At 68.1% G+C, this 56491-nt stretch carries 63 protein-coding genes (2 of these 63 running past the window's edge); 61 read left to right on the forward strand and 2 right to left on the reverse strand.

From position 1 onward, the window contains the following. The 16 genes from SOM11_RS05300 to SOM11_RS05375 all read left to right on the forward strand — a co-directional run. Positions 1-173: the 3' portion of a flagellar FlbD family protein gene (locus SOM11_RS05300; RefSeq protein ID WP_192061010.1), read on the forward strand. 184 nt of this gene lie to the left of the window's left edge; 173 of the gene's 357 nt are visible here — the last part of the coding sequence; its start codon lies off the left edge, out of view; it ends in the stop codon at positions 171-173. Position 174: 1 nt separating this feature from the next. Next, positions 175-993, forward strand: a complete 819-nt coding sequence (locus SOM11_RS05305; RefSeq protein ID WP_192061011.1) for a motility protein A — start codon at positions 175-177, stop codon at positions 991-993. After that, positions 990-2030: a flagellar motor protein MotB gene (locus SOM11_RS05310; protein ID WP_192061012.1), complete on the forward strand. Its 1041-nt coding sequence runs from the start codon at positions 990-992 to the stop codon at positions 2028-2030. Before SOM11_RS05305 ends, SOM11_RS05310 begins: the two co-directional genes overlap by 4 nt. A gap of 46 nt (positions 2031-2076) precedes the next feature. Further along, positions 2077-3012 (forward strand): flagellar motor switch protein FliM, encoded by a 936-nt coding sequence (locus tag SOM11_RS05315; protein ID WP_192061013.1) that lies wholly within the window; start codon positions 2077-2079, stop codon positions 3010-3012. Then, the gene (fliN, locus tag SOM11_RS05320; protein WP_192061014.1) at positions 3009-3740 is read left to right on the forward strand and encodes a flagellar motor switch protein FliN; all 732 of its coding nucleotides are present in this window, start codon (positions 3009-3011) and stop codon (positions 3738-3740) included. The genes SOM11_RS05315 and fliN overlap by 4 nt, the downstream gene beginning before the upstream one ends. 2 nt (positions 3741-3742) lie before the next feature. Further along, positions 3743-4498: a flagellar biosynthetic protein FliO gene (locus SOM11_RS05325; protein ID WP_320477435.1), complete on the forward strand. Its 756-nt coding sequence runs from the start codon at positions 3743-3745 to the stop codon at positions 4496-4498. Further along, positions 4495-5661: a flagellar type III secretion system pore protein FliP gene (fliP, locus tag SOM11_RS15065; protein ID WP_414655447.1), complete on the forward strand. Its 1167-nt coding sequence runs from the start codon at positions 4495-4497 to the stop codon at positions 5659-5661. Before SOM11_RS05325 ends, fliP begins: the two co-directional genes overlap by 4 nt. Further along, positions 5661-5936: a flagellar biosynthesis protein FliQ gene (gene fliQ / locus SOM11_RS05335; RefSeq protein WP_192061016.1), complete on the forward strand. Its 276-nt coding sequence runs from the start codon at positions 5661-5663 to the stop codon at positions 5934-5936. Before fliP ends, fliQ begins: the two co-directional genes overlap by 1 nt. 8 nt (positions 5937-5944) lie before the next feature. Continuing rightward, complete coding sequence (locus SOM11_RS05340) at positions 5945-6703, forward strand: flagellar biosynthetic protein FliR (RefSeq protein WP_192061017.1); 759 nt, start codon at positions 5945-5947, stop codon at positions 6701-6703. A 2-nt stretch (positions 6704-6705) separates the two neighbouring features. Beyond that, positions 6706-7962, forward strand: a complete 1257-nt coding sequence (locus tag SOM11_RS05345) for an EscU/YscU/HrcU family type III secretion system export apparatus switch protein (protein WP_192061018.1) — start codon at positions 6706-6708, stop codon at positions 7960-7962. After that, positions 7962-10013, forward strand: coding sequence for a flagellar biosynthesis protein FlhA (locus tag SOM11_RS05350; RefSeq protein ID WP_192061019.1), 2052 nt, complete (start codon positions 7962-7964; stop codon positions 10011-10013). The genes SOM11_RS05345 and SOM11_RS05350 overlap by 1 nt, the downstream gene beginning before the upstream one ends. A 1-nt stretch (position 10014) precedes the next feature. Further along, the gene (locus tag SOM11_RS05355; RefSeq protein WP_320477436.1) at positions 10015-11094 is read left to right on the forward strand and encodes a hypothetical protein; all 1080 of its coding nucleotides are present in this window, start codon (positions 10015-10017) and stop codon (positions 11092-11094) included. A 36-nt stretch (positions 11095-11130) separates the two neighbouring features. Then, positions 11131-11370, forward strand: coding sequence for a carbon storage regulator CsrA (csrA, locus tag SOM11_RS05360; RefSeq protein ID WP_192061021.1), 240 nt, complete (start codon positions 11131-11133; stop codon positions 11368-11370). 283 nt (positions 11371-11653) lie between these two features. Further along, on the forward strand, positions 11654-14248 hold the full coding sequence (gene lanKC, locus SOM11_RS05365) for a class III lanthionine synthetase LanKC (RefSeq protein WP_320477437.1): 2595 nt from the start codon (positions 11654-11656) through the stop codon (positions 14246-14248). Beyond that, entirely contained in the window at positions 14245-14955 is a 711-nt protein-coding gene (locus SOM11_RS05370; RefSeq protein WP_320477438.1) for an ABC transporter ATP-binding protein, read from the forward strand. Before lanKC ends, SOM11_RS05370 begins: the two co-directional genes overlap by 4 nt. Next, positions 14952-16427, forward strand: coding sequence for a hypothetical protein (locus tag SOM11_RS05375; protein ID WP_320477439.1), 1476 nt, complete (start codon positions 14952-14954; stop codon positions 16425-16427). The genes SOM11_RS05370 and SOM11_RS05375 overlap by 4 nt, the downstream gene beginning before the upstream one ends. Here the strand turns inward: SOM11_RS05375 and SOM11_RS05380 are convergent. Continuing rightward, entirely contained in the window at positions 16366-17223 is an 858-nt protein-coding gene (locus tag SOM11_RS05380; RefSeq protein ID WP_146853326.1) for a spermidine synthase, read from the reverse strand. The genes SOM11_RS05375 and SOM11_RS05380 overlap by 62 nt on opposite strands. A gap of 295 nt (positions 17224-17518) precedes the next feature. On the opposite strand from SOM11_RS05380, the gene rpoB reads away from it, so the two are divergent. The 34 genes from rpoB (at position 17519) to map (ending at position 46089) form a co-directional block, all read left to right on the forward strand. Then, positions 17519-21010, forward strand: coding sequence for a DNA-directed RNA polymerase subunit beta (gene rpoB, locus SOM11_RS05385; protein ID WP_192061025.1), 3492 nt, complete (start codon positions 17519-17521; stop codon positions 21008-21010). Positions 21011-21056: 46 nt separating this feature from the next. Next, complete coding sequence (locus SOM11_RS05390; RefSeq protein WP_192061026.1) at positions 21057-24938, forward strand: DNA-directed RNA polymerase subunit beta'; 3882 nt, start codon at positions 21057-21059, stop codon at positions 24936-24938. A gap of 150 nt (positions 24939-25088) precedes the next feature. Next, positions 25089-25634, forward strand: coding sequence for a GNAT family N-acetyltransferase (locus tag SOM11_RS05395; RefSeq protein ID WP_192061027.1), 546 nt, complete (start codon positions 25089-25091; stop codon positions 25632-25634). A gap of 10 nt (positions 25635-25644) precedes the next feature. Next, positions 25645-26190: a DUF6121 family protein gene (locus SOM11_RS05400; RefSeq protein ID WP_192061028.1), complete on the forward strand. Its 546-nt coding sequence runs from the start codon at positions 25645-25647 to the stop codon at positions 26188-26190. A gap of 250 nt (positions 26191-26440) precedes the next feature. Beyond that, positions 26441-26815, forward strand: a complete 375-nt coding sequence (gene rpsL / locus SOM11_RS05405) for a 30S ribosomal protein S12 (RefSeq protein ID WP_043593380.1) — start codon at positions 26441-26443, stop codon at positions 26813-26815. Then, complete coding sequence (gene rpsG, locus SOM11_RS05410; protein ID WP_055799861.1) at positions 26815-27285, forward strand: 30S ribosomal protein S7; 471 nt, start codon at positions 26815-26817, stop codon at positions 27283-27285. The genes rpsL and rpsG overlap by 1 nt, the downstream gene beginning before the upstream one ends. An 84-nt stretch (positions 27286-27369) precedes the next feature. After that, complete coding sequence (gene fusA / locus SOM11_RS05415) at positions 27370-29484, forward strand: elongation factor G (protein WP_192061029.1); 2115 nt, start codon at positions 27370-27372, stop codon at positions 29482-29484. Between the two features lie 126 nt (positions 29485-29610). Further along, a complete protein-coding gene (gene tuf, locus SOM11_RS05420) occupies positions 29611-30804 on the forward strand; it encodes an elongation factor Tu (protein ID WP_192061030.1) in 1194 nt (397 codons plus the stop codon). A gap of 123 nt (positions 30805-30927) precedes the next feature. Then, on the forward strand, positions 30928-31140 hold the full coding sequence (locus SOM11_RS05425; protein WP_192061031.1) for an Rv0909 family putative TA system antitoxin: 213 nt from the start codon (positions 30928-30930) through the stop codon (positions 31138-31140). A gap of 65 nt (positions 31141-31205) precedes the next feature. Further along, positions 31206-32180 (forward strand): DNA topoisomerase IB, encoded by a 975-nt coding sequence (locus SOM11_RS05430; protein ID WP_320477440.1) that lies wholly within the window; start codon positions 31206-31208, stop codon positions 32178-32180. Between the two features lie 95 nt (positions 32181-32275). Beyond that, positions 32276-33103 carry a DarT ssDNA thymidine ADP-ribosyltransferase family protein gene (locus SOM11_RS05435; protein ID WP_206758087.1) on the forward strand — a complete coding sequence of 276 codons (828 nt, stop codon included), beginning with the start codon at positions 32276-32278 and terminating at the stop codon, positions 33101-33103. Between the two features lie 428 nt (positions 33104-33531). Next, positions 33532-33840, forward strand: coding sequence for a 30S ribosomal protein S10 (rpsJ, locus tag SOM11_RS05440; protein WP_056259724.1), 309 nt, complete (start codon positions 33532-33534; stop codon positions 33838-33840). A gap of 15 nt (positions 33841-33855) precedes the next feature. Next, a complete protein-coding gene (gene rplC / locus SOM11_RS05445; protein WP_167627285.1) occupies positions 33856-34506 on the forward strand; it encodes a 50S ribosomal protein L3 in 651 nt (216 codons plus the stop codon). A 3-nt stretch (positions 34507-34509) separates the two neighbouring features. Then, entirely contained in the window at positions 34510-35172 is a 663-nt protein-coding gene (rplD, locus tag SOM11_RS05450) for a 50S ribosomal protein L4 (protein ID WP_192061034.1), read from the forward strand. Then, positions 35169-35468, forward strand: a complete 300-nt coding sequence (rplW, locus tag SOM11_RS05455) for a 50S ribosomal protein L23 (protein ID WP_055799883.1) — start codon at positions 35169-35171, stop codon at positions 35466-35468. The genes rplD and rplW overlap by 4 nt, the downstream gene beginning before the upstream one ends. Before the next feature lie 18 nt (positions 35469-35486). Next, complete coding sequence (gene rplB / locus SOM11_RS05460) at positions 35487-36326, forward strand: 50S ribosomal protein L2 (RefSeq protein WP_192061035.1); 840 nt, start codon at positions 35487-35489, stop codon at positions 36324-36326. A gap of 12 nt (positions 36327-36338) precedes the next feature. Then, positions 36339-36620: a 30S ribosomal protein S19 gene (gene rpsS, locus SOM11_RS05465; protein ID WP_123355173.1), complete on the forward strand. Its 282-nt coding sequence runs from the start codon at positions 36339-36341 to the stop codon at positions 36618-36620. 24 nt (positions 36621-36644) lie between these two features. Next, a complete protein-coding gene (rplV, locus tag SOM11_RS05470; protein WP_055799894.1) occupies positions 36645-37037 on the forward strand; it encodes a 50S ribosomal protein L22 in 393 nt (130 codons plus the stop codon). After that, the gene (gene rpsC, locus SOM11_RS05475) at positions 37037-37816 is read left to right on the forward strand and encodes a 30S ribosomal protein S3 (protein ID WP_043593357.1); all 780 of its coding nucleotides are present in this window, start codon (positions 37037-37039) and stop codon (positions 37814-37816) included. Before rplV ends, rpsC begins: the two co-directional genes overlap by 1 nt. A 2-nt stretch (positions 37817-37818) precedes the next feature. Then, positions 37819-38238: a 50S ribosomal protein L16 gene (gene rplP, locus SOM11_RS05480; protein ID WP_055799897.1), complete on the forward strand. Its 420-nt coding sequence runs from the start codon at positions 37819-37821 to the stop codon at positions 38236-38238. Further along, positions 38238-38567: a 50S ribosomal protein L29 gene (rpmC, locus tag SOM11_RS05485; protein ID WP_192061036.1), complete on the forward strand. Its 330-nt coding sequence runs from the start codon at positions 38238-38240 to the stop codon at positions 38565-38567. The genes rplP and rpmC overlap by 1 nt, the downstream gene beginning before the upstream one ends. Beyond that, the gene (gene rpsQ, locus SOM11_RS05490) at positions 38567-38863 is read left to right on the forward strand and encodes a 30S ribosomal protein S17 (RefSeq protein ID WP_055799902.1); all 297 of its coding nucleotides are present in this window, start codon (positions 38567-38569) and stop codon (positions 38861-38863) included. Before rpmC ends, rpsQ begins: the two co-directional genes overlap by 1 nt. 34 nt (positions 38864-38897) lie before the next feature. Next, the gene (gene rplN / locus SOM11_RS05495) at positions 38898-39266 is read left to right on the forward strand and encodes a 50S ribosomal protein L14 (RefSeq protein WP_043593350.1); all 369 of its coding nucleotides are present in this window, start codon (positions 38898-38900) and stop codon (positions 39264-39266) included. Between the two features lie 3 nt (positions 39267-39269). Continuing rightward, complete coding sequence (rplX, locus tag SOM11_RS05500) at positions 39270-39629, forward strand: 50S ribosomal protein L24 (protein WP_192061037.1); 360 nt, start codon at positions 39270-39272, stop codon at positions 39627-39629. Further along, positions 39629-40213 (forward strand): 50S ribosomal protein L5, encoded by a 585-nt coding sequence (gene rplE, locus SOM11_RS05505; protein WP_192061038.1) that lies wholly within the window; start codon positions 39629-39631, stop codon positions 40211-40213. The genes rplX and rplE overlap by 1 nt, the downstream gene beginning before the upstream one ends. A 141-nt stretch (positions 40214-40354) precedes the next feature. After that, complete coding sequence (rpsH, locus tag SOM11_RS05510; protein ID WP_192061039.1) at positions 40355-40753, forward strand: 30S ribosomal protein S8; 399 nt, start codon at positions 40355-40357, stop codon at positions 40751-40753. Between the two features lie 6 nt (positions 40754-40759). Further along, on the forward strand, positions 40760-41296 hold the full coding sequence (gene rplF / locus SOM11_RS05515; RefSeq protein ID WP_320477441.1) for a 50S ribosomal protein L6: 537 nt from the start codon (positions 40760-40762) through the stop codon (positions 41294-41296). Between the two features lie 2 nt (positions 41297-41298). After that, on the forward strand, positions 41299-41670 hold the full coding sequence (gene rplR, locus SOM11_RS05520; protein WP_192061041.1) for a 50S ribosomal protein L18: 372 nt from the start codon (positions 41299-41301) through the stop codon (positions 41668-41670). Next, positions 41667-42425, forward strand: a complete 759-nt coding sequence (gene rpsE, locus SOM11_RS05525) for a 30S ribosomal protein S5 (RefSeq protein WP_243214132.1) — start codon at positions 41667-41669, stop codon at positions 42423-42425. The genes rplR and rpsE overlap by 4 nt, the downstream gene beginning before the upstream one ends. After that, a complete protein-coding gene (rpmD, locus tag SOM11_RS05530) occupies positions 42425-42610 on the forward strand; it encodes a 50S ribosomal protein L30 (RefSeq protein ID WP_055799925.1) in 186 nt (61 codons plus the stop codon). Before rpsE ends, rpmD begins: the two co-directional genes overlap by 1 nt. Further along, complete coding sequence (gene rplO / locus SOM11_RS05535; RefSeq protein ID WP_082475306.1) at positions 42610-43239, forward strand: 50S ribosomal protein L15; 630 nt, start codon at positions 42610-42612, stop codon at positions 43237-43239. The genes rpmD and rplO overlap by 1 nt, the downstream gene beginning before the upstream one ends. Positions 43240-43307: 68 nt before the next feature. Next, on the forward strand, positions 43308-44630 hold the full coding sequence (secY, locus tag SOM11_RS05540) for a preprotein translocase subunit SecY (RefSeq protein WP_192061042.1): 1323 nt from the start codon (positions 43308-43310) through the stop codon (positions 44628-44630). After that, a complete protein-coding gene (locus SOM11_RS05545) occupies positions 44627-45250 on the forward strand; it encodes an adenylate kinase (RefSeq protein WP_320477442.1) in 624 nt (207 codons plus the stop codon). Before secY ends, SOM11_RS05545 begins: the two co-directional genes overlap by 4 nt. 5 nt (positions 45251-45255) lie before the next feature. Continuing rightward, positions 45256-46089, forward strand: a complete 834-nt coding sequence (map, locus tag SOM11_RS05550) for a type I methionyl aminopeptidase (protein ID WP_320477443.1) — start codon at positions 45256-45258, stop codon at positions 46087-46089. A 54-nt stretch (positions 46090-46143) separates the two neighbouring features. On the opposite strand, the gene SOM11_RS05555 is transcribed toward map, so the two are convergent. Further along, positions 46144-47394: an LCP family protein gene (locus SOM11_RS05555; protein WP_320477444.1), complete on the reverse strand. Its 1251-nt coding sequence runs from the start codon at positions 47392-47394 to the stop codon at positions 46144-46146. A gap of 179 nt (positions 47395-47573) precedes the next feature. Between SOM11_RS05555 and infA the strand changes: the two genes are divergently transcribed. From infA to glmM, 11 genes are all read left to right on the forward strand, one after another. Next, on the forward strand, positions 47574-47795 hold the full coding sequence (gene infA, locus SOM11_RS05560; protein WP_043593329.1) for a translation initiation factor IF-1: 222 nt from the start codon (positions 47574-47576) through the stop codon (positions 47793-47795). A 68-nt stretch (positions 47796-47863) separates the two neighbouring features. Further along, positions 47864-47980 carry a 50S ribosomal protein L36 gene (gene rpmJ, locus SOM11_RS05565; RefSeq protein ID WP_043593327.1) on the forward strand — a complete coding sequence of 39 codons (117 nt, stop codon included), beginning with the start codon at positions 47864-47866 and terminating at the stop codon, positions 47978-47980. Between the two features lie 177 nt (positions 47981-48157). Continuing rightward, on the forward strand, positions 48158-48532 hold the full coding sequence (gene rpsM / locus SOM11_RS05570; protein ID WP_055799939.1) for a 30S ribosomal protein S13: 375 nt from the start codon (positions 48158-48160) through the stop codon (positions 48530-48532). Between the two features lie 45 nt (positions 48533-48577). Next, positions 48578-48976 (forward strand): 30S ribosomal protein S11, encoded by a 399-nt coding sequence (gene rpsK, locus SOM11_RS05575; RefSeq protein WP_055799944.1) that lies wholly within the window; start codon positions 48578-48580, stop codon positions 48974-48976. Between the two features lie 188 nt (positions 48977-49164). Then, the gene (locus tag SOM11_RS05580; protein WP_055799947.1) at positions 49165-50157 is read left to right on the forward strand and encodes a DNA-directed RNA polymerase subunit alpha; all 993 of its coding nucleotides are present in this window, start codon (positions 49165-49167) and stop codon (positions 50155-50157) included. A gap of 51 nt (positions 50158-50208) precedes the next feature. Further along, complete coding sequence (rplQ, locus tag SOM11_RS05585; protein ID WP_192061045.1) at positions 50209-50772, forward strand: 50S ribosomal protein L17; 564 nt, start codon at positions 50209-50211, stop codon at positions 50770-50772. A gap of 190 nt (positions 50773-50962) precedes the next feature. Then, positions 50963-53668 (forward strand): ExeM/NucH family extracellular endonuclease, encoded by a 2706-nt coding sequence (locus tag SOM11_RS05590; protein WP_320477445.1) that lies wholly within the window; start codon positions 50963-50965, stop codon positions 53666-53668. A 118-nt stretch (positions 53669-53786) separates the two neighbouring features. Beyond that, a complete protein-coding gene (locus SOM11_RS05595; RefSeq protein ID WP_320477446.1) occupies positions 53787-54719 on the forward strand; it encodes a tRNA pseudouridine synthase A in 933 nt (310 codons plus the stop codon). Positions 54720-54892: 173 nt separating this feature from the next. Then, positions 54893-55339, forward strand: coding sequence for a 50S ribosomal protein L13 (rplM, locus tag SOM11_RS05600; protein ID WP_055799954.1), 447 nt, complete (start codon positions 54893-54895; stop codon positions 55337-55339). A 32-nt stretch (positions 55340-55371) separates the two neighbouring features. Next, positions 55372-55857, forward strand: coding sequence for a 30S ribosomal protein S9 (gene rpsI / locus SOM11_RS05605; protein ID WP_192061047.1), 486 nt, complete (start codon positions 55372-55374; stop codon positions 55855-55857). Positions 55858-55883: 26 nt separating this feature from the next. Further along, positions 55884-56491: the beginning of a phosphoglucosamine mutase gene (gene glmM / locus SOM11_RS05610; protein ID WP_320477447.1), read on the forward strand. It continues 754 nt past the right edge of the window; 608 of the gene's 1362 nt are visible here — the first part of the coding sequence; its start codon is at positions 55884-55886; the stop codon falls past the right edge of the window.

A 56491-nucleotide genomic window follows, 5' to 3' on the forward strand; every position in this document is an offset into this window, starting at 1 on the left:
CCTACGACGAGCCGCACGCGACGTCGCCGTCCGTGCAGCCGCTCGGCACGCGCAGCGGCACCGGTCCGCAGCTCGGGCTCGTCCGAGGCTCAGGAGGCGCGGGTCGACTCAGCGACCTCCGCCCGGCCCCCGCAGACGAACCCGCCCCGGCCACCACCCCCGCGGGGCGCTGACGTGGATCCCGCGACCATAATCGGCATCGTCCTCGCGTTCGGTGCGCTGTTCGGCATGATCCAGCTCGAGGGCGTGAACCTCATGGGTCTGCTGCTGCCCGCGCCGATCATCCTCGTGTTCGGGGCGACGATCGGCGTCGGCATCGCCGGCACCACGATCCGTGACGCGATCCTCAGCTTCACGAAGATCCCCCGCGCGTTCACCGGCAAGGTGATCCCGCCGCAGTCGGTGATCGACGGCATCGTGGGTCTGGCCGAGAAGGCTCGCAGCGAGGGGCTGCTGTCGCTCGAGGCCGAGGCCGAGAAGATGGACGACCCCTTCATGAAGGGCGCGCTGCAGAACATCGCCGACGGCACCGACGGCGAGGAGCTGCGGATCCTGCTGGAGGACGAGATGGAGTCGCGTCTCGCGGCCGACCGCACGGCGTCGAAGTTCTTCATGAGCCTCGGCGGGTACGCGCCGACCGTGGGCATCGTCGGCACGGTCGTCAGCCTCACGCACGTGCTCGAGAACCTCGCCCAGCCCGACGAGCTCGGTCACATGATCGCCGCCGCGTTCGTCGCGACGCTCTGGGGCCTGCTCACCGCCAACTTCCTCTGGCTGCCCATCGGCGCCCGTCTCAAGAAGCTGGCCGACCTCGACGAGGCCCGCATGACGCTGCTGCTCGAAGGGGTGCTGGCGGTGCAGGCGGGAAGCCAGCCGCGCCTCCTCGGCGAACGCCTCAAGGCGATGGTCCCGTCGCATGCCCTCGAGCAGGGCGCGAAGGGCGCGAAGGCCACGAGCAGGGTCGACGCCGGCGACCGGGGGGTCTCGGTATGAGCGGATCGCGCGGCGCTCGCAAGAAGAAGGTCCACGAGGACGAGCACCCCGATGAGCGCTGGATGGCCTCGTACATGGACATGATCACGGTGCTCATGTGCATGTTCATCGTGCTGTACGCGATGTCGACGGTCGATCAAGACAAATACGTCGCGCTCCGCAACTCGCTCGCGACCGGCTTCGGGCAGACCGAGCTCGGCGCGATCGATTCGGCGTCGGGCACCGTCGTGCCGGTCGACCAGGTGACCCCCGAGGGCGAGGGGTACTCGGCGGGCGACGAGACCGACATGGCCGAGGCCGCGGCGTCGGGCGAGGCCGAGACCGGCGAGGGCACCGAGACGTCCGAGGCCCTGGCGAAGAGCGAGCTCGACGACCTGACGGCGATCAAGGCGGCCATCGAGGCGAATCTCGACGGGTCGGGCCTCAGCGCCGACGTGCAGTTCGCGACGGACGCCCGGGGGCTGACGGTGCGGCTGGTCGGCTCCGAGACGTTCTTCGGCACGAACAGCGCCGACCTGAGCGCCGAGGCGACGAGGGTCATGGATGCGATCGCGCCGGTGCTCAGCACCTCGGCGCACGACGTGTCGGTCGAGGGTCACGCCGATCAGCGCAGCTCGACGGCGCCGTTCGCGACGAACTGGGAGCTCTCGTCCGCGCGTGCGACGCAGGTGCTGCGCGATCTGGTCGAGCGGGGCGGCATGCCGGTCGAGCACATCCAGGCCGTCGGGTTCGGCTCGTCGCGTCCGCTGGCCGCCGGGGGGTCGCCGGCCGATCTCGCGGCGAACCGCCGGGTCGACATCGTCGTCCTGTCGAACCAGTCCGACGACGTGAGCGCACTGCTGCCCGAGCTGCAGAGAGCCGCCGAGGGGGCCGGAGGCGCGGTGACCGCGGGCCGGAACGACGCCGCCGCCGAGGTGGCCGCCACCACGGCCGAGGCTCCCGAGCCGCTCGACGCCGAGGCGCCCGCCGCCGACGAGGCCCCCGACGACGCCGCCGCCGACCACGACTCCGAGGGGGCCCAGTCCGGGGGGCACTGATCACCGTTCTCTAACGCCCAGGAGGCGCGGGTCGATAGGTCCGTCCGTGACCCTCCTCGACGCTCCCGCACCGGCCGCGACCGCCGGCCCGTCGGCGCGCCCGCAGAGGACCGTCGAGGTCTACGACTTCCGCCGCCCGACGACGCTGGCGCGCGAGCACTCCCGGGTGCTCGAGCTGGCGTTCGAGACGTTCGCGCGCCAGTGGGGCACGCAGCTCACCGCGAAGGTGCGCGTGCTGTCACAGGTCACCTCCGAGAGCGTCCAGATGCTCACCTACGACGACTACGCCGCGTCGCTGCCGGCGACCACGGCGATGGTGCTCTGCCCCCTCGAGGGGGTGGCGGCGAAGGCCGTCGTCCAGTTCTCGGCCTCGGCCGCGCTGGCCTGGGTCGGTCACATGCTGGGTGCGGCGAAGCCCCCGGTGACCCCCGAGCGCGCCTTCACGCCGATCGAGCAGGCGCTCGTCCGGCGTCTCATCGAGGACGCCCTCGACGATCTCCGCTACTCGTTCGGCGGGCTGCTCGTCGATCAGATCGGCGTCGGCGGCTTCCAGTACAACTCGCAGTTCGCCCAGGCGGCGCAGAAGTCCGACCTGATGATCGTCGCGGTCTTCACCATCCAGGTCGGCGAGCGCTCGTCGCTCGCGACCGTCGCCCTGCCGGCCGACGTGCTGCTGCCCCAGCTGGGCGACGCGACGCCGACGGTCGATCCGGCCGACGCCCGGCGTCTGCTCGGTGCCCAGCTGGCCTCGGTGCCGGTGGGCGTCTCCCTGCAGTTCGCCCCGGCCGCCGTGCTGCCGAGCGTGGTGCTCGGGTTGTCCGTCGGCGACGTGCTGCCCCTGCCGCACCCGCAATCGCGTCCGCTCGAGATCCGCGTCGACGGTCAGCCCGTGGGGCGCGCCGCGGTCGCCTCGAACGGCTCCCGTCTCGCCGGGATCGTCGTCTCCACCTCACTGACCGGCACCGAAGAAGGAACCTCATGACCGCCACGACCATCACCCTGCACACCGCGGCGGCCGAGGCCCTGGTCGCGAAGCTGCCGACGCCCACGCCGTTGCGGGCCGTCCTTCTCGACGCCGGGCAGTCCGCGCAGAACCGGACCGCCGCCTCCCCGGTCGTCGTCACGTCGTTCGTCGGCGGGGTCTCGGCCGACACGGCGCTGGTGCTCGTCGACATGGACCGCCTCGGCGCCGCCGCCGGCACCGACAGCCCGCTGGTCTCGGTGACCGACGTGCTGCGACCGGCGCTCGAGGCCGCGACGTCGGTGCTCGGTGTGGGAGTGCTCGGCGAGAGCCGTCGCGAGCCCGCCGACACGCTGCTCGCCGACCCCGACACGGTCGTCTTCGATCTGACCGCAGCGGGAGCGCCCGCCGGCTGGTTCGCGATCCGCCTGCGAGAGAACGGGACGGTAGGAGGCGCGGCGCCCGTCGATCACGCCGCCCCGCTGTTCTCGTCGATGGCCGGCAACCTCGGTCGCATCAACAACGTCGAGATGGCCCTCACCGTCGAGATCGGTCGCACGCGGATGTCCGTCCGCGACGTGCTCGGACTCGAGCCCGGCGCCGTCGTCGAGCTCGACCGTTCGGCCGGGGCCCCCGCCGACGTGCTGCTGAACGGGCGCCTGATCGCGCACGGCGAGGTCGTCGTCGTCGACCAGGACTATGCGGTCCGCATCACGACCATCCTCGACGTCGCCGACGGCGCGATCTGATCGTGGACACGCTCTTCGTCGGACTCCGCGTCGTCCTCTCGCTCGGCGTCGTGCTCGCACTGCTCTACGTGCTGCAGAAGCGCATCGTCAAGGGCGGTCGAGCCGGTCGTCAGGCCGCGCAGGTGACGGTCGTGGCGCGCCAGGGGATCGGCGCGAAGGCCAGCGTCGTCGTGGTCGACGTCGAGGGCGAGCGACTCGTGCTCGGGGTCACCGACGCGTCGGTCACGGTGCTGGCCGCCGCCGACCGTCCGGTCGAACCGGTCGCGCTCGAGCTCGTCCCGGCTCCCGCTGCGGCCCCGGCTCGGGCTGCGACTCCGGCCCAGGCACCGGCTCCGAGCTTCGCCGCGGTGCTCTCCGCCCATCGAGGTGACGCGACCGGTGCGGTCCCCGCCCCGGAGGCCCCCCGACGCGTCACGTCGATCGCGCCTGTGCCCGCTGCGGCCGCCCAGAGCGTCGCCGCGGTGCCCTCGGCCCATCGAGGTGACGCGACCGGTGCGGTCCCCGCCCCGGAAGCCCCCCGACGCGTCACTTCGATCGCGCCGACGCCCGCTGCGGCCGGCGACGCCGGCGCGAGCGCCGCGCCGATGCTGCGGCCGCGCGGCGCCGCGCGCCGCGCCGCGGCCGTCCGCGAGCGCGCCCCGCGCGACCTCGCCGAGCGTCGCACCGGTCGAGCCGCGAAGGCCCTCGACGGCTCGATCCTCGCCCCCGACACCTGGCGGCAGGCGGCCTCGGCCCTCCGCAGCGGTCGAGTCGGATGACCCTCCGCGCTCCGTCCGCCCGGACGACCCGCGCCTCCTTCGCCACCGCCGTCGCCCGCCTCGCCGGGCCCACCCTGCGCGACGGCCTGCGCGGTCGCACCCCGGCCAGCCCCACCTCCGCCGGTCGTCACTCGCTCGTCCGCACCGTGCCGCTCGCCGACCGCCGGGCCCTCGCGCGGCACGCCCTCGGCGCCGCCCCCGTCGGCACCGCCCCTCAGCGTTTCGCCGACACCCGTCTCGCCCGCGCCGTCGTCGTCGCCCTGCTCGCGATGATCGTCGCCTCGGGCCTGATCATGCTGATCGGTCAGACGGCCCTCGCCGCGCCCGTCGAGCCCACCGCGCCCACCGCCCCCGTCGAGCCCGGCACCGGCACCCCAGGCACCGGCACCCCCGGCACCACCGACGGCACCACCCCAGGCACAGGCACCACCGGCACCACCCCGACCGACTTCACCGACGGCGACCAGACCGAGTCCGACGGCAGCGGCACCGGCGGTCTGAACATCGACATCAACGGCCCCGACGGTGCACCCAGCACGGCGGTCGTGACACTGCTCGGCATCACGCTGCTGAGCGTCGCGCCGGCCCTGCTGCTGATGATGACGTCGTTCACGAAGATCTTCGTGGTGCTCGCGATGACCCGCAACGCCCTCGCGCTGCCGTCGATCCCGCCGAATCAGGTGCTGGCCGGGCTCGCCCTGTTCCTCAGCCTGTTCATCATGGCTCCGATCCTCGAGCACATCAACGCCGACGCGGTGCAGCCCTACCTCGACGGCAGCATCGACTTCCAGGCGGCGATCGACGCCGGCAGCGCGCCCCTCCGCGAGTTCATGCTCGCGCACACCCGCCAGGAGGACCTTGCGCTGATGACCCGCTCGGCCGACCAGCCGAACCCCGACAGCCAGGCCGACGTGCCGATGCTGACGCTCATCCCGTCGTTCATGATCAGCGAGCTGCGCGCCGCGTTCATCATCGGGTTCGTCATCTTCATCCCGTTCCTCGTCATCGACCTCGTCGTCAGCGCCGCGCTCATGTCGATGGGCATGATGATGCTCCCGCCGGTGATGATCTCGCTGCCGTTCAAGATCCTGCTGTTCGTGCTGGTCGACGGGTGGGGGCTCATCATCACGAGTCTCATCGAGAGCTATCAGGTGACCGCCTGATGGACTCCAACGCCGTCCTCGACATCTCGATGCAGGCCCTCGTCATCACCGCGAAGCTCGCGGCGCCCGTGCTCATCACCTCGCTGGTCGTGGGGTTCGCGATCTCGCTCCTGCAGTCGATCACGCAGATCCAGGAGGTCACGCTCTCGTTCGTGCCGAAGGCCGTCGCCGTCGGCATCGCCCTGATCGTCTGCGGGCACTGGATGATCGCCGAGATGGTCACCTTCACGCACGTGGTGTTCGACCGCATCCCGCAGCTGCTCACGGGCGGCTGACCCCGATCATGGATCTCGACCTCGACCTCAGCGGTCTCGAAGCGACCCTGCTCGCCGCCGTGCGGATGACCGCGTTCATCGTCGTCGCGCCGCCGTTCTCGTACCGGGCGTTCCCCGGCCGGGTGAAGGCGATGCTGGCGCTGGGGCTCGCGCTCGCCGTGGCCCCGCGGGTCTCGCCCGGCTACGAGTCGCTGGCGACGGGGCCGTTCGTGCTCGCCCTGGTGCTCGAGGTCGTCGTCGGCGCCGTGCTGGGGTTCCTCGTCCTCCTCGTCTTCTCGGCGGTTCAGGCGGCCGGCAGCCTGATCGACCTGTTCGGCGGGTTCACCCTGGCGCAGGCGTTCGACCCGCAGTCGATGATCAACGGCGCGCAGTTCACGCGGCTGTTCCAGATGACGGCCCTCGCCCTGATGTTCGCGAGCGGCGGCTACCAGCTGATCATCGGCGGTCTCACCCGGTCGTTCGACGCGGTCCCGCTGGGGCTCGGCATCGACCTGGCCGACCCGGTGTCGCTGATGACCAACGGGGTCACGCAGATGTTCCTCGCGACGCTGCAGATCGCCGGGCCGCTCTGCGTCGTGCTGTTCCTCGCCGACGTCGGGCTGGGTCTGCTCAGCCGGGTCGCCCCGGCTCTGAACGCCTACGCGATGGGCTTCCCGCTGAAGATCCTGATGACGGTCATGCTCGCCGGCGGGGTGTTCCTGGCGCTGCCGAGCGTGGTGCAGAACCTCTCCGGTGACGCCGCCGACCTGCTCACGGGGGTGAGGTAGCCATGGCCGACGACTCCGGCGAGCGCTCAGAGGACGCCACGCAGAAGCGGATGAAGGAGGTCCACTCCAAGGGTCAGCTGTCGAGGTCGCAGGACCTCAGCGCCTGGCTCGGGGTGGGCGCGGCAGCCGTCATGATCCCGACCACCATCGAGCGGGGCGCCGAGGCCGGCACCGATCAGCTGTTCTCGATCGGTCAGGCCATCCGGCATCCCGATGCGCAGACCGTGGTCACGCTGCTGGGCGAGGGCGTGGGCTCGATGGCCGCGACGATCGGTCCGATGCTCGCCGTCGTCGGCATCGTCGTGCTGCTCACCGCGATCGTGCAGGGCGGCGTCCACATCAAGCGGATGACGGGCAACTACGAGCAGTTCAACCTGATCAACGGGCTGAAGACGACGTTCGGGGGTCAGGCCCTCTGGAACGGCGCGAAGGCCCTGATCAAGACGGCCGTGGTCGGTCTCGTGCTGTGGATGGCCATCCAGGGGCTGATGCCGGTGCTGATGAACGGCGGCGGCCTGAGCGTCTCGGCCCTGCTCGACGAGGCGACGTCCGGCACGGCGATCCTCCTCCAGGCCGCGGTCGTCGCCGGTCTGGTGCTCGCCGCCGCCGACGTCTTCGTCGTCATGCGCCGCAACCGCAAGAAGACCCGGATGACCAAGAAGGAGGTGCGCGACGAGAACAAGAGCACCGACGGCGATCCGCTGGTCAAGTCGCAGCGCCGTTCGCGGCAGCTCGCCATGAGTCGCAACCGCATGATGGCCTCCATCGCCGACGCGGACGTCGTGATGGTCAACCCGACCGACTACGCGGTGGCCGTCCGGTACGAGCCGGGTCGTTCCGCTCCGCGGGTCGTCGCGAAGGGCGCCGGCGCCGTCGCGGCCCGCATCCGCGAGCAGGCGGCCGCCGACGGGGTCCCGCTCGTCGAGGACGTCCCGCTGACCCGCGCCCTGCACGCGAACTGCGGTCTGGGCGACGAGATCCCGGTCGACCTCTACACGCCGGTCGCCCGGGTGCTGACCTTCGTCATGGCCCTCCGGGCGCGCGGCGCGTCGGCCGTCGCGGGCACCCATGCGAACCCGCGTCCGACCACCCCCGACGAGGTCGCCGCCGTGCTGACGCCCGGGTCGCTCGCGGCCGAGGCGGTGCCGCAGCGTCTGCGGATCGCTCGCGACGCGGCCGCCCCACCCGCGCCTCCCGGGCTCGCAGCCCGCCCCTCCCGCCCCGCTCCCCGTCCGTCCGCCTCCGGAGGAACCGCCTGATGATCAAGACCCTCCCCAAGCTCGCCGTCCCGGTGGGCATCGTCGGCATCGTGCTGCTGCTCGTGGTGCCGGTGCCCGCTCCGATGCTCGACGTGCTGATCATCCTCAACATCCTGCTGGCGCTGGTGATCCTGCTGACGACCCTGTTCGTCAAGAAGCCGCTCGACTTCTCGGTGTTCCCGTCGCTGCTGCTCGTGGCGACGCTGTTCCGGCTCGGTCTCAACGTGGCGTCGACGCGGCTCGTGCTCGGCGAGGGCTTCGCCGGCGAGGTGATCGAGGCCTTCGGTCACGTGGCGGTCAGCGGGTCGATCATCATCGGCTCGGTGATCTTCCTGATCCTCGTGGTCATCCAGTTCGTCGTCGTGACGAAGGGCGCCGAGCGCGTGGCCGAGGTCGGGGCGCGCTTCACCCTCGACGCGATGCCCGGCAAGCAGATGGCGATCGACGCCGATCTGAACGCGGGTCTGATCACCGACGAGGTCGCGAAGCAGCGCCGGGCCGACGTCAGCGCCGAGGCCGACTTCTACGGCGCGATGGACGGCGCGTCGAAGTTCGTCAAGGGCGACGCGATCGCCGGCATCATCATCATCATCATCAACCTGGTCGGCGGGGTCGCGATCGGCGCCCTGCAGAACGGGATGGAGATCGGCGAGGCCCTGAACCACTACGGTCTGCTGACGATCGGCGACGGTCTCGTGACGCAGATCCCGGCGCTGCTGATGGCCGTCTCGACCGGCATGATCGTCACGCGCTCGGGCGCCGACAGCGACATGGGCTCGCAGGCCGCGACCCAGCTCGGGCAGTCGCGCATCGCGATCGCGGTGGCCGGCGTCGCCGCGATCGGCATGGGGTTCATCCCGGGCATGCCGATCGTGCCGTTCCTGGTCGTCGGCGCGACGCTGCTGATCGTCGCCCAGCGGCTCGCGGCGAAGTCGAAGGCCGAGGAGGCGCGCGCGGCTCTTGAGAGCCGGCAGGCCGCCGTCGTCGCCCCCACCGACACCACCGACGACCTGCTCGAGCAGATGCGGGTGCACGCGCTCGAGATCCTCCTGGCACCCGACCTCGTCGACATGGTCGGCGGCTCGTCCGACGACCTCCTCGGCCGCGTCAAGGCGCTGCGTCGCAAGATCGCCGTCGACCTGGGCATCGTGGTGCCCCCGGTCCGCACGCGCGACAGCGTCGATCTGCCGCCGTCGACCTACTCGATCCGGATCGCCGGGGTCGAGGCCGGCCGCGGTCAGGCGCCCGCCCGGTCGGTGCTGGCCCTCGGCGAGCACCTCGACGCCCTGCCCGGCACGGCGACCGTCGAGCCGGTCTTCGGCCTGGCCGGCAAATGGGTGCCCGCCGAGATGCGGCACAGCGCCGAGATGACCGGCGCGACCGTCATCGACCGGGTGTCGGTGCTCGTCACGCACCTGTCGTCGATCATCGCGGACGAGGCGGCGCGGCTGCTCAGCCGCGAGGACGTCCGGGTGCTCACCGAGGGCGTCAAGCAGATCAACCCCTCGGCGATCGACGACCTCGTACCCGGCATGCTCTCGCTGGCCGAGCTGCAGCGCGTGCTGCAGGGGCTCCTGGCCGAGAGGGTGCCGATCAACGACCTCGGGCGGATCTGCGAGGGGCTGACGCTGCGGGCGAAGGTGTCGACCGACCCCGAGGGGCTCGTCGAGGCGGCCCGTGCCTCCCTGGGTCCCGCCCTGGCGGCTCGTCATCTCGACGGGTCCGTGCTGCGGGTGATCATGATCGACCCGGGGCTCGAGCAGTCGATGCTCGAGGGGCTGCGGCCGTCCGACCAGGGCACGCAGATCCTGCTCGACGGGCACCGGGTCGAGCAGGTGCTCGGCTCGCTCCGCGACTCCGTGGCGGCGGTCGAGTCGCAGGGTCTGAGCGCGGTGCTGGTCTGCGCACCCGCCCTCCGCCCCGCGATCCACCGACTCGTCTCCGCGCAGCAGAACGGCCTGCCCGTGCTGTCGTACCAGGAGGCGACGGCGGCCGGATCGACCATCGAGACCGTGGGCGTCGTGCGCGCCAGCGATGCGATCGTGGCCTGAGATGGCTCCGACGCGAGTGGTGATGACGGGCGAGTCCCTCGACGAGCTGCGTCGGCGCGTGCGTGAGGCGCACGGCCCGGGCGCGCTGATCGTCGCGGCCCAGCGGGTGACCGTCGGGGGAGTGGGCGGGCTCTTCGCGCGCAAGCACTACGAGGCGACCGTCGACGTGCCCGACCCGTCGGCCGACCAGCCGTCGGCCCGCGTCACCATCACCCCGCCGGCGTCCCGGGCCGGCATCGCGGCGCTGCTGGCCGACGCCGACGCCGCCGACGGGTTCTCGCCCGGCGTGCCCGCCGCGCCCGCCCCGCCCGCCGCGCTCGGGTCCGCGCCCTCCTCGGCTCCGGCGGCCGATCCGTTCGACCAGGTGATGTCGGGCGCGCGGGTGCCCGGCGACAGCCCGCGACGTGCCGCCCGTGCCGCCGCCGCATCCGCCGCCGTACCTCCCGACGCGACCCTAGGGGTGCAGCCGGCGACCCGCAGCGACGCGTTCGCCGAGATCATGGACGACCTCACCTTCAACGGCATCGCCCCGGCACCGCGCGAGCCGGTCGTCCTCGCCGAGGAGGCGCGGCCCGGCCCCCTGACGAACGCCGCGGAGTTCCTCGCCGCGGCCGCCGCCTCCTCGTCCCCCGCGCTCGTCGCGAGGTCCGAGATCGACGTGCCCGCGCCTCCTGCCGTCCTGACCGGTGCCGGAGACCTCGTGGTCGTCGTGGGGCGCCCCGGAGACGCGTTCCGGGTGGCGGCGCAGATGGCGTCGTCGTTCGGCTTGCGGTCGGTCGACGTCGACGACCGGCGGAGCGCCATCCTGGCCCGGGCCGAGGGGGTCAACGGCGGCACGGCCGTGGTCACCGCGCTCGCGTGGGACGCGTCGGCGGCGGAGGCCCTTCGCTCGATGTCCGCCGACCAGGTGTGGGTCGCGGTCGACGTCGGCCGCAAGCACGACGACACGGCCCGCTGGGTCGAGGAGGTGCGGGTCGTCTCCGAGGTCGCCGCCGCCGCGGTCGTGGGCGAGGCCGACACCGCCACGCCGGGCACGGTGCACCTGCTGGGCGTGCCCGTCGGGTGGCGCGAGTCCCTCTAGACCGATCGTTCGCGTCAGCCTGGGTAAGGTGGTCGGATGCTGGTGTTGACGCGCAAGGTCGGGGAGCGGATCCTCATCGGTGACGACATCGTCATCACCGTGCTCGACTCGCGCGGCGACGGCGTGCGCATCGGCATCGACGCCCCTCGCGGGGTGAAGATCCAGCGCGAGGAGGTCGTCAAGGCCGTCGCCGAGGCCAATGCCGAGGCCGCCGCGGCCCCCGCCGACGCCGAGGCCCGCCTCCGAGCCGCCCTCGGCGGCCCCGCCCCCCGCTGACCCCCGCCGCACTCGTCCGTCGATGACAGAGCGCCCTCCCATCGCAGTGATGGAAGGGCGCTCTGTCGTCCGGGTCAGAAGCAGAGGAAGAAGCTGACGGAGCTCTTCAGGAGGTCGAAGTCTCCGTCGACTCCCGCTGACTCGACCTTGAGAGTTTGCAAATCGAAGATGTTCATGGTGCTCCTTCTCTGGTGATGTGATCTACATCGGGGCGTTCGCCCGAGCAAAACCTAACTCGACAACATGCGACATGTCAACCAGTCGTTATTGCTAGTCTCGTCAGATGAAGCGAGCTGCGAATGAATCCATGGTGCTCATGAGGCGCCGCCGTGACGAGGCGGGCATCGCCGGCTCGGGTCTAAGGGGCGAGGCCTTCGCCCTTCCCGAACTCGACTGGTCCTCATGGACGCTTCAGGCGGATGAGGAATGGGTCAGGCTCACTGATGGCGGTTCCCTTCCTGATCAGGGGTGGAAGATCCACTGCTCGTCAGAGGAATCTGTCGCGCAAGCGGTCCTAGAAACCGTCTCGCGCTTCTGCCACGAGCGATCGGCGACGTTCAAGTACGTCCCGACAGTCGGACGTCTCGCATGGCGGAATTCGAAGCAGGCGCCGGCGGAAGCAGCTGCCAAGTTCATCACCCTCTACCCTCGACCCGAACAGCTCGAGGAGTGGCTGGTGGAGCTGCACCAGCAGATCGGCGATGTCGCCGCACCCTCCATTCTCGGCGACCTCCGATGGAGAGGCGGGCCGCTTCATGTTCGCTACGGAGGTTTCCGGCTACGAAAGGTTCTGGGCTCCGACGGTCGTCTGGTGCCTGCCATCTTGGGGCCAGAGAACCGCCTCGTGCCCGATGTGCGAGGCACCGCATTTCATCCACCTGCCTGGGTCGAGCTGCCATCGTTCCTCGTGGTCCAGCGAGACGAACTCCGGGCTGCCGACCCAGAGGGTCTCGCCGACTACGACTTCGAGTCCGCGATCGCCATGACCGCTGCGGGCGGGACATACCGCGCCGTTCGGCGCGTGGATGGTGTCCGTGTGATCCTCAAAGAGGCGCGCCCATTCATCGGCGTGGCCTCAGGTGAGGCGACGGCGCGCCTGTCTCACGAGAGTCGTATCCTCGAGCAGCTGATCGACGTCGAAGGGGCTGTGACGAAGGTCGCGTCGTTCACGGCTGGTGGTCACGCTTTTCTCGTACTCCGAGCGGTCGAGGGTGACACTCTCAACAGGATCCTCTATTCGCAGAACCCCCTGATCTCGGCCGATTCCAGTGTCGCCGAACGCGTCGCTTACCGGGATCGCGTACTGGCCCTCATGCGACGAGTCTCCCGAATCGTCCATCGGCTGCATGCCAAGGGTCTGGTCCATGGGGACCTGCACCCCGGAAACGTGATCATCGGTGGCGGTGACCGCCCTGTGATCATCGATTTCGAAGCCGCGTCGGACTCCCGCGATGTGATCTCCGAAGCCGCCGTCATCGGGGTCCATGGCTACGCAGCCCCCGCTACGATCCGAGGTACGAAGCGTGATGAGTACGCTCTCGCCGCCATGACGCTCAACGCCTTCGTCCCGCTGTCCTTCCTTCACGACCTCGACACTGGCCTCTTGGGGGTTCATCTCGCTGCGGCACGTGAAGCATTCCGGCTCGACGATGGTCTCTGCGCGTCGCTTCATGCCGCGCTGGATGTCTGGCACGCCCGCTCCATCGAAAACGCGGACGATCCAGTCCCTGGGCCCGCGGACTTGAATCGAGCCGCAGGGCCTCACGAGATCGACGATCTCACCCGTCGTGTTCGAAAAGGCCTGTCGGCGTGCATCGACGGGTACGCGGCGCGCGCCGAGGTCGTCCGGCCGGCGGGCGCTGTCTGGCTGATGCCCGCCGACGGAGCTCCATGGCTCGATGAGCTATCAGCGTTGCAAGCAACCGGTGGTCTCAGTCGTGACGAGCGACTCCTTCTCATGAGCAGTGTGGGCCGACTTATCAGCAGTGCGGCCCGACCTTCCCTGACGTTCGGGCTTCTAGGAGGTCTGGCGAGTCACGTCGAGCTGCTCGCCGGTCAGAAGTCGCCCGGGGTCGAAGCTCTCGTGTGCAGGCTCAGGGATTCGCTCGCAGAGACCGACGATCTCGGGCTTCGGGATGGCCTCGCTGGCATCGGGCTCTCCCTCCTCGCGCACGAGGTTCGCAGCTCCTCCCCTTCGACGGTCAGAGCTGTCGACGAGATCTCTCGTCGACTCTCGAATGAAGTCGTCTCAGTGGACACGTGGCTACCCGGACTTCTCGACGGGCTCGCCGGCATCGCTGTGTTCCACATCGCCTATGCCCGGGAACGAGGATGCGCGGCGTCGCTTGCGCGGGCTCGCGCGCTACTGGTTCAGGCACTCGGTCGGTGCGTGTCCACACCAGACGGGCGTCTCGAGGTGCGAGATGGTTCGCGCACACTGCCGACCCTCGCCGATGGCTCAGCCGGGCTGGGATTGGCCATAATCCTCTACCTCGCCGAGGTCGGCGATCCCGAACTCGAACGAGCCCTGCCAGGCATCGAGCGTGCTTGCAGTGCCGAGCTCGTCATCCACGCGGGACTCTTCGACGGCAGAGCGGGAATGATGCTGTTCCTCGTCGAACTCGCCAGGTCGGAGCGTGGCTCGGGGGAAACCTCCCAGATCGTCTTGCGCCACGCCCAGCATCTGCGATGGAGTGCTGTCCGGACACCTGAAGGGATCACATTTCCCGCGCGAGATCTCGAGAGGACCGCGACGGGTCTGGCGCATGGTGCTGCTGGAGTCCTCATCGGTCTCGATGCCACGAGCAGATTGCTGAGGGGCGGCGATGCTCTCGCCTCATTACCCGACTATCTCTCCCTCTGCGCAGGCGGACGATGATCGCGGCGTCGCTGACCGAGGTTGGTCTGGTCACGGTCGATGCGCGAGGCGAGCACAGACGGGTCCTGAGTGGCATCTCTTTGCACGTCTCCGTGGGCGAAGTGGTCGCGGTGGTCGGCCCGTCTGGAGCGGGCAAGTCCTCGGTGCTGTCCTGCCTCGCCGGCCTCGACCAGTGCTCAGAGGGGCGGGTCGAGATCGTCGGGGTCGACCCCTGGACGCTGAACGCCTCAGAGCGCGCCGACCTCCGCGTCAGCAACGTCGCGCTGCTTCTCCAGGGTGATGACCTCTTACCCTCGCTCACCGTCAAAGAGAACGTCGAGCTGATCCATCGTCTCCGCCGGGAGCGGCCACCAGCATCGGTGATCGACGGCGCTCTCGACGACATGGGTCTGCTCCCTCGGTCGCAGGCGTTGCCAGAGGGTCTCTCCGGAGGGGAGCGGCGCCGTGTCGCTCTGGCACGAGTCGCCGTACAACCTCCCCGGCTCACCCTGCTCGACGAGCCGACCGACGGGCTCGATCACCGCTCGGCCACTCGGGTCGTCGACATGATCATGCGTCGTGCGCAAGCGGGTGCTGGCGTGGTCGTCGTGACTCACGATCATGCCGTCGCGAGTCGGGCCGATCGGGTCGTCTTCCTCGCCGGGGGACTCGTCCGGTGCGAACTCGTCAACCCATCGCTCGCCGAGCTCGAGGCGCTGTTCTCGTGAGTCGAAACGACGTCACGGTCTGGCTCGCCTGGCGGTCGGTGCGAGACGATCCCCGCGGAATCCTGGCCATCGCTGTGACCAGCGCGGCGGCCACGGCGGCACTCACACTGGTGCTGACCGCTACCTTCCTCGCCTCCGAGGCGCTGGCACTGTCGGCTTCGCAGCGCTCCCAGGGCGACTTCGGTCCGGTGGTCTCCATGACGGCGCTGGTGGCGACCGTCGCGGTGATCCGCGTACAGGCGCTCATGGGCCGGGACGCGGAGCGCGACGGTGCCATCCTTCTGGCGGCAGGTCTCAGGCCCGTAAGCCTCGTCCGGATCGCCCACGTCACGACAGGTGCCGGTTCACTGATCGGCGCCGTCTGTGCTGTCCCAGTCGTCGCCGTCCTGGCGGGGGCCGTCCTGCCACTCTATGTCGGAGCATCCGCGGCTCAGTGGGGACTGGTCCTGAGCGTCGCACTCGCCTGGTCCTGCAGCGCCATCCTCGTCACAGCCGTGGGCTCCCTCGCCGCAGGCCGGGTCGCCTCCCTGGCCGCGGTCCGTCTGCCCGCGCGAGTCCTCCGGGGCGACGATGCCGATCGCGCCGAGGCCGCACCGTCCCGTGGCTGGCGTGTCACGGCCGTCCTCGCGATCTGGGTGGTCTTCGTCCTGCCCGTCGTGGGGGCCGTGGTCCTCTGGGATGCTTTGCTCGCTCTGTCGAGCGCCCGATTCGATCTCTTCGACGCCACGGACCTCCAGGCCTTCGAGATGTTCACGCCGACGCTCCGGGTCATAGCCCTCCACTCGACGATGGTGCTCGGCGCGATCACCAGTCTCGTCCTCGTCTTCCCTCTGTTCGGCCCGCGTCTCCTGCGCCGGTGGACACACGCGGTCCCCGTCGGTCGCGGTCTCGTCTGGAGGCTCGTCCGTGCTCGGACCGGGCTGTCCACCGTCGCCAGCATGTCGGCAGCGACCATGGCAGGACTCGTGATCGGTCTCGTCGCGGCCCAGCAGTCCACACTCGAACTAGGGTCCATGCTCGGTGCCCTGCCCGACGGTTCGTCAGCCGCCGCCTGGAGCGACATGGCGCTGGCGCTCGGCCCGGCGGCTGCCGTGGCGTTGACTGGCGCATCGGCGGTCCGGTCGCTGTCCGGTCCCCGTCGGGATCCGGATTGGACGATCCTGGCGGCCCACGGCGCCCCGCCGTCCCTCGGGCGCCTGGTGATCCTCGTCGAAGCGGTCGTGATCATCGTCACCGCCGCGGTTCCCGTCCTCATCGCCGTGACCATGTCGACCGCCCTGACGCTCGCGATCGCGACCGCGGGCGGGACCGCCGTCGCACCTCATCCGCCGAACCCGACACCCGTCTTGGCCGCTGCGTTCCTCGCGGTGATCGCTCTGATCGGTGGTGCGGCTCTGAGTCGGATCGCGGCTACCGCGCCCCGAACACGCTCCGCGACGGCTCGGGCGACGGCACGGCGGTGGCGTCGGTGACGACCGGCGCTCCGGCGATGAAGTCGCGCAGCTCACGACCGTGCACGACCTTGGCCGGCAGCGGGTCCGACGAGTAGAGCCGGGGCATGCGGTCGGTGGGCAGCGGTGACGGCGAGCCGATCAGCACGACGTTGCCGAACCTCCTGCCCTTCAGGGTGGCGGGGTCCGCGACGGCCGCGACGTGCTCGAAGACCGTCGCCAGGGTCGACGCCTGCCCCCGGGCGAAGGCCAGGCCGGCGCCGTCGGCGGAGTTGACGATGAGCATCCCGGTCGGCGACAGGAACTCCGCCGCGGCCGAGTAGAACTCGAGCGAGGTCACGTGCGCGGGGATCTGCGACCCGCCGAACACGTCGACCACGAGCAGATCCACAGTGCCCCGCAGCCCGGCCGGCAGCTTCACCATGACCTCGCGGGCGTCGCCGTAGCGGACCCGGATGGAGGCGCCCCGCGGGAAGGGCAGTCGCTCCCGTACCAGCGCCACGAGATCCGCCTCGAGCTCGATGACCTGCTGGCGCGACCCGGGCCGGGTGGCCTCGACGTAGCGGGGCAGCGTCAGGGCGCCGGCGCCGAGGTGCAGAGCCGTCACGGGGCCCTCGGGGAGCAGATCGATGGCGTGGCCGATGCGGTGCACGTACTCGAAGGCGAGGTGGGTCGGGTCGTCGAGGTCCACATGCGACTGCGGCGTCCCGTCGACGATCAGCGTGTAGGCGCCGGGGCGGTGGCGGTCCTCGTCGATGCGCGCGAGACCCGCGCCGATCGAGATCTCGGCGGGGGGTTCGTCGTGCTGTGCGGCCATGGGGTCAACCCTGGCACGGGTTATACCGAATCCGGCACAGAAGGTCAACGACAGGGCTTGCCAGGCGTGTCCGCAGCGACCTAGTATGGACCTTTGCGCTCCCCGTGCGTCGACTCGTCATATTCCGGTCGGCGACGCACCTCCGAGTTCAGGCCCCCGAATATCGCGGCGGGGGCGTCCTCGGCTTCGACCTCCGGCCATGCGCCGCGGGGCCGACGTCCCCCGGGAGGGCCGTTCACCACTCACCATACTGTCCGACAGTGATGACCCGACGGGGTCCACGGAGGTAACTTCCTTGGCTGCTGCGAACACCGCAAACACCAACTCACCCAAGAACGGCCGAGGCGCATCGCGACTCTCGTTCGCCAAGATCACCGACACGCTGACGGTCCCCGACCTTCTGGCGCTGCAGACGGAGAGCTTCGACTGGCTCGTCGGCAACGACATCTGGAAGGAGCGCCTCGCCGAGGCGACCGAGCAGGGTCGCACCGACCTCGCCCTCCACTCCGGCCTGGAGGAGATCTTCGAGGAGATCTCCCCGATCGAGGACCTCGGCGAGACGATGCAGCTGTCGTTCACCGCTCCCGAGCTCGAAGAGCCGAAGTACACCATCGACGAGTGCAAAGAGCGCGGCAAGACCTACGCCGCACCGCTGTACGTCAACGCCGAGTTCATGAACCACCTCACCGGTGAGATCAAGACGCAGACGGTCTTCATGGGCGACTTCCCGCTGATGACCGAGCGCGGAACCTTCATCATCAACGGCACCGAACGTGTCGTCGTGTCGCAGCTCGTCCGCAGCCCGGGCGTGTACTTCGAGCGCGCCTCCGACAAGACCTCCGACAAGGACATCTACTCGGCTCGCGTCATCCCGAGCCGTGGTGCCTGGCTCGAGTTCGAGATCGACAAGCGCGACCAGGTCGGCGTCCGCATCGACCGCAAGCGCAAGCAGAGCGTCACCGTCTTCCTCAAGGCCCTCGGTCTGACGAGCGAAGAGATCACCGAGAAGTTCAAGGGCTTCGCCTCCATCGAGGCGACCCTCGAGAAGGACGCCATCCTCACCAAGGAGGAGGCGCTCAAAGACATCTACCGCAAGCTGCGTCCCGGCGAGCAGGTCGCTGCCGAGGCCGCGCGTGCGCTGCTCGACAACTTCTACTTCAACCCGAAGCGCTACGACCTGGCGAAGGTCGGTCGTTACAAGATCAACCGCAAGCTCGGCATCGACGCGCCCCTGGTCGACTCGGTCCTGACCGTCGACGACATCGTCGCGACGATCAAGTACCTGGTGTCGCTGCACGCCGAGCAGAAGACGATGGACGGAGTCCGCGAGGGCGAGTCCGTCGAGCTGCGTCTCGACGTCGACGACATCGACCACTTCGGCAACCGTCGCATCCGCGCGGTCGGCGAGCTGATCCAGAACCAGGTCCGCACCGGTCTGTCGCGCATGGAGCGCGTCGTCCGCGAGCGCATGACCACTCAAGACATCGAGGCGATCACGCCGCAGACCCTGATCAACGTGCGCCCCGTCGTCGCCGCGATCAAGGAGTTCTTCGGGACGTCGCAGCTGTCGCAGTTCATGGACCAGAACAACCCGCTGTCGGGTCTGACCCACAAGCGCCGCCTGTCCGCTCTCGGACCGGGTGGTCTGTCGCGTGAGCGCGCCGGCGTCGAGGTCCGAGACGTCCACCCCTCGCACTACGGCCGCATGTGCCCGATCGAGACCCCGGAAGGCCCGAACATCGGTCTGATCGGCTCGCTCGCGTCGTTCGCCCGCATCAACTCCTTCGGGTTCATCGAGACCCCGTACCGTCGCGTCGTCAAGGGCAACGTGTCCACGACGATCGACTACCTGACCGCGTCCGAAGAAGACGAGTACGTCGTCGCGCAGGCCAACGCGCCCCTCGACGACAAGTTCGACTTCGTCGACGACAAGGTCCTGGTCCGCAAGAAGGGCGGAGAGGTCGAGCTCGTCGGCAAGGACGAGGTCGACTACATGGACGTCTCGCCGCGCCAGATGGTCTCGGTCGCCACGTCGCTCATCCCGTTCCTCGAGCACGACGATGCGAACCGCGCCCTCATGGGTGCCAACATGCAGCGTCAGGCAGTCCCGCTGGTCCGCAGCGAGAGCCCGCTCGTCGGCACCGGCATGGAGGGCTACACGGCCATCGACGCCGGTGACGTGGTCACCGCCGACGCCGCCGGCGTGGTCGCCGAGGTCTCGGCCGACGTCGTCACCGTCCAGCTCGACGCCGGTGGAACCCAGGAGTACTACCTCCGCAAGTTCGACCGCTCGAACCAGGGCGCCAGCTACAACCACCGTGTGATCGTCGACGCCGGTCAGCGCATCGAGGTCGGCGAGGTCATCGCCGACGGACCCGCCACCGAGAACGGCGAGCTCGCACTCGGCAAGAACCTGCTCGTCGCGTTCATGCCCTGGGAGGGCTACAACTACGAGGACGCGATGATCCTGTCGCAGAACCTCATCAAGGACGACACGCTCTCCTCGATCCACATCGAGGAGTACGAGGTCGACGCCCGCGACACGAAGCTCGGCAAGGAGGAGATCACCCGTGACCTCCCCAACGTCAGCCCGGATCTGCTGGCCGACCTCGACGAGCGCGGCATCATCCGCATCGGCGCCGAGGTCCGCCCTGGCGACATCCTCGTCGGCAAGGTCACGCCCAAGGGCGAGACCGAGCTCAGCGCCGAAGAGCGTCTGCTGCGCGCGATCTTCAACGAGAAGAGCCGCGAGGTCCGCGACACGTCCCTGAAGGTGCCTCACGGCGAGCAGGGGACCGTCATCGGCGTCAAGGTCTTCGACTCGCAAGACGGAGACGACGAGCTCGGCTCGGGTGTCAACCAGCGCGTCGTGGTGTTCATCGCTCAGAAGCGCAAGATCACCGCGGGTGACAAGCTCGCCGGTCGTCACGGCAACAAGGGCGTCATCTCGACGATCCTCCCCGTCGAAGACATGCCCTTCCTCGCCGACGGAACCCCCGTCGACATCATCCTGAACCCGCTGGGCGTCCCCGGTCGAATGAACTTCGGCCAGGTGCTCGAGATCCACCTCGGGTGGATCGCGGCGCAGGGCTGGAACGTCGAGGGCATCCAGGAGTGGGCGAAGAACCTGCCCCCCGAGGCGCTCAGCGCCGCTCCCGGCACGAAGGTCGCCACCCCGGTGTTCGACGGTGCCGCCGAGCGCGAGATCGAGGGTCTGCTCGACTCGACCCTCCCGACCCGCGACGGGGAGCGCCTCATCGGCTCGTCCGGTAAGGCCCGCCTCTTCGACGGTCGCTCGGGTGAGCCGTTCCCGAACCCGATCTCGGTCGGCTACATGTACATCCTCAAGCTGCACCACCTCGTCGACGACAAGATCCACGCTCGCTCGACGGGTCCGTACTCGATGATCACGCAGCAGCCGCTGGGTGGTAAGGCGCAGTTCGGTGGTCAGCGATTCGGTGAGATGGAGGTCTGGGCCCTCGAGGCCTACGGCGCCGCATACGCGCTGCAGGAGCTCCTGACCATCAAGTCCGACGACATCCTCGGCCGCGTCAAGGTCTACGAGGCGATCGTCAAGGGTGAGAACATCCAGGAGCCCGGCATCCCCGAGAGCTTCAAGGTCCTCATCAAAGAGATGCAGTCGCTCTGCCTGAACGTCGAGGTCCTCTCGGCCGACGGCCAGACGGTCAGCCTGCGCGACACGGACGACGAGGTCTTCCGTGCCGCCGAAGAGCTGGGCATCAACATCTCTTCCCGCTTCGAGTCGTCGAACGTCGACGAGATCTAAGCCCTCCCCAGACGACGTCGACACTTTTTTCACAAAGGGATAAACATTGATCGAAGCAACAACTTTCGACGAGCTGCGGATCGGCCTCGCAACGGCCGACAACATCCGCGCTTGGTCGCACGGTGAGGTCAAGAAGCCGGAGACCATCAACTACCGCACGCTGAAGCCCGAGAAGGACGGCCTCTTCGGAGAGCAGATCTTCGGGCCCTCACGCGACTGGGAGTGCGCCTGCGGCAAGTACAAGCGAGTCCGATTCAAGGGCATCGTCTGCGAGCGCTGCGGCGTCGAGGTCACGAAGTCGTCGGTGCGCCGTGAGCGCATGGGCCACATCGAGCTCGCCGCTCCCGTCACGCACATCTGGTACTTCAAGGGCGTCCCCTCGCGCCTCGGCTACCTGCTCGACATGGCGCCGAAGGACCTCGAGAAGGTCATCTACTTCGCCGCCTACATGGTCATCTCGATCGACGAGGAGGGCCGTCACGCCGACATGCCCGGACTCGAGAACGAGCTCCGCCTCGAGATCAAGCAGCTCGAGTCGCAGCGCGACACGCGCATCGCCGACCGTCTCCAGAAGCTCGAGGACGACCTCGCCGCTCTTGAAGAAGAGGGTGCGAAGAGCGACCAGAAGCGCCGCGCGAAGGACGGCGCCGAGAAGGAGATGTCGCAGACGCGCAAGTCGTTCGACGAGGACATCAACCGCCTCGAGCGCGTCTGGGAGGACTTCCGGTCGCTGAAGGTCGGCGACCTCAAGCCGGAGGACGCCGTCTTCCACGAGCTCCAGGACCGCTTCGGCATCTACTTCGAGGCCCACATGGGCGCCGAGGCGATCAAGAAGCGCCTCGAGGGCTTCGACCTCACCACCGAGGCCGAGAACCTGCACCTGCAGATCTCCGAGGGCAAGGGTCAGAAGAAGATCCGCGCGATCAAGCGCCTGCGCGTCGTCAGCTCCTTCCTCGCCACGGGCAACTCGCCCGCAGCGATGGTGCTCGACGTGGTGCCGGTCATCCCGCCGGAGCTCCGCCCGATGGTCCAGCTCGACGGTGGCCGTTTCGCGACGTCCGACCTGAACGACCTGTACCGCCGCGTCATCAACCGCAACAACCGCCTCCGTCGTCTGCTCGATCTCGGTGCCCCCGAGATCATCGTCAACAACGAGAAGCGGATGCTGCAGGAGGCCGTCGACGCACTGTTCGACAACGGCCGTCGTGGTCGTCCCGTCACGGGTACCGGCAACCGCGCCCTGAAGTCCCTGAGTGACATGCTCAAGGGAAAGCAGGGTCGCTTCCGCCAGAACCTGCTGGGCAAGCGCGTCGACTACTCGGGTCGTTCGGTCATCATCGTCGGCCCGACGCTCAAGCTGCACCAGTGCGGTCTGCCCAAGCAGATGGCTCTCGAGCTCTTCAAGCCCTTCGTCATCAAGCGCCTGATCGACCTGAGCCACGCTCAGAACATCAAGTCGGCGAAGCGCATGGTCGAGCGTTCGCGTCCGCAGGTCTGGGACGTCCTCGAAGAGATCATCCGCGAGCGTCCCGTGCTGCTGAACCGTGCGCCCACGCTGCACCGTCTCGGCATCCAGGCGTTCGAGCCCCAGCTCGTCGAGGGCAAGGCCATCCAGCTGCACCCGCTCGTCTGCGCGGCGTTCAACGCCGACTTCGACGGCGACCAGATGGCCGTCCACCTGCCGCTGTCCGTCGAGGCCCAGGCCGAGGCGCGCATCCTGATGCTCGCGTCGAACAACATCCTGAAGCCGTCCGACGGCCGTCCGGTGACCCTGCCCGCACAGGACATGATCATCGGTCTGCACTACCTGACGACGGTCACCCCCGGCGCAACCGGTGAGGGCCGCTCGTTCTCGTCGGTGTCCGAGGCGATCATGGCCATGGACCAGGGGTCGCTCGACCTCAACGCCATGGTCAAGATCCGCATGAACGGCGTGCACTTCGCCGAGGGCGAGGCGCCCGAGGGCTACGAGGTCGGTCAGGACATCCTGCTCGAGACGACGCTGGGTCGCGCTCGCTTCAACGAGAACCTCCCCGCCGACTACCCCTTCGTGCAAGAGGTCGCCGACAAGGGCATGCTCTCGACCATCGTCAACGACCTGGCCGAGCGGTACCCGAAGGTCGCGGTCGCCGCGGCGCTCGACAACATCAAGGACGCCGGCTTCTACTGGGCCTCGCGCTCCGGTGTGACCGTCGCGCTGTCCGACGTGCTGACGCCGCCGCGCAAGCCCGAGATCGTCGCGGGCTACGAGAAGCAGGCCGCGGCGGTCCAGTCGGAGTTCGACAAGGGTCTGATCTCGGACGCCGAGCGTCGTGCCGACCTGATCAAGATCTGGACGGAGGCCACGAACGAGGTCGCCGCCGAGATGCGGGCGAACTTCCCGATCGACAACACCATCAACCGCATGGTGACGTCGGGTGCTCGTGGTAACTGGCTGCAGGTGCGCAACATCGCCGGCATGCGAGGCCTGGTGAACAACCCGAAGGGCGACATCATCCCCCGCCCGATCATCTCGTCGTACCGCGAGGGTCTGTCGGTGGCCGAGTACTTCATCGCGACGCACGGTGCCCGCAAGGGTCTGGCCGACACGGCCCTCCGTACGGCCGACTCGGGGTACCTGACCCGTCGACTCGTCGACGTGTCACAGGACGTCATCATCCGTGAAGACGACTGCGGCACCTCGCGAGGCCTCGAGATGCCGATCGCCGCACCCGACGCCGACGGCGTCATGGTGCGCGACGCGACCGTCGAGAACACCGTGTTCGCACGGTCTCTCGCCGCGGCCGCGGTCGACGCCAAGGGCACGGTGCTGGCCGAGGCCGGCGCCGACGTCGGAGACGTGCTGATCGACGAGCTCGTGGCGGCCGGTGTCGAGACCATCAAGGTCCGCTCCGTCCTCACCTGCGAGGCCGCCGTCGGTGTCTGCGCCCAGTGCTACGGCCGTTCGCTGGCCACGGGCAACCTCGTCGACATCGGAGAGGCCGTCGGCATCATCGCGGCCCAGTCGATCGGCGAGCCCGGCACGCAGCTCACGATGCGCACCTTCCACACCGGTGGTTCGGCTTCGGCCGACGACATCACGCAGGGTCTTCCCCGCGTGACGGAGCTGTTCGAGGCGCGTACCCCCAAGGGTGCGTCCCCGATCGCCGACGGTGCCGGTCGCATCACCATCGAGGACACCGACAAGGCTCGCCGCGTCATCCTCAACCTCGACAACGGAGACGAGCCGGTCATCTACCCGGTGCTCAAGCGCTCGACCCTCCTCGTCGAAGACGGTCAGCACGTCGAGCTCGGCGCGCAGATCATCGCGGGCGCCGTCGACCCCAAGGAGGTCCTGCGAGTCAAGGGCGTCCGTGCGGTTCAGCAGCACCTCGTGGGCGGCGTGCAGGACGTCTACCGCTCGCAGGGTGTGCCGATCCACGACAAGCACATCGAGGTCATCGTCCGTCAGATGCTCCGCAAGGTCACCGTCGTCGACCACGCCGACACCGATCTCCTCCCCGGAGAGCTCGTCGACCGGTCGAAGTACAACGAGATCAACCGTGCTGCGCTGACCGAGGGCAAGCGGACCGCGTCCGCTCGTCAAGAGGTCATGGGCATCACCAAGGCCTCGCTGGCGACCGAGTCGTGGCTGTCGGCCGCGTCCTTCCAGGAGACGACCCGCGTGCTCACGCAGGCCGCGATGGAAGGCAAGAGCGACCCGCTGGTCGGTCTGAAGGAGAACGTGATCATCGGAAAGCTGATCCCCGCGGGCACCGGTCTGTCGCGTTACCGCGACGTCTCGGTCGAGGCGACGGAGGAGGCGAAGGCCGAGCGGTACCCCAACCGCGTGTTCACGGACGACGCGTCGTTCAACGAGGCTGACCTCAGCTTCGTCGACTTCGACTCGTTCTCGTCGGACGACTTCACGCCCGGCACCTACAACTGATCCGCGGAGGTGCGGTGAGGGTCAGTCCCGCACCGCGCCTCCTCGAATCGACATAGGGCCCCGGCCCACGCCTCGTGCGTGGACCGGGGCCCTCCGTCGTCCCCGCCTCACTCCGGCGGGTGACCGTTACCGGGCGATAGGGTCGGCGGCGTGCGCTACGAACGGCAGCTGTCAGACACGGTCCACCTGAGGGAGGCGCGGGTCGACGACGCCGCGTCCCTCGCCGCCGCCTACGACCGCAACAGGGCGCACCTCGCCCCCTGGGATCCCGAGCGCACGCCCTCCTTCTTCACCGAGCACGGTCAGCGCAGCGTCCTGGCCGGTCGGCTCGCGTCCTCGGCGGCGGGGGAGGGGCAGTCGTTCCTCCTGATCGAGGGCGACGAGGTCGTCGGCGGCATCTCGCTCAACCAGATCGTCCGCGGCCCCGTGCAGCGGGCGACGGTCGGCTACTGGCTCGACCACGAGCACGTCGGTCGGGGGCTGGCGACGGCCGCCGTCGGAGCCGTCGTCGACTTCGCGACCGTGACCCTGCGTCTGCACCGCCTCGAGGCGGGAGCGCTGCCCCGCAACGCCGCGTCACGGGCCGTGCTGACCCGCTCGGGCTTCGTCGAGTACGGCTATGCGGCGAGCTACCTGCGCATCGCGGGCGTGTGGGAGGACCACGTGCTGTACCACCGCCTCCTCGGCTCGGCGTAGCCTCGACGACATGAATCGCGCCGTCTACGCGGTGATGGGCACCGTCCTCTTCGCGGCGCTGATCATCACCACCGCCGCGTTCGAGAGCGTGCTCCTCGACCGCGACGTCATCGCCGAACCCGACGCCGGCACCCTCCTCGGCCCCGCGATGTTCGCGGTGGCGGTGCTGATCGTGCTGCTGTCGCTCCTGCGGTCCGCCGCCCTGGCCGACGCCGTCGACGGGGCCGCGCCGACCATGCGCGGCGCGTTCCCCGCCCAGCCGGCCGACGATCCCGCCCGGCGAGCCGCGACCCGGCCGGCGCTCGATCCCGACGACGAGCTCCGTCCGCGGCACGCTCCGCTGCTGCCGGCCGCGATCACGACCGCTGCGCTCGTCTATCTCGCGATGCTGCTCGTCGGGTCGGTCTGGTACGGGCTGGTCAGAGACGACCTGTTCTGGGCGACGCTCTTCGCCGGGCGGTACGCGCTGTCGCCGCTCGTGCTCGGCTCCGCGCTGTGGGCGGGTCTCGTCGTGGCGGGTACCGTCGCCGTCTCGCGTGTCGCACCCCAGACGTAGGTCGTCGGCGGCTGCCCCGCTGCCGGCCGACATTTGATTAACCCCCCGGGTCGAAGCTATGCTCTAGCGGGTGTGCGTTTAACCGCGCCCACACCGAATACCCCTCGGCGTCGCCGTCGAGTCGGGTAACGACCGTCTCGGTCTCCGAGACGAGGATTCCGGCGATTCCGCCGGACAGAGCACAGCGATGCGAGAGCAGCGCGACTCGACCGGGTCGTCAGACCGGGCCGAGATCGAACGAGGAGAACCAGTGCCAACTATTCAGCAGCTGGTCCGCAAGGGACGCACGCCGAAGGTCGTCAAGACCAAGGCCCCCGCCCTGCGGTCCAACCCCCAGCAGCGTGGCGTGTGCACGCGTGTGTACACCACCACCCCCAAGAAGCCGAACTCCGCGCTCCGCAAGGTCGCTCGTGTGAAGCTCTCGAACGGCACCGAGGTCACCGCCTACATCCCCGGCGAGGGCCACAACCTGCAAGAGCACTCGATGGTGCTCGTCCGCGGCGGTCGTGTCAAAGACCTCCCCGGTGTGCGCTACAAGATCGTCCGTGGCGCCCTCGACACCCAGGCCGTGAAGAACCGCAAGCAGGCTCGCAGCCTCTACGGTGCGAAGAAGGACAAGAAGTAATGCCTCGTAAAGGACCCGCGCCCAAGCGCCCTGTCGTCGCCGACCCGGTCTACGGTGCGCCGATCGTCAGCCAGCTCGTCAACAAGATCCTCCTCGACGGCAAGAAGGGGCTCGCCGAGCGCATCGTCTACGGTGCTCTCGCCGGCGTCTCCGCCAAGAACGACCAAGACGCGGTCGCCACGCTGAAGAAGGCGCTCGACAACGTCCGCCCGACTCTCGAGGTCCGTTCGCGTCGCGTCGGCGGTTCGACCTACCAGGTCCCCGTCGAGGTCAAGCCCCACCGCGCCAACACCCTGGCTCTCCGCTGGCTCACCAGCTACGCCAAGGCTCGTCGCGAGAAGACCATGACCGAGCGTCTCATGAACGAGATCCTCGACGCCTCGAACGGTCTCGGCGCCGCTGTCAAGCGTCGCGAAGACACGCACAAGATGGCCGAGTCGAACAAGGCCTTCGCGCACTACCGCTGGTAACCGGCCGAGGAGGCGCGGTGTGCGCATCCCGCGCACCGCACCTCCTCGTCCCCCCACTCCCCACCTATCCCTTCGGAGGAACCCGTGGCACAAGATGTGCTCACCGACCTGAACAAGGTCCGCAACATCGGCATCATGGCTCACATCGATGCTGGCAAGACGACGACCACCGAGCGCATCCTGTACTACACGGGCATCACCCACAAGATCGGTGAGGTCCACGACGGTGCGGCCACGATGGACTGGATGGCGCAGGAGCAAGAGCGCGGCATCACCATCACCTCGGCTGCGACGACGTGCTTCTGGAACAAGAACCAGATCAACATCATCGACACCCCCGGTCACGTCGACTTCACGGTCGAGGTCGAGCGCTCGCTCCGCGTCCTCGACGGCGCCGTCGCCGTCTTCGACGGCAAGGAGGGCGTCGAGCCCCAGTCCGAGACCGTCTGGCGTCAGGCCGACAAGTACGACGTGCCCCGCATCTGCTTCGTCAACAAGATGGACAAGCTCGGCGCCGACTTCTACTTCACGGTCGACACGATCATCAACCGCCTCGGCGCCAAGCCGCTGGTCATGCAGCTCCCGATCGGTGCCGAGAGCTCCTTCGAGGGCGTCGTCGACCTGGTCGAGATGCGCGCCCTCACGTGGCGCGGTGACGCCAAGGGTGACGTCGAGCTGGGTGCCAAGTACGAGATCGAAGAGATCCCTGAAGACCTGAAGGAGAAGGCCGCGGAGTACCGCGCCAAGCTCCTCGAGACGGTCGCCGAGTCGGACGACGCGCTGCTCGAGAAGTACTTCGGTGGCGAAGAGCTCACGATCGCCGAGATCAAGGCCGCCGTCCGCAAGATGACGGTCAACTCCGAGCTGTACCCGATCTTCTGCGGCTCCGCCTTCAAGAACCGCGGTGTCCAGCCGATGCTCGACGCGGTCATCGACTACCTCCCCTCGCCGCTCGACGTGCCTCCCATGGAGGGCCACGACGTCCGCGACGCCGAGAAGGTCATCATCCGCAAGCCCGAGTCGTCGGAGCCCTTCTCGGCTCTCGCCTTCAAGGTCGCGGTGCACCCGTTCTTCGGTCGTCTGACCTACGTGCGCGTCTACTCGGGTTCGATCGAGTCCGGCGCCCAGGTCATCAACTCGACCAAAGACAAGAAGGAGCGCATCGGCAAGATCTTCCAGATGCACTCCAACAAGGAGAACCCGGTCGAGAGCGTGACCGCCGGCCACATCTACGCGGTCATCGGTCTGAAGTTCACCACGACCGGCGACACCCTGTGCGACCCGTCCGAGCAGATCGTGCTCGAGTCGATGACGTTCCCCGAGCCCGTCATCGAGGTCGCCATCGAGCCGAAGACGAAGGCCGACCAGGAGAAGCTCTCGCTGGCCATCCAGAAGCTCGCCGAAGAGGACCCGACGTTCCGCGTCGAGCTCAACGTCGAGACCGGTCAGACGGTCATCAAGGGCATGGGCGAGCTCCACCTCGACATCCTCGTCGACCGCATGAAGCGCGAGTTCAACGTCGAGGCGAACGTGGGCAAGCCCCAGGTCGCCTACCGCGAGACCCTCAAGAAGGGCATCGAGCGGTACGACTACACGCACAAGAAGCAGACCGGTGGTTCGGGTCAGTTCGCGAAGATCCAGATCGCGCTCGAGCCCTACGAGGTCACCGCCGAGTCGACCTACGAGTTCGTCAACAAGGTCACCGGTGGTCGCGTGCCGCGCGAGTACATCCCCTCGGTCGACGCCGGCATCCAGGACGCCATGCAGGTGGGTGTCCTCGCGGGCTACCCGACCGTGGGTGTCCGGGCGCTGCTGCTCGACGGTGCGGCGCACGACGTCGACTCGTCCGAGATGGCCTTCAAGATCGCCGGGTCGATCGCCTACAAAGAGGCGGCTCGCAAGGCCCAGCCCGTTCTCCTCGAACCGCTCATGGCGGTCGAGGTCCGTACGCCCGAAGAGTATATGGGCGACGTCATCGGCGACCTCAGCTCGCGACGCGGGCAGATCTCGTCGATGGAAGACGCCAGTGGTGTGAAGGTCGTTCGGGCCAGCGTGCCGCTGTCGGAGATGTTCGGATACGTCGGTGACCTGCGGTCGAAGACCTCGGGTCGTGCCGTCTACTCGATGACGTTCGAGTCCTATCAGGAGGTCCCCTCGGCGGTCGCCGAGGAGATCATCCAGAAGAACAAGGGCGAATAGTCCCGAACCACGCGGCCGAACCTCGACCGCGTAACATGTACACACACCAATCCGCAGTGTCCGGTAGGCCGGGTCATCGACCCGGCCCCCGGCTCCACTGCAACCGAGTCCTGAGGAGGACCCACAGTGGCTAAGGCCAAGTTCGAGCGGACCAAGCCGCACGTCAACATCGGAACCATCGGTCACGTCGACCACGGCAAGACCACGCTCACCGCGGCGATCACCAAGGTGCTGCACGACAAGTACCCCAACCTCAACGAGGCGTCGGCGTTCGACCAGATCGACAACGCGCCCGAAGAGAAGCAGCGCGGCATCACGATCAACATCTCGCACGTCGAGTACCAGACCGAGAAGCGCCACTACGCTCACGTCGATGCACCCGGACACGCCGACTACATCAAGAACATGATCACCGGTGCGGCTCAGATGGACGGCGCGATCCTCGTGGTCGCCGCCACCGACGGCCCGATGCCCCAGACGCGTGAGCACGTCCTGCTCGCCCGTCAGGTCGGCGTGCCCTACATCGTCGTGGCCCTGAACAAGTCCGACATGGTCGACGACGAGGAGATCCTCGAGCTCGTCGAGATCGAGGTGCGCGAGCTCCTCTCCAGCCAGGACTTCGACGGCGACAACGCTCCCGTCGTGCAGGTCTCCGCTCTCAAGGCCCTCGAGGGCGACGAGAAGTGGGCCGCCACGGTCGCCGACCTGATGGACCAGGTCGACGAGAACGTGCCGGAGCCCGTCCGTGCGACGGACCAGCCCTTCCTCATGCCCGTCGAGGACGTCTTCACGATCACCGGTCGTGGAACCGTCATCACCGGTCGTGTCGAGCGAGGCATCCTGAAGCCGAACGACGAGGTCGAGATCGTCGGCATCAAGGAGAAGTCCTCCAAGACCACCGTCACCGCCATCGAGATGTTCCGCAAGACCCTCGAAGACGCACGCGCCGGTGAGAACGTCGGACTCCTGCTCCGTGGCACGAAGCGTGAAGACGTCGAGCGCGGCCAGGTCGTCGTCAAGCCCGGCTCGATCACGCCCCACACCGAGTTCGAGGCGAACGTCTACATCCTCTCGAAGGACGAGGGCGGCCGTCACAACCCGTTCTACGCGAACTACCGCCCGCAGTTCTACTTCCGCACCACCGACGTCACGGGTGTCATCACGCTGCCCGAGGGCACCGAGATGGTCATGCCCGGCGACACGACTGAGATCACCGTTCAGCTGATCCAGCCCATCGCCATGGAAGAGGGCCTCCGCTTCGCCATCCGCGAGGGTGGTCGCACGGTGGGTGCCGGTACCGTCACCAAGATCGTCAAGTAAGTACTGGTCCTCCAGCACTGCTGATCTCGAGAGAGGTCGGACCCTTCGGGGTCCGGCCTCTTTCTCGTCTCCGGGTACACGATGGACTCGAGCCGGACCGACCGGCACGGACGGGAGATCTCCATGGCAGGCTTCGACGACATCAGCAAGAAGGCCCAGGCCTTCCTGAAAGACGGCAAGGTCCAGGAGGCGCTGAAGAGCGAGAAGGCGGAGGGCGTCAGCGACTCCGTGCTCGACGCCGTCGCCAAGGCGGCCGACAAGGCCACCGGTGGCAAGCACTCCGACAAGATCGAGCAGGCACGGCGGCAGGCCGACGAGAAGCTCGGCGACCGCTGACGGTGTCATGAACGACGGGCGGCCAGGGATGACCCCGGGTCGCCCGTCGGGTGTTTACTCGACGGATGCCGCGCCTCCGTCGTACCGATGCCACGCGACCCGGCATCTCGCGCAGGCGGGCAGGCTCCGGGTTCTCCTACCGCGACGAGAACGGGGCGCTCGTGACCGACCCCGGGCTCAGGGCTCGGATCGACCATCTCGGCATCCCACCCGCCTGGACCGACGTCTGGATCGCGCCCTATCCGAACGGCCACGTTCAGGCGACGGGTGTGGACGCCGCCGGGCGTCGACAGTACGTCTACCACCCCACCTGGCGTGAGCAGAAGGACCGCCTGAAGTTCGATCGCGCGATGGCTCTCGCCGAATCGCTGCCGGCTGCCCGCGGGCGCGTCACCCGGCATCTGCGACTCGCCGAGCCCGTGCGTGAGCGCGCCCTGGCGACCGGCTTCCGCATGCTCGACACCGGCTCCCTCCGGGTCGGCTCCGAACGCTACGCCGAGCAGCACGGCAGTCATGGGCTGTCGACGCTGCTCTGCGCGCACGTGTCGGTCTCCGGCGACGCGGTGTCGCTGGCGTTCCCCGCCAAGAGCGGTCAGGCGTGGGAGTCGTCGATCCGTGACGCCGACCTCGCGTCCGTCGTCCGCGGGCTCAAGAGCCGCGGCCCCCGGGCGCGTCTCCTGGCCTGGCGTCCTGCGGCCGGCGATCCGTGGCGCCCGCTGCACGCGGTCGAGATCAACGACTACGTCCGAGAGCAGACCGGGGGAGACTTCACGGCGAAGGACTTCCGCACGCTGCACGGCACGGTGGCGGCAGCGGTCGGTCTCGCGAATGCGGGCCCGCAGCAGACCCCCACGAGGAGGCGCAAGGCCGTCTCGCAGGCCATCGCGGCGGCCGCAGAGGTGCTCGGCAACACCCCCGCCGTCGCCCGGGCGTCGTACGTCGACCCGCGTCTGATCGATGCCTACGAGCACGGGGAGACCATCGATCCGGCTCGCATCGCCTCCGCCGAGTCGGAGGTCAGAGCGCTCCTCTACCGGTGAAGCCGCCCCGAGCGTTCGCCAGCGCTCGGCTCGATGACGTACCGTTGAGGGTTGCGTCGGATCGAGTCCGGCGCCCGAGAGGAACTACTGCAGTGATGGACGAGTGCATCCACGGTTTCGAGAGAGAGCTGTGCGACATCTGCGCGCCTCGCCGACGCGAGCCCCAGGTCGACGCCGACGGTCAGGTCAAGACCCTCGTGCCCAAGCGGCGTGCCGCCTCTCGGAAGCCCGAGTCGCTCCGCAGCACCCCCGCACTCCCTCGGGACATGGCGGCGTCCGCCGTGGCCGCTCAGGCGGCCCAGACGCCGGTCCCCGTGTTCTCCCAGCAGCGCGTCTACCACTGGACCCACGTCTCCAACCTGCCCGGCATCCTCGAGTCCGGTGAGATCCGCGCCGGCGCCACGCCGGTGCTCGACGTCAGCTCCGAGGCCACCCGTGCGCTCCGCGCCTCGGTGACCGCCGCCTCCGGCGCTCCGCTCGCCGACCACGTGCCGTTCTCGCTCTCGCCCCACGCCACCGCCTGGGACACCGTGCGCTCCGGTGCCGAGGGCTACGAGTGGTCCGACGCCGCCCGCACGGCGAAGGCCACGGACTTCGTCATGCTCGTCGTCCCGATCTCCGCCCTGGGCGACGACTTCGTCGTCACCGAGGGTGACGCTGCGGTCCAGGGTGTGCGCGCCGGTGTGGGCGTCGACGACGCCGCGGGCATGGTGCGCCGGTTCTCGCTCGCCGACCCCGACCTGCTCGAGCCCGAGGTGCTCGTCCCGTCGCGTGTCGCCTTCGACGCCGTCACCCTCGTGGGCGTGCCGAACGACAAGGTCCGCGACGCCGTCAAGAACCTCGTGGCCGACGCCGGCGGGCACGCCCCGCGCATCTCGGTCTACCCGCCCTGGTTCCGACCCTCGCCCGTCGAGCAGGTCTGATTCCGAGAGGGGTCGCGTCCACCCAGGAGGCGCGCGCGGCCCCTCTCCGAAATCCGCGACACGCCCGGGTTGCAGCAAATGCAGGCGTGTGGCAAAATCGTCTAGTTCCACACTTCGGGTTGCGCCACGGGCGCCACCACGGATCACTGCCAGGCAGTGCACAGACGTATCGCGTCTGGGCCGCGGGTAGCAGGACGCATCTCACAATCGAATCCCTTGCGACGCCCGCCCCTCGGGGTGCGGCAGGCGGGGCGATGACCACGATGACTGCCCTCCCCGGGTCTTCTCCGCGGCCATCGGCCGGGTTCCGAGATGGATTGACACAAGAACAGCGGTACGCGAGAGACACGTAGTGCCAGATGTTTGCCCAGCAAACAGCGTCAGGCGGCCTTCGAGGTGCGCGACGTCCGAACGAGAGAGAGTCACACATGGCGGGACAGAAGATCCGCATCCGACTTAAGTCGTATGACCACGAGGTCATCGACTCCTCCGCGCGCAAGATCGTCGACACGGTCACCCGCGCGGGCGCTACGGTGGTCGGCCCCGTGCCGCTGCCGACCGAGAAGAACGTGGTCGTCGTGATCCGTTCGCCCCACAAGTACAAGGACTCGCGCGAGCACTTCGAGAAGCGCACGCACAAGCGCCTCATCGACATCGTCGACCCGACGCCGAAGGCCGTCGACTCGCTCATGCGTCTCGACCTCCCCGCCGACGTCAACATCGAGATCAAGCTGTAGGGGGCGACCATGACCATCAGCACCACGAAGAACGTCAAGGGCCTGCTCGGCAAGAAGCTCGGCATGACCCAGGTCTGGGACGAGAACAACAAGCTCATCCCCGTCACCGTCGTCGAGATCGCTCCGAACGTCGTGACCCAGGTCCGCTCGCTCGAGAAGGACGGCTACACGGCCGTCCAGATCGCCGCCGGTCAGATCGACCCCCGCAAGGCCACCAAGCCGGCCGTCGGTCACTTCGACGCCGCCGGTGTCACGCCCCGCCGCCACCTCACCGAGGTCCGCACCGCCGACGCCGCCGAGTACGCACTCGGCCAGGAGCTCACGGTCGACACCTTCGAGGCCGGCCAGAAGGTCGACGTCGTCGGCACCTCCAAGGGCAAGGGCTTCGCCGGTGTCATGAAGCGTCACAACTTCAAGGGCGTCGGCGCCTCGCACGGTGCCCACCGCAACCACCGCAAGCCCGGTTCGATCGGTGCTTCGTCGACCCCCAGCCGTGTCTTCAAGGGCATGCGCATGGCCGGTCGCATGGGTGGCGACCGGGTCACCATCCTGAACCTCACGGTGCACGCCGTCGACGCCGAGAAGGGTCTGCTGCTCGTCAAGGGCGCCGTCCCCGGTGCTCGCGGCCGCATCGTTTTCGTCCGTACCGCCGTGAAGGGGAAGTAGCTCATGGCCACCACTACCGCATCGGCCGCCTCGGTCGACGTCCTCGACGCCACCGGCTCGAAGACCGGCACCGTCGAGCTGCCCGTCGAGCTCTTCGACGTCGTCACCAACGTCCCGCTGATCCACCAGGTCGTCGTCGCCCAGCAGGCCGCCGCCCGTCAGGGAACCCACAAGACCAAGCGTCGTGGCGAGGTCTCCGGCGCCGGTCGCAAGCCGTTCAAGCAGAAGGGAACCGGTCGCGCTCGTCAGGGCTCGATCCGCGCCCCCCAGATGACCGGCGGTGGCATCGTCCACGGGCCGCAGCCGCGTGACTACGCGCAGCGCACGCCCAAGAAGATGATCGCCGCAGCCCTCCTCGGCGCCCTGTCCGACCGTGCACGCGGTGCCCGCGTCCACGTCGTCGAGAGCTTCGTCGCCGACTCGATCAGCACCAAGGTCGCGCTCGACCTCCTCGCGTCCGTCGCGTCGAGCAAGCACGTCCTGATCGTCGTCGACCGCGACGACGAGCTGACCCGCAAGAGCGTTCGCAACGTGACCACGGTCCACGTGATCACGTACGACCAGCTCAACGCCTACGACGTGCTCGTCAGCGACGACATCGTCTTCACGAAGAGCGCCTTCGACGGCTTCGTCGCCTCGAAGACCAAGAAGGAGGCCTCCGCATGAGCGGCTACGGCAAGGACCCTCGCGACGTCATCATCTCGCCCGTCGTCTCCGAGAAGAGCTACTCCCTGATCGATCAGGGCAAGTACACCTTCATCGTCGACCCGCGGTCGAACAAGACCGAGATCAAGCTCGCCATCGAGAAGATCTTCGACGTCAAGGTCGACAGCATCAACACGCTCAACCGGACGGGCAAGACCCGTCGCACCCGTTTCGGCACCGGCAAGCGTAAAGACACCAAGCGCGCCATCGTGACGCTCAAGTCCGGTTCCATCGACATCTTCACGGCTGTCGGCTAGGGAGCAGAGGGATAAAACATGGCTATTCGTAACTACAAGCCCACGACGCCGGGTCGCCGCGGTTCGTCGGTCGCCGACTTCGCGGAGATCACGCGTTCGACGCCCGAGAAGTCGCTGCTCCGTCCGCTGACCAAGTCGGGTGGGCGCAACAACGCCGGTCGCATCACGACCCGTCACATCGGTGGTGGCCACAAGCGCCAGTACCGCGTGATCGACTTCCGTCGTCACGACAAGGACGGCGTCAACGCCAAGGTCGCTCACATCGAGTACGACCCCAACCGCACGGCGCGCATCGCGCTCCTGCACTTCATGGACGGCTCGAAGCGCTACATCATCGCTCCGAACAAGCTGTCGCAGGGTGACATCGTCGAGTCGGGTGCCGGGGCCGACATCAAGCCCGGCAACAACCTGCCGCTGAAGAACATCCCCGTCGGTACCGTCATCCACGCCATCGAGCTCAAGCCCGGTGGAGGCGCGAAGATGGCCCGTTCCGCCGGTGCGTCGGTCCGTCTGGTCGCCAAGGACGGCCCCTACGCGCAGCTCCGTCTGCCGTCGGGTGAGGTCCGCAACGTCGACGCCCGCTGCCGCGCCACGATCGGCGAGGTCGGCAACGCCGAGCAGTCGAACATCAACTGGGGCAAGGCCGGCCGCATGCGCTGGAAGGGCGTCCGCCCGACCGTCCGTGGTGTCGCCATGAACCCGGTCGACCACCCGCACGGTGGTGGTGAGGGCAAGACCTCCGGTGGTCGCCACCCGGTCAGCCCGTGGGGCCAGAAAGAAGGCCGCACGCGCCACCCCAACAAGGAGAGCGACAAGCTCATCGTCCGTCGTCGTAACGCTGGCAAGAAGCGTAAGTAGGAGTTGTAGAAGATGCCACGCAGTCTTAAGAAGGGCCCCTTCGTTGACGACCACCTGCTCCGCAAGGTCGTCACGCAGAACGAGGCCAGCACCAAGAACGTCATCAAGACCTGGTCGCGCCGATCGATGATCATCCCGAACATGCTGGGACACACCATCGCCGTGCACGACGGACGCAAGCACATCCCCGTGTTCGTGACCGAGAGCATGATCGGCCACAAGCTCGGTGAGTTCGCGCCCACCCGCACCTTCCGTGGTCACGTGAAGGACGACAAGAAGGGTCGTCGCCGCTAACGCGGCGACGTAAGGAGGAGAGAAATGGTGGAGTCGATCGCACGCGTGCGTCACATCCGCGTCACCCCCATGAAGGCCCGTCGCGTCGTCAACCTGATCCGCGGCAAGCAGGCCCTCGAGGCCCTGGCCATCCTGAAGTTCGCGCCCCAGGGTGCGAGCGAGCCCGTCTACAAGCTCGTCGCGTCGGCCATGGCCAACGCCCGTGTCAAGGCGGACAAAGACAACAGCTACCTCGACGAGCAGGACCTCTACGTGAGCCGTGCATTCGTCGATCAGGGTGCAACCCTCAAGCGGTTCCAGCCGCGAGCCCAGGGGCGCGCCTTCCAGATCCTGAAGCGCACCAGCCACATCACGATCGTCCTCGCGACGCCTGATGAGGTCGAGGCTGCCGACGCTACGAAGAAGGCGAGCAAGTAATGGGCCAGAAAGTAAACCCGTACGGCTTCCGTCTGGGCATCACCACCGACCACGTGTCGCGGTGGTTCACCGACAGCACCAAGCCGGGCCAGCGTTACAGCGACTACGTCGCCGAAGACGTGAAGATCCGCACCCTGCTCAAGACCTCGCTCGACCGCGCCGGCGTGGCCAAGATCGAGATCGAGCGCACCCGTGACCGCGTCCGCGTCGACATCCACACCGCCCGTCCGGGCATCGTGATCGGTCGTCGTGGCGCCGAGGCCGAGCGCATCCGCGGCGACCTCGAGAAGCTCACGAGCAAGCAGATCCAGCTCAACATCCTCGAGGTCAAGAACCCCGAGGCCGAGGCTCAGCTCGTCGCACAGGGCATCGCCGAGCAGCTCGCTGCTCGTGTCGCGTTCCGTCGTGCGATGCGCAAGGGCCTCCAGGGCGCGCAGCGCGCCGGTGCCAAGGGTGTCCGCATCCAGGTGTCCGGTCGTCTCGGCGGCGCCGAGATGAGCCGCTCGGAGTTCTACCGCGAGGGCCGCGTGCCCCTGCACACGCTCCGCGCGAACATCGACTACGGCTTCTACGAGGCCAAGACCACCTTCGGTCGCATCGGTGTCAAGGTCTGGATCTACAAGGGCGACATCACCAACAAGGAGCTCGCACGCGAGCAGGCGAACCAGAAGTCGTCTCGCCCCGAGCGCCGTAACGACCGTGACGGTGCCCGTCGCGGCGGGGGCGACCGCGCTCCCCGCGAGCAGAAGGCACCCGCCACCACAGGAGCTGAGGCGTAACCATGCTTATCCCCCGTCGTGTCAAGCACCGCAAGCAGCACCACCCCGGTCGCAGTGGCCAGGCCACTGGTGGCACCAAGGTCAGCTTCGGTGAGTACGGCATCCAGGCACTCACGCCCGCTTACGTGACCAACCGTCAGATCGAGTCCGCTCGTATCGCCATGACGCGTCACATCAAGCGCGGCGGCAAGGTCTGGATCAACATCTACCCCGACCGTCCCCTCACGAAGAAGCCCGCCGAGACCCGCATGGGTTCCGGTAAGGGTTCGCCCGAGTGGTGGGTCGCCAACGTCAAGCCCGGTCGCGTGCTCTTCGAGCTCAGCGGCGTGTCTGACGAAATCGCGCGCGAGGCACTCACTCGTGCGATCCACAAGCTGCCCCTCAAGGCACGCATCATCAAGCGCGAGGAGGGCGACGCATAATGGCGATCGGATCCAAAGAGCTCCGTCCGACCGAGCTCGACACTTTCGAAGACGAGCGTCTGGTCGACGAGCTGAAGAAGGCCAAAGAAGAGCTGTTCAACCTGCGCTTCCAGTCGGCCACGGGCCAGCTCGAGAGCCACGGCCGCCTGCGTGCCGTGAAGCGCGACATCGCTCGCATCTACACGGTCCTGCGTGAGCGCGAGCTCGGCATCCGTGCCACCCCCGTCGCCGTCGAGGCCGCTCCCAAGGCGACCAAGAAGTCGACCAAGAAGGCCGCCGCCGACGAGGCGCCCGCCGCCGACACCGTCGAGACCGCCGAGGAGAAGTAATGGCTACCGAGAACAAGACCGAGGTCGACTCGGCAGCCGTCGAGACCCGCGGCTACCGCAAGACCCGTCGCGGCTACGTGACCAGCGACAAGATGGACAAGACCATCACCGTCGAGGTCGAGGACCGCGTCAAGCACCCCCTGTACGGCAAGGTCATCCGCCGCACGTCCAAGGTCAAGGCGCACGACGAGGCCAACGCGGCCGGTGTCGGCGACCTCGTCGTGATCAGCGAGACCCGTCCGCTCAGCGCCTCCAAGCGCTGGCGCCTGGTCGAGATCCTCGAGAAGGCGAAGTAGGCCTCGCGGCCTGCTTGCGTAGAAGGAGACACAAGTGATTCAGCAGGAATCCCGCCTCAAGATCGCCGACAACACCGGTGCGAAAGAGATCCTCACCATCCGCGTCCTCGGAGGCTCCGGCCGTCGTTACGCGGGTCTCGGTGACGTCATCGTCGCAACGGTGAAGGACGCCATCCCCGGCGGAAACGTCAAGAAGGGTGACGTCGTCAAAGCCGTCATCGTTCGCACCAAGAAAGAGGTCCGTCGTCCGGACGGCTCTTACATCAAGTTCGACGAGAACGCCGCAGTGATCCTGAAGGCCGATGGGGACCCCCGCGGTACCCGTATCTTCGGGCCGGTCGGTCGCGAACTTCGCGACAAGAAGTTCATGAAGATCATCTCGCTGGCGCCGGAGGTTATCTAAGTCATGGCAAACATCAAGAAGGGTGACCTGGTTCAGGTCATCACCGGCGCGACGCAGACGCGTGGCGGCGACCGTGGCAAGCAGGGCAAGGTCCTCGAGGTCCTCGTCGAGCGCAACCGCGTGGTCGTCGAGGGCGTCAACCTCGTCACCAAGCACGTCCGCGTCGGCCAGACGCAGCGCGGCACGAAGACCGGTGGCATCGAGACGCACGAGGCACCCATCCACGTGTCGAACGTCGCCATCGTCGACCCCAAGACCAAGAAGCCGACGCGAGTGGGCTTCCGTGAAGAGACGGTCACCAAGGGCGGCGTCACCAAGACCGTCCGTGTCCGTTACGCCAAGGCGTCGGGAGAAAACCTCTGATGACTGACACCACCACCACTCCGACTGCGCTGCCGCGCCTCAAGGCGAAGTACCGCGCGGAGATCCTTCCGCAGCTGAAGAGCGACTTCGGTTTCACGAACGTCCACCAGGTCCCCGGCCTGGTCAAGATCGTCGTGAACACTGGTGTCGGCGAGGCCGCCCGTGACAGCAAGATCATCGACGGTGCCATCAAGGACCTCACCGCCATCACGGGTCAGAAGCCGCAGGTCACGAAGGCTCGCAAGTCGATCGCCCAGTTCAAGCTCCGCGAGGGTCAGCCCATCGGCGCCCACGTGACGCTTCGCGGCGACCGTGCATGGGAGTTCCTCGACCGGCTGCTGTCGCTCGCTCTTCCCCGCATCCGCGACTTCCGTGGTCTCAGCGACCGCCAGTTCGACGGAAACGGCAACTACACGTTCGGTCTCACGGAGCAGAGCATGTTCCACGAGATCGATCAGGACCGCATCGACCGCGTGCGTGGATTCGACATCACCGTCGTCACCACCGCCAAGAACGACGACGAGGGGCGCGCGCTGCTGAAGGCGCTCGGCTTCCCGTTCCGTTCGGCCGACTCGGCCAAGTAAGATCGTCCGGTCGGCAACTCGCACGTCGAGTTGCCGACCGTTCCCCTGAGGTCGCAGAGATTCGCTCTGCGACCACCCGATCGTCCAGGTCGGCACCCGGTGTACCGGATGTCGAAACCGGATGAGAAAGAGATCAATCGCATGACGATGACAGATCCGGTCGCAGACCTGCTGACCAGACTGCGCAACGCGAACTCGGCCTTCCACGAGACCGTGTCGCTTCCGAGCAGCAAGCTCAAGTCCCACATCGCCGAGATCCTCAAGCGCGAGGGTTTCATCGAGTCGTGGAAGGTCGAAGACGCCCGCGTCGGACAGACCCTCACCATCGACCTCAAGTACGGCCCCGCCCGTGAGCGCTCCATCAAGGGCATCAAGCGCGTGTCGAAGCCCGGTCTCCGGGTCTACGCGAAGTCGACCGAGATCCCTCAGGTGCTCGGTGGACTCGGTGTAGCCATCCTGTCGACTTCCTCCGGTCTGCTGACCGACCGTGAGGCCCAGAAGAAGGGCGTGGGCGGAGAAGTCATCGCCTACGTGTGGTAACTCGTCATGTCTCGAATCGGAAGACTCCCCATCTCGATCCCTGCCGGGGTCGACGTGAAGATCGACGGCCAGGCCGTCACCGTCAAGGGCCCCAAGGGTGAGCTGTCGCTCATCGTGAAGAGCCCCATCGAAGCCAAGCTCGAAGAGGGCACGGTCGTCGTGACCCGCCCCGACGACGAGCGCGAGTCGCGTTCGCTGCACGGCCTCACGCGTACCCTCATCGCCAACCAGATCATCGGTGTGACGCAGGGCTACACGAAGGGCCTCGAGGTCGTCGGAACCGGCTACCGCGTCCAGGCCAAGGGCTCGAACGTCGAGTTCGCCCTCGGTTACTCGCACCCCATCACCGTCGAGCCGCCTGCGGGCATCAGCTTCACGGTCGAAGGCAACAACAAGCTCACGGTCGTCGGAATCGACAAGCAGGCCGTCGGCGAAGTCGCCGCCAACATCCGCAAGCTGCGCAAGCCCGAGCCCTACAAGGGCAAGGGTGTGCGCTACGCCGGCGAGGTCGTCCGCCGCAAGGCCGGAAAGTCAGGTAAGTAATCATGGGTCTCGGTACACGAGGAAAGAGCAAGTCGGCCGCCACCAAGCGCCGTCACACCCGCCTGCGCAAGAAGGTCGTGGGCACCGAAGAGCGCCCCCGTCTCGTCGTCACCCGTTCGGCCCGGCACGTGTTCGTGCAGGTCGTCGACGACAGCAAGGGCTTCACCGTCGCCAGCGCATCGACCCTCGAGGCCGACCTGCGGTCGTTCGACGGTGACAAGACCGCTAAGTCCCGCAAGGTCGGCGAGCTCGTCGCCGAGCGCGCCAAGGCAGCGGGCATCGAGGCCGTCGTGTTCGATCGCGGCGGCAACAAGTACGCCGGACGCGTCGCGGCCATCGCCGAAGGCGCCCGAGAGGCTGGTTTGAACCTGTGAGCGACGCTACGAACACCACACCCCCCGCCGAGCCCGAGGCGACTGCGACGACCGAGGCGACCAAGGCTCCGGCCGAGGCCGTCGTCGAGCGTCCCGTCGAGACGGCTGCCGGCTCCGAGTCCAACAACCGCGAGGGTGGTCGTACCGACCGCCGTGGCGGTCAGGGACGCGGAGATCGCAACGCCGGTGGCCGCGGCCGCGGTGACCGCGACGACAAGAGCCAGTTCCTGGAGCGCGTCGTCACGATCAACCGCGTGTCCAAGGTCGTCAAGGGCGGTCGTCGCTTCAGCTTCACCGCCCTCGTCGTGGTCGGAGACGGCAACGGACTCGTCGGCGTCGGCTACGGCAAGGCCCGCGAGGTCCCCACGGCCATCAGCAAGGGCGTCGAAGAGGCGAAGAAGAACTTCTTCCGCGTCCCCCGCATCGGCAACACGATCCCGCACCCCGTGCAGGGTGAGGCCGCTGCCGGCGTCGTCATGCTGCGTCCGGCTTCTGCCGGTACCGGTGTCATCGCCGGTGGTCCCGTCCGCGCCGTGCTCGAGTGCGCCGGTGTCCACGACGTGCTGAGCAAGTCGCTCGGTTCGTCCAACACGATCAACATCGTTCACGCGACCGTCGAGGCGCTCAAGCAGCTCGAAGAGCCGCGTGCCGTCGCCGCCCGTCGTGGGCTCGACATCGACGCCGTCATGCCGGCCTTCATGGTCCGTGCAGAGCAGGCGGCGCGTGACGCAGCAACCGCGAAGGCAGGTGCATGATGGCCGCCAACCTCAAGGTGACCCAGATCAAGTCCGTAATCAGCGAGAAGCAGAACCAGCGTGACACGCTGCGGAGCTTGGGCCTCAAGCGCATCGGCCAGTCGGTCGTGCGCGAAGACAACAAGCAGAACCGCGGCTACGTCAACACGGTCGCCCACCTCGTGAAGGTCGAGGAGATTGACTAATGGCTGACGAGAAGAAGGAGACGGCTGAGAAGGCCGCTCCGAAGAAGGCCGCCGCCACCAAGGCGACGACCACGAAGGCTGCTCCCAAGGCAGCCGCCAAGAAGCCGGCTGCCGACAAGGCCGCCGCTTCGACGGGTTCGACCACCAAGGCCGCTCCCGCCGCGAAGTCGTCCGACGACGTCGCCCGTCCCCAGGTGCTCAAGGTGCACCACCTTCGTCCGGCTCCCGGTGCCAAGAAGGCGAAGACCCGCGTGGGACGCGGTGAAGGTTCGAAGGGTAAGACCGCTGGGCGTGGAACCAAGGGCCAGAAGGCCCGGTACCAGGTCAAGGTCGGCTTCGAGGGTGGGCAGATGCCGCTCCACATGCGTACTCCGAAGCTGCGCGGGTTCAAGAACCCGTTCCGCGTCGAGTACCAGGTCGTGAACCTCGAGAAGCTCGGCGAGCTCTACCCCCAGGGTGGCGACGTCACCGTGAGCGACCTCGTCGCCAAGGGTGCAGTCCGCAAGAACGAGAAGGTCAAGGTCCTCGGACAGGGCGACCTCAGCGTCAAGCTGACCGTCGCGGTCGACAAGGTCTCCGGCTCCGCCGAAGACAAGATCGTCGCCGCCGGCGGGTCCGTCACCAAGTAATCACCTGAGGGGGTGGCCCGAGAGGGCCACCCCCATCAGTCGTCTATCCTCGTACCGGGAGGCACCACGTGTTCAGAGCTGTCGCGCGAATCATGCGCACCCCCGACCTGCGTCGCAAGATCGGGTTCACGCTCGGCATCATCGCGCTCTTCCGGTTGGGTTCGTTCATCCCCGCACCGTTCGTCGACTACCAGAACGTGCAGCTCTGTCTCGCCGGCAACACCGGCACATCGGGTCTCTACGAGCTCGTCAACCTCTTCAGCGGTGGCGCCCTCCTCCAGCTCTCGGTCTTCGCGCTCGGCATCATGCCGTACATCACGTCGTCGATCATCGTGCAGCTGCTCCGGGTCGTCATCCCGCACTTCGACACCCTCTACAAAGAGGGCCAGTCGGGCCAGGCGAAGCTGACCCAGTACACCCGTTACCTCACGATCGCCCTCGGCATCCTGCAGTCGACGACCCTGATCACCGTGGCCCGTTCCGGCGCCCTGTTCAGCGGATCCGGCGCAGCCGAATGCAGCCAGCTCATCACGAACGACGCCTGGTACGCCGTCATGCTCATGGTGATCACCATGACCGCCGGTACCGGCCTCATCATGTGGATGGGCGAGCTCATCACCGAACGCGGCATCGGCAACGGCATGTCGCTCCTCATCTTCACGTCGATCGCCGCCCGGTTCCCCACGGCTCTCTGGAGCATCGCCCAGGCCCGCGGCTTCGAGATCTTCCTCATGGTCATCGCGGTCGGCCTCGTCATCATGGCCGCCGTCGTCTTCGTCGAACAGTCCCAGCGTCGCATCCCGGTCCAGTACGCGAAGCGGATGGTCGGTAGACGGACGTACGGCGGCAACAACACCTACATCCCGATCAAGGTGAACATGGCCGGTGTCGTGCCCGTCATCTTCGCCTCGTCGCTTCTCTACCTGCCCGCCCTCGTCGCGCAGTTCAACCAGCCCGCCGACGGCACGGCTCCGCCCGCATGGGTCAGCTGGGTCCAGGCCAACTTGACGTCCGGCGACAATCCCCTCTACATGCTCGTGTACTTCGCGCTCATCGTCGGGTTCACGTACTTCTACGTCGCGATCACCTTCAACCCCGAAGAGGTCGCCGACAACATGAAGAAGTACGGCGGGTTCATCCCGGGCATCCGCGCCGGTCGCCCCACCGCCGAGTACCTCGACTACGTGCTGACGCGGGTCACGCTCCCCGGTGCCCTCTACCTCGGCATCATCGCCCTCATCCCGCTGATCGCGCTGGCGACCGTGGGCGCGAACCAGAACTTCCCCTTCGGAGGCGCGAGCATCCTGATCATCGTGGGTGTCGGTCTCGAGACGGTGAAGCAGATCGACTCGCAACTCCAGCAGCGTCACTACGAAGGGCTCCTCCGATGAGCACCGGTGTCGACGGACACATCAGCCCGCGCCTCCTCATCGTGGGTCCCCCCGGGGCCGGCAAGGGCACTCAGGCGTCGGCCATCGCCGAGGCGTACGGAATCCCCGCCGTGTCGACTGGTGACATCTTCCGTGCCAACGTCAAGAACGAGACCGAGCTGGGGCTCAAGGTCAAGGCCATCCTGGCGGCCGGTGACTACGTCCCCGACAGCCTGACGAACGAGCTCATCTCGGATCGACTCGAGCAGAGCGACGCCGCAGAGGGGTTCCTGCTCGACGGCTACCCGCGCACGATGGCTCAGGTCGACTTCCTCGACGCCCATCTCGCCGAGCGGGGCGAGTCGCTCACCGGCGTCGTGCAGCTCGTCGCCGATCGCGACGAGATCGTCGAGCGTCTCCGCAAGCGCGCACTCGAGCAGGGTCGTGAAGACGACACCGAAGAGGCGATCCGTCACCGTCAAGACGTGTACCTGCGTGAGACGGCGCCGCTGGTCGAGACGTACCGCGAACGCGGTCTGCTCGTCGAGGTCGACGGTCTGGGCAGCATCGCCGAGGTGGCGGCACGCATCGACTCGGCGCTGACCGAGCGCGGCTTCCGCTCCACCGCCGCGGCCTCCTGACCCGCGTGGGTCTGCGGAGACCCGGCATCTACAAGAGCCGGGACGAGATGCGCTCCATGGTCCGTCCCGGTCTCCTGACGGCCGAATCGCTCGACGCGGTAGCCGCGGCCATCCGACCGGGTGTCACGACCCGAGAGCTCGACGCCATAGCCGAGGCCGTCATCCGAGACGGGGGCGGCGTGCCCAACTTCATGCTGGTGCCCGGATACCGCCACACCATCTGCGCGTCGGTCAACGACGAGGTCGTCCACGGCATGCCGGGGGATCGTGTGCTCCGCGCGGGTGACATGGTCTCCATCGACAGCGGCGCCGAGGTCGACGGCTGGAACGGCGACAGTGCCCGCACCTTCGTCATCGACGATCCCTCGCGTCCCGACGTCGTCGCCTCGCGCCGGCGGCTCAACGACGTCACCGAGCAGGCTCTGTGGCACGGCATCGCGTCACTCGCGACGGCACGCAGGCTGGACGAGGTCGGTGGCGCCATCGAAGACCACGTCGAGAGCCAGGGCCGGTTCGGCATCATCGAGGACTACACGGGTCATGGCATCGGCCGCTCCATGCACGAAGACCCGCCCGTCTTCAACTACCGGGTCTCGGGGCGCAGCCCCTCGGTCAAGCCCGGCCTCGTCGTGGCCATCGAGCCCATGATCACCTCCGGCACGATCGACACCGTCACCGGTGCCGACGAGTGGACGGTCTCGACCGTCGATGCGTCCGACGCGGCGCACTGGGAGCACTCGATCGCCGTCCACGATGACGGCATCTGGGTGCTGACCGCCGCCGACGGCGGCGCAGCCGGTCTCGCCCCGCTGGGCATCAGGCCGGTCCCGATCGCCTGAGGCGACTCGAGCGCGGCGTCCGACGTGGTGGAGCCAGCACTCCGCCCGGTGGGATCAGCCGTTGCCGAGGCTGCAGGTCTCTTCCGCTGCGGTCTGCCCGGAGATGGTCGAGGGCAGCGTCGAGACGGGCGCCTCGGTGGCAGGTGCCGCGGGCGCGGCCTCCGCGTCGGCCGCAGGAGTCGACGGGCTGGCGGGCGCGGAAGGCGCCGCGCTGGGATCCTGAGCGACGGATGCGCGACCGTTGCTCTCGTCGCCGACCGTGAACTTGGTGTCGGCCGCCAGCGCCGCGTTCAACGTCGCCGCATCGGCTTCGGACGCCACGACCCGGTTCGAGTCGTAGGGGTCGTCGACGACGGGGTACTGGACGAAGACGATCTCGGCCGGCGAGAGATCCCGTGCGGCGTAGGCCAGCTGCACGAGCGTGTCGGGGGAGTTCAGCGTCGACGAGAGCTCCATGTTGCTGAGCGCCGCGGAGGCGAGCTTGTAGAGCGTCGCCGGGTTGGACAGCGTGCCGACGGAGAGGATCTGCCGCATCATGGCCGACAGGAAGACCTGCTGGGAGCTGATCCGCGCGAGGTCGCTCCCGTCGCCGACGCCGTGACGGGTGCGCAGGAACGCCAGAGCGTCGACGCCCTGCAGGGAGTGCGTCCCGGGGGAGAGGTCCAGGCCGCTGTCCGTGTCCGTGATCTGCTGGGCGACGCAGACGTCGACCCCGCCCAGGGCGTTGGACATCTCGATGACGCCGTCGAAGGTGATCGCCGAGGCGTAGGGGATCGCGAGCCCGGTGATGGACTCGACCGTGGACACCGTGCAGGAGAGCCCACCGCGATCGAGGGTGGTGTTGAACTGGACGCGGGTCTCGGCCGGGTAGTACGTGCCGTCGGGTCCCGTGCAGTCGGGGACGGAGACGATCATGTCGCGGGGGAAGCTCACGGCGCTCATCTGGGAGTGGTCCTCCGAGAGATGCACGAGGATCGTCACGTCGTTTCGAGCGCCGTCCGTCGTCCCGGCGTCGATCTGGCTGTCGGCCGCTCGGACGTCCGTGCCGACGAGGAGGATGTTCGCCCCGCCGGTGATCTCGGAGATCCGGACGTCCTGGACGGTGTCCTCGTTGCCCAGCACGACCGTCGAGACCTCGGAGGTGGCCGAACGGACGGCGATCGCCGCCACCGATGCGCCGCTGACCAGCACCACGGCGAGCCCACCCGCCACGAGGGCGAGCAGAGGGCGGACCGGACCTCGACGTCGCAGCCGCCCGTGACGGGCGATGCCGCGGGGGCTCGTCGGAGTGGTTCGTCCGGGCATTCGGGCTCCCTGTCTCGGCATGTCTCGACGATCCGGCGTGTCGCATCGACAACGCAGGTTGCTGAACTATAGCGGCATCACATAAGATCGACCCTTGGTGTCTTGTGTCGGCTTCATCTGACAGAGCGCACCGCATCCCCGCACGACCAACACCCCCGAACCTGAGCGACAGTGAGGCTATGGCCAAAAAAGACGGTGTCATCGAAATCGAAGGCGCAGTGATCGAGGCTCTTCCCAACGCGATGTTCCGCGTTGAGTTGACGAACGGCCACCGAGTTCTCGCCCACATCTCCGGCAAGATGCGTCAGCACTACATCCGCATCCTCCCCGAAGACCGCGTGATCGTCGAACTCTCGCCCTACGACTTGACCCGCGGCCGGATCGTCTACCGCTACAAGTAGGGCGTGCTGGAAAGGAACGGCCCCGCGCACCCGCGGGGCACGAAGCCAGCGAGATCAAGGAATCAGCAATGAAGGTCAACCCCAGCGTCAAGCCCATCTGCGAGCACTGCAAGGTGATCCGCCGCAAGGGCAACGTCATGGTCATCTGCAAGAGCAACCCGCGCCACAAGCAGCGTCAGGGCTAGTTCTCAGGCCGCGTCCGCGCGGTCTGAAGATGCCGGGCCGGTGAGCCGGCCCACAGCAACATCGACAAAGCAGCACCAGAACCACGAACGCTCCGGCGGTCGCGGGGACACCCCGGGGCGGAGGCCCGGGCACCGGTGCTGTGACAGACCTCCACCACTCTCTGAGGAGAAGCCACCATGGCACGTCTAGCAGGCGTTGACATCCCGCGCGACAAGCGCGTGGAGGTCGCACTGACCTACATCTACGGAGTCGGCCGCACCCGTGCGCTCCAGACTCTCGCTGACACCGAGATCGACGGCAACATCCGCGTCAAGGACCTGACGGACGACCAGCTCGTCCTTCTCCGCGACCACATCGAGGGCAACTTCAAGGTAGAGGGTGACCTCCGTCGCGAGGTCGCCGCCGACATCCGCCGCAAGGTCGAGATCGGCAGCTACGAAGGCATCCGCCACCGCCGCGGTCTGCCTGTCCGTGGACAGCGCACCAAGACGAACGCTCGTACCCGCAAGGGCCCGAAGCGCACCGTCGCCGGCAAGAAGAAGGCTCGATAGGCCCCGGCTCCCGCCGTACTCGCCCTTAGGTTGTAGGAGAAAAAATTGGCAGCACCGAAGTCGGCCGCGCGTAAGCCCCGCCGCAAAGAGAAGAAGAACGTCGCTGTGGGTCAGGCCCACATCAAGAGCACGTTCAACAACACCATCGTTTCGATCACCGACCCCTCGGGTGCCGTGCTGAGCTGGGCTTCGTCCGGCGCCGTCGGCTTCAAGGGTTCGCGCAAGTCGACGCCCTTCGCCGCGCAGCTCGCGGCCGAGTCGGCTGCACGACAGGCGCAGGAGCACGGCGTCAAGAAGGTCGACGTGTTCGTCAAGGGTCCGGGTTCCGGTCGCGAGACGGCGATCCGCTCGCTCCAGGCCGCAGGCCTCGAGGTGGGTTCGATCAACGACGTCACCCCGCAGGCGCACAACGGCTGCCGCCCGCCGAAGCGTCGTCGCGTCTAACTGAGTTACCGCCCGTCGCGCCTCCCTCACCCGGTATCAGGGTCGAGGAGGCGCGGCGGGCTACACCGCGTTCGCACCGCCTCCTGCACCACCGGCAGGGGCATCACAACTCAACAGACCCGACCGGCCCGCCACCTGTCGTACCGCCAAGAGTCATATAGCGGACTCTTCGCCGAAAGGAATCCACAGTGCTCATTGCACAGCGCCCCACCCTCACCGAGGAGAACATCTCGGAGTTCCGTTCACGCTTCGTGATCGAACCCCTCGAGCCCGGTTTCGGCTACACCCTCGGCAACTCGCTGCGCCGCACTCTTCTGTCGTCGATCCCCGGAGCCGCTGTCACCAGCATCCGCATCGACGGTGTGCTGCACGAGTTCACCACCGTCCCCGGTGTGAAAGAAGACGTCACCGAGGTCATCCTCAACATCAAGCAGCTCGTCGTCTCGAGCGAGCACGACGAGCCCATCACGGCGTACCTGCGCAAGCAGGGTGCCGGTCAGGTCACGGCCGCCGACATCTCGGCTCCCGCCGGTGTCGAGATCCACAACCCCGAGCTGGTCATCGCGACCCTGAACGACAAGGCCAAGTTCGAACTCGAGCTGACCATCGAGCGTGGCCGCGGCTACGTCTCCGCCGTCCAGAACCGCAGCGAGTTCAGCGAAGCGGGTCAGATCCCCATCGACTCGATCTACTCGCCCGTCCTCAAGGTGACCTACCGCGTCGAGGCGACTCGTGCCGGTGAGCGCACCGACTTCGACCGCCTGGTCGTCGACGTCGAGACGAAGCCGGCGATCTCGCCGCGCGACGCCATCGCGTCGGCCGGTCGCACGCTGACCGAGCTCTTCGGCCTGGCCCGCGAGCTCAACACCGCTGCCGAGGGCATCGAGATCGGCCCCGCGCCGGTCGACGCCGTCCTCTCGAGCGAGCTGCAGACTCCGATCGAAGACCTCGATCTCTCGGTCCGCAGCTACAACTGCCTGAAGCGCGAGGGCATCAACACGGTGTCCGAGCTCGTCGCCCTCTCGGAGACGCAGCTCATGAACATCCGCAACTTCGGTCAGAAGTCGGTCGACGAGGTGAAGGACAAGCTCGTGGAGCTCGGCCTCTCGCTCAAGGACACGGTCCCCGGGTTCGACGGAGCCCACTTCTACAGCGGCTACGACGAGGAAGAGACCAACTAGGTCTCGTCTCCCGACGCCCTGATCATCTTCGACAGCTAGGAAACAACGATCATGCCCAAGCCCACCAAGGGTCCCCGCCTCGGAGGCGGCCCGGCTCACGAGCGTCTGATGCTCGCGAACCTCGCCGCGTCGCTCTTCGAGCACAAGAGCATCAAGACGACCGAGACGAAGGCCAAGCGCCTCCGCCCCGTCGCCGAGCGCCTCGTCACCTTCGCGAAGCGGGGCGACCTCGCGTCGCGTCGTCGTGCGATGCAGACGCTGCGCAACAACAAGGACGCCGCGCACATGCTCTTCACCGAGATCGCGCCGCTCGTCGAGAACCGTGAGGGCGGCTACACCCGCATCACGAAGCTCGGCTTCCGCAAGGGCGACAACGCCTCGATGGTGTCGATCGAGCTCGTGCTCGAGCCCGTCACCCCCAAGGTGAAGTCGTCGAGCAGCACGTCGGCCCCCGCGGCCGCCGCGCCCGCCGAAGAGGCCCCGGTCGAGGAGACCGAGACCGTCGAGGAGTCGGCACCCGTCGAGACCGAGACCGAGACGGCTGCCGCCGACGAGGTCGAGACCGACGCCGCCGAGAAGTCGGACGACGCCGCGAAGTCGGACGACACGAAGTAGTCCCGTTCCGCTTCGAAGGGCCCCGCAGCATCCGTGCTGCGGGGCCCTTCGGCGTCTCCGGTCCACCGCATGGGGGGCTGCGGCGTACCCCTCTCGGGGGGTGTTCATCTCGGCGACATGTGACAGAAACCTGTGAAGGAACCAAGAAACGTAGGGTCGATTCATCCCTGCCTCTTCGACGAAGGATCACATGTCCGTTCGCCCCCGCCCTCTGACCCGGAAGCACATCGCCGTCGCGACCGGGCTCGCTCTCCTCGTCACACCCCTCGTCCCCTTCACCGCGGCGACCGCTGCGCCCGCGACGTCGACCGCCACCGCCGTGGCCGGCGGCCTGGTCATCGACGAGGCCTACCTGAAGGGCGGCAGCGCCAACGCGCCCTTCACCAACAAGTTCGTGGAGCTCTACAACCCCACGACCAGCGCGGTGTCTCTGGCGGGCTGGTCGCTGCAGTACCGTGCGGCCACGGCCAGCGCGGTCTCCGGTGTCGGCGCCCTCGCCGGCACCGTCCCCGCGGGCGGCAGCTTCCTCGTCCAGCTCGGCAGCAACGGCACCGCGGGTGAGGCCCTGCCGACGCCGGACGCCACGCTGGGTCTGAACCCGAGCGGCTCGACCGGCACCATCGTGCTGTCGGACCAGGCGACGGCCGTGACCCTGCCGACCGGCGCCTCCTCGGTGGGTGTCGACGGAGTCGTCGACCTGCTCGGCTACGGCACCTCGAACACCTACGAGACCACGGTCGCGGCGACCTCCGGCGGCAACGCCGTGCCCAACTCGCTGACGCGCACCGACCACGTCGACACCGACGTGAACGCCGCCGACTTCAGCGTCACCGCCGACGTCACGCCTCGGAACTCGGCCGGCGGCGGCGACGTGCCGACCGACCCCGACGAGCCCGAGCTGCCGACCGAGCCGACTCCCGGGGTCGACGTCACGATCGCCGAGCTGCAGGGGACGACCGATACGAGTCCGTTCGCCGGGCAGCGCGTGACCACCCGCGGCGTCGTGACCGCGGCGTACCCGACCGGCGGTCTGAACGGCTACGTCATCCAGACTCCGGGCACCGGAGGCGCGCTCGACTCCGCGACGCACGTCGCGTCGGACGCGGTCTTCGTCTACTCCTCGGCCACCGCCTCCTCGGTGTCCATCGGCGACTACGTCGAGACCACCGGCACGGCGAGCGAGTACTTCGGTCTGACCCAGCTGACCGTCGCCACCGCCGCAGACCTCGCCGTGCTCGACGCCGCGTCCGTGACGGCGCCGGTGCCCGCGACGGTCGGGTTCCCCGAGACCGACACCGAGCGCGAGGCGCTCGAGAGCATGCTCATCGCGCCGCAGGGCGACTTCACCGTCAGCGACGTCTACACGACGAACCAGTACGGGGAGGTCGTGCTGGCCTCCGGCACGAAGCCGCTCATCCAGCCGACCGAGGTCGCTCGCCCGGGCAGTGCCGAGTACACGGCGACGGTCGCCGACAACGCCGCCCGGAAGCTCGTGCTCGACGACGGCTCGTCGGTGAACTTCTTCACGGCCTCGAACCAGGGGATCCCCGTGCCGTACCTCTCGACCGAGGCCCCCGTCACCGTGGGCGCGGCCGTGACCTTCGACGAGCCCCTCGTGCTCGACTTCCGCAACTCCACCTGGAAGCTGCAGCCCACCGAGCGGATCACCGGCGACACCGAGACGGCCGACCTGCCCGTCTCGTTCGAGGACATCCGTGAGGAGGCGCCCCGCGACGTCGGGGGAGACCTGCGACTCGCCGGCTTTAACGTGCTGAACTACTTCCCCACGACGGGCGACCAGCTGAGCGGCTGCACCTACTACACCGACCGCTTCGGAAACCCGGTGACCGTCCAGGGCGGCTGCGACGCGCGAGGCGCCGCGAACCAGGCGAGCTTCGAGCGTCAGCAGGCGAAGATCGTGGCCGCCATCAACGGCCTCGACGCCGACGTCGTGTCGCTCGAGGAGATCGAGAACTCGGCCCGATTCGGACAGGACCGCGACGCGGCGCTCTCGACCCTGGTCGACGCGCTGAACGCCGACCTGGGTGCCGACGAGTGGGCGTTCGTGCCGTCCCCCGCGACCGTCCCCGCCAACGAGGACGTCATCCGCCTGGCCTTCATCTACAAGAAGGCGACCGCGGAGACCGTCGGCGAGTCGCGCATCCTGACGGACGCGCCTGCCTTCAGCAACGCCCGTCAGCCGCTGGCGCAGACCTTCGCGCCCGTCGGCGCCCCCGCCGACGCCGATTTCGTCGTCATCGCGAACCACTTCAAGTCGAAGGGCAGCGGGTCGGGGGTCGACGCCGACCTCGGTGACGGGCAGGGCGCCTCGAACGCCTCGCGCGTCAACCAGGCGGAGGCGCTGGCCGACTTCTCGACGCGGGTCCAGTCCGACGCCGGGACCGACAAGGCGTTCCTGGTCGGCGACTTCAACGCCTACTCGCAGGAGGACCCGATCGAGGTGCTGCGCGACGCCGGCTACACCGACCTGGGCTCGACCGAGACCGACGAGTACAGCTACGTGTTCGGCGGCCTGAGCGGATCGCTCGACCACGTGCTCGCCAGCCCGGCCGCGGCCGAGGCCGTCACGGGCGTGGACATCTGGAACATCAACGCGGGCGAGTCCGTCGGGCTCGAGTACAGCCGGTACGACTACAACGCGGCCCCGCTCTACGCGGACGGCCCGTACCGGTCGAGCGACCACGACCCGGTCGTCGTCGGACTCGAGCTGGTCGGCGACGTCGACCCGGGCGAGCCCGAGCAGCCGGGCGACCCGGGTCAGCCCGATGAGCCCGGTCACGGGGGAGGCGCACCCACCCTGGGCCAGATCGTCACGGCCATCGTCACTGCGGTCATCGACTGGTTCAAGCAGCTGTTCGGCTGGCGCTGGCGGTGACCCGCCGGGTCGGATGACCCCGACCCGCCGGGTCGGATGACCCCGACCCGCCGATGAGACGGCAGGGCCCCGCGTCGTGGACGCGGGGCCCTGTCGTCGTCTCTCGTAGAATCCCAGGGTGACGACGACCGACGAGCCGACCCCGGACGACGCGGCCCTCGGCCAGCCGAACCTGACGCGCATCCGGCTGAACGTCGCATACGACGGCACGAACTTCTCGGGGTGGAGCGAGCAGCCCGGCCGTCGCACCGTGCAGGGCGAGATCGAGCAGGCCCTGGTCACCCTCTTCCGCCGGCTCGGCGACGTCCCCACCGTGACGGTGGCGGGGCGGACTGACGCGGGGGTCCATGCCCGTGGTCAGGTGGTTCACCTGGATCTCACCGACGCCCAGATCGCGCAGCTGCAGCGCCCGCACCGGGGCATGGTCGACAGGACCCCGCTCGACGCCCCGACGGTGCTCGCCCGGCGGCTCAACGGGCTGGCCGGCGCGTCCGACGAGATCGTCGTCTCGGGAGGCCGGGTCGCGCCTCCCGGGTTCCATGCCCGCTTCGGGGCGCTCTGGCGACGGTACGAGTACCGCATCGCCGATCGCGGTGCCGAGCGCGACCCCGCGCGGCGCGGTCACACGCTCTGGTACGACCAGCGGCTCGACCTCGACCTGATGAACGCCACGGCCGCCGGGCTGCTGGGTCTGCACGACTGGGCCGCGTACTGCCGGTACCGCGAGTACGCGACGAGCATCCGCGAACTGCAGGAGTTCCGATGGAGGCGCGAGGCCGACGGCGTGCTCGTCGCGACGGTGCAGGCGGACGCCTTCTGCCACAACCTCGTGCGGAATCTCGTCGGCGCCTGCGTCGCGGTGGGCGAGGGGGTGCTGCCCCAGCATCGGGCCGTGGGGATCCGCCGCGAGGCTGAGCGGAACGGCGAGTTCCGGGTCGTCCCGGCCCACGGCCTCACGATGGTCGAGGTCGGGTACCCGCCCGACGACGAGGTCGCCGCGCGCACCGAGCTGACGCAGGTGAAGCGGTCGGCCGCCCAGGTCGACGAGTGACGTTTGACGCCCCTGGGGGTGTCGGGTATCGTTGCCCCTTGGTGTCTGCGCAACTGCGCGCTTTCGCCCGAAGTTGAGCCCTCCACCTGATTCGTTCTCGTCGCATCTGCCTCGAGAACGGCGCCGGAGCGGGATTCACGAACCTCTCACCTCGACAAGAAAGCAGCACTACTGTGACGCGCACTTTCTCCCCCAAGCCGGCTGACGTTCAGCCGAACTGGCTGATCATCGACGCCAACGACGTCGTGCTCGGCCGTCTGGCCAGCCACGTGGCAGCACTGCTGCGCGGCAAGCACAAGCCGACCTTCGCCCCCCACATGGACATGGGCGACTTCGTCATCGTCATCAACGCCGACAAGGTGGCCCTCACCGGCTCCAAGCTGGCCGAGAAGCTCTACTACCGTCACTCGGGCTACCCGGGCGGCCTCACGGCCACCACGTACTCCGAGATGGTGGAGAAGCACCCCACGCGTGCGGTCGAGAAGGCCATCCGCGGCATGCTGCCGAAGAACTCGCTGGGCCGCGCCCAGATCAAGAAGCTGAAGGTGTACGCGGGTGCCGAGCACCCCCACGCTGCTCAGCAGCCCACGGTTTACACCCTCGACCAGGTCGCTCAGTAGCGTCCGCCTTCAGACTTAAGGACTCCCACACAGTGGCTCAGATCGCAGATTCCATCGACCAGGCTCCCCAGAGCTTCACCACCGAGAGCACGTCCACCGAGGCCGAGGCGACGCCCCGCGCCGTCCTGAACGTCTCCGGTTCGGCCGTCGGCCGCCGCAAGGAGGCGATCGCTCGCGCTCGCCTCGTCCCGGGCTCGGGCACCTTCGTGGTGAACGGCCGCACGCTCGAAGAGTACTTCCCGAACAAGCTGCACCAGCAGCTGATCAACGACCCGTTCAAGGTCCTCGATCTGCTCGGCGCTTACGACGTCACCGTCAAGGTGACCGGTGGCGGCCCCTCGGGTCAGGCCGGCGCGCTGCGTCTCGCCATCGCCCGTTCGCTCAACGAGATCGACCGCGAGAACAACCGCGCGACGCTGAAGAAGGCCGGCTTCCTGACTCGTGACGCCCGCGTCATCGAGCGCAAGAAGGCCGGTCTCAAGAAGGCCCGCAAGGCCTCGCAGTTCTCGAAGCGCTAAGCGCGCACCCGAAGGCAGGTCTCGCGATGTCGCGTCTCTTCGGTACCGACGGTGTTCGGGGCCTCGCCAACCGTGAGCTGACCGCCGTGCTCGCCCTGGGCCTCGCCCAGGCGAGCGCGGTGGTGCTCACGAAGGGGCATCACGCCGATGCCCGTCGTGCCGAAGGGCGGCGACCTGTCGCCGTCGTGGCACGCGACCCCCGCATCTCGGGGGAGTTCCTCACCGCCGCCGTCTCGGCGGGTCTGGCCAGCTCGGGTGTCGACGTGCTCGACGCCGGGGTCATCCCGACCCCCGCGGCGGCGTTCCTCGTCGACGACATCGGCGCCGACTTCGGCGTCATGATCAGCGCATCCCACAACCCGGCTCCCGACAACGGCATCAAGTTCTTCGCCTTCGGCGGCACGAAGCTGCCCGACGAGGTCGAAGATCGCATCCAGGCCGCGATGGACGATCCGCAGCTGATGCCCATCGGCGGCGACGTCGGTCGCATCCGCCGGTTCGCCGATGCTGAAGACCGCTACGTCCTCCACCTCCTCGGCGCTCTGCCGAACCGTCTCGACGGCATCCACGTCGTCCTCGACTGCGCTCACGGTGCCGCGTCGGCGGTCTCGCCCGAGGTATTCACCGACGCCGG

The sequence above is a fragment of the Frigoribacterium sp. CFBP9029 genome (genome assembly GCF_034045305.1).
Taxonomy (GTDB): Bacteria; Actinomycetota; Actinomycetes; order Actinomycetales; family Microbacteriaceae; genus Frigoribacterium.

What these genes read in the sequence shown, in the direction of transcription:
- rpmJ (WP_043593327.1), top strand. Translation starts at nt 47,864, where the DNA reads ATGAAGGTCAACCCCAGCGTCAAGCCCATCTGCGAGCACTGCAAGGTG.
- SOM11_RS05310 (WP_192061012.1), top strand. Translation starts at nt 990, where the DNA reads ATGAGCGGATCGCGCGGCGCTCGCAAGAAGAAGGTCCACGAGGACGAG.
- SOM11_RS05430 (WP_320477440.1), top strand. Translation starts at nt 31,206, where the DNA reads ATGCCGCGCCTCCGTCGTACCGATGCCACGCGACCCGGCATCTCGCGC.
- rplR (WP_192061041.1), top strand. Translation starts at nt 41,299, where the DNA reads ATGGGTCTCGGTACACGAGGAAAGAGCAAGTCGGCCGCCACCAAGCGC.
- SOM11_RS05545 (WP_320477442.1), top strand. Translation starts at nt 44,627, where the DNA reads ATGAGCACCGGTGTCGACGGACACATCAGCCCGCGCCTCCTCATCGTG.
- rpsQ (WP_055799902.1), top strand. Translation starts at nt 38,567, where the DNA reads ATGGCTACCGAGAACAAGACCGAGGTCGACTCGGCAGCCGTCGAGACC.
- SOM11_RS05345 (WP_192061018.1), top strand. Translation starts at nt 6,706, where the DNA reads ATGGCCGACGACTCCGGCGAGCGCTCAGAGGACGCCACGCAGAAGCGG.
- SOM11_RS05400 (WP_192061028.1), top strand. Translation starts at nt 25,645, where the DNA reads ATGAATCGCGCCGTCTACGCGGTGATGGGCACCGTCCTCTTCGCGGCG.
- rplX (WP_192061037.1), top strand. Translation starts at nt 39,270, where the DNA reads ATGGCAAACATCAAGAAGGGTGACCTGGTTCAGGTCATCACCGGCGCG.
- rplE (WP_192061038.1), top strand. Translation starts at nt 39,629, where the DNA reads ATGACTGACACCACCACCACTCCGACTGCGCTGCCGCGCCTCAAGGCG.
- SOM11_RS05590 (WP_320477445.1), top strand. Translation starts at nt 50,963, where the DNA reads ATGTCCGTTCGCCCCCGCCCTCTGACCCGGAAGCACATCGCCGTCGCG.
- rpsM (WP_055799939.1), top strand. Translation starts at nt 48,158, where the DNA reads ATGGCACGTCTAGCAGGCGTTGACATCCCGCGCGACAAGCGCGTGGAG.
- rpmC (WP_192061036.1), top strand. Translation starts at nt 38,238, where the DNA reads ATGGCGATCGGATCCAAAGAGCTCCGTCCGACCGAGCTCGACACTTTC.
- SOM11_RS05435 (WP_206758087.1), top strand. Translation starts at nt 32,276, where the DNA reads ATGGACGAGTGCATCCACGGTTTCGAGAGAGAGCTGTGCGACATCTGC.
- SOM11_RS05370 (WP_320477438.1), top strand. Translation starts at nt 14,245, where the DNA reads ATGATCGCGGCGTCGCTGACCGAGGTTGGTCTGGTCACGGTCGATGCG.
- SOM11_RS05340 (WP_192061017.1), top strand. Translation starts at nt 5,945, where the DNA reads ATGGATCTCGACCTCGACCTCAGCGGTCTCGAAGCGACCCTGCTCGCC.
- rpsJ (WP_056259724.1), top strand. Translation starts at nt 33,532, where the DNA reads ATGGCGGGACAGAAGATCCGCATCCGACTTAAGTCGTATGACCACGAG.
- rpsC (WP_043593357.1), top strand. Translation starts at nt 37,037, where the DNA reads ATGGGCCAGAAAGTAAACCCGTACGGCTTCCGTCTGGGCATCACCACC.
- rpmD (WP_055799925.1), top strand. Translation starts at nt 42,425, where the DNA reads ATGGCCGCCAACCTCAAGGTGACCCAGATCAAGTCCGTAATCAGCGAG.
- lanKC (WP_320477437.1), top strand. Translation starts at nt 11,654, where the DNA reads ATGAAGCGAGCTGCGAATGAATCCATGGTGCTCATGAGGCGCCGCCGT.
- rplV (WP_055799894.1), top strand. Translation starts at nt 36,645, where the DNA reads ATGGTGGAGTCGATCGCACGCGTGCGTCACATCCGCGTCACCCCCATG.
- rpsH (WP_192061039.1), top strand. Translation starts at nt 40,355, where the DNA reads ATGACGATGACAGATCCGGTCGCAGACCTGCTGACCAGACTGCGCAAC.
- rplD (WP_192061034.1), top strand. Translation starts at nt 34,510, where the DNA reads ATGGCCACCACTACCGCATCGGCCGCCTCGGTCGACGTCCTCGACGCC.
- SOM11_RS05355 (WP_320477436.1), top strand. Translation starts at nt 10,015, where the DNA reads ATGGCTCCGACGCGAGTGGTGATGACGGGCGAGTCCCTCGACGAGCTG.
- SOM11_RS05380 (WP_146853326.1), bottom strand. Translation starts at nt 17,223, where the DNA reads ATGGCCGCACAGCACGACGAACCCCCCGCCGAGATCTCGATCGGCGCG.
- fliN (WP_192061014.1), top strand. Translation starts at nt 3,009, where the DNA reads ATGACCGCCACGACCATCACCCTGCACACCGCGGCGGCCGAGGCCCTG.
- rplW (WP_055799883.1), top strand. Translation starts at nt 35,169, where the DNA reads ATGAGCGGCTACGGCAAGGACCCTCGCGACGTCATCATCTCGCCCGTC.
- rplF (WP_320477441.1), top strand. Translation starts at nt 40,760, where the DNA reads ATGTCTCGAATCGGAAGACTCCCCATCTCGATCCCTGCCGGGGTCGAC.
- fliQ (WP_192061016.1), top strand. Translation starts at nt 5,661, where the DNA reads ATGGACTCCAACGCCGTCCTCGACATCTCGATGCAGGCCCTCGTCATC.
- fliP (WP_414655447.1), top strand. Translation starts at nt 4,495, where the DNA reads ATGACCCTCCGCGCTCCGTCCGCCCGGACGACCCGCGCCTCCTTCGCC.
- rpsG (WP_055799861.1), top strand. Translation starts at nt 26,815, where the DNA reads ATGCCTCGTAAAGGACCCGCGCCCAAGCGCCCTGTCGTCGCCGACCCG.
- rplQ (WP_192061045.1), top strand. Translation starts at nt 50,209, where the DNA reads ATGCCCAAGCCCACCAAGGGTCCCCGCCTCGGAGGCGGCCCGGCTCAC.
- rplO (WP_082475306.1), top strand. Translation starts at nt 42,610, where the DNA reads ATGGCTGACGAGAAGAAGGAGACGGCTGAGAAGGCCGCTCCGAAGAAG.
- SOM11_RS05555 (WP_320477444.1), bottom strand. Translation starts at nt 47,394, where the DNA reads ATGCCCGGACGAACCACTCCGACGAGCCCCCGCGGCATCGCCCGTCAC.
- SOM11_RS05425 (WP_192061031.1), top strand. Translation starts at nt 30,928, where the DNA reads ATGGCAGGCTTCGACGACATCAGCAAGAAGGCCCAGGCCTTCCTGAAA.
- rplP (WP_055799897.1), top strand. Translation starts at nt 37,819, where the DNA reads ATGCTTATCCCCCGTCGTGTCAAGCACCGCAAGCAGCACCACCCCGGT.
- rpsS (WP_123355173.1), top strand. Translation starts at nt 36,339, where the DNA reads ATGCCACGCAGTCTTAAGAAGGGCCCCTTCGTTGACGACCACCTGCTC.
- csrA (WP_192061021.1), top strand. Translation starts at nt 11,131, where the DNA reads ATGCTGGTGTTGACGCGCAAGGTCGGGGAGCGGATCCTCATCGGTGAC.
- infA (WP_043593329.1), top strand. Translation starts at nt 47,574, where the DNA reads ATGGCCAAAAAAGACGGTGTCATCGAAATCGAAGGCGCAGTGATCGAG.
- rplB (WP_192061035.1), top strand. Translation starts at nt 35,487, where the DNA reads ATGGCTATTCGTAACTACAAGCCCACGACGCCGGGTCGCCGCGGTTCG.
- SOM11_RS05350 (WP_192061019.1), top strand. Translation starts at nt 7,962, where the DNA reads ATGATCAAGACCCTCCCCAAGCTCGCCGTCCCGGTGGGCATCGTCGGC.